Source organism: Conexibacter sp. DBS9H8 (assembly GCF_023330685.1).
In the GTDB taxonomy this organism is placed as follows: Bacteria; Actinomycetota; Thermoleophilia; order Solirubrobacterales; family Solirubrobacteraceae; genus Palsa-465.
Genome location: NZ_CP097128.1, coordinates 1,696,109 through 1,752,883, shown reverse-complemented (window position 1 = coordinate 1,752,883; position 56,775 = coordinate 1,696,109). Strand labels below are relative to the sequence as shown.

52 protein-coding genes (2 of these 52 only partly in view) are annotated in these 56,775 nt (G+C 71.5%); 23 read left to right on the top strand and 29 right to left on the bottom strand.

What is annotated here, in order from left to right:
- Positions 1-569, top strand: partial view of a bile acid:sodium symporter gene (locus M3M55_RS08270; protein ID WP_249012347.1) — the 3' portion only. The gene continues 277 nt to the left of window position 1, outside the view; only the last 569 of its 846 coding nucleotides appear in the window; its start codon lies beyond the left edge, outside the window; the stop codon is at positions 567-569.
- On the opposite strand, the gene M3M55_RS08265 is transcribed toward M3M55_RS08270, so the two are convergent.
- From M3M55_RS08265 to M3M55_RS08235, 7 genes are all read right to left on the bottom strand, one after another.
- Complete coding sequence (locus M3M55_RS08265) at positions 490-1,803, bottom strand: FMN-binding glutamate synthase family protein (protein WP_249012346.1); 1,314 nt, start codon at positions 1,801-1,803, stop codon at positions 490-492. The two genes, M3M55_RS08270 and M3M55_RS08265, sit on opposite strands and share 80 nt — an antisense overlap.
- A gap of 6 nt (positions 1,804-1,809) precedes the next feature.
- Positions 1,810-2,502: a hypothetical protein gene (locus M3M55_RS08260; RefSeq protein WP_249012345.1), complete on the bottom strand. Its 693-nt coding sequence runs from the start codon at positions 2,500-2,502 to the stop codon at positions 1,810-1,812.
- Positions 2,502-3,419, bottom strand: coding sequence for a glutamine amidotransferase family protein (locus M3M55_RS08255; protein ID WP_249012344.1), 918 nt, complete (start codon positions 3,417-3,419; stop codon positions 2,502-2,504). Before M3M55_RS08255 ends, M3M55_RS08260 begins: the two co-directional genes overlap by 1 nt.
- 131 nt (positions 3,420-3,550) lie before the next feature.
- Complete coding sequence (locus tag M3M55_RS08250) at positions 3,551-5,437, bottom strand: putative nucleotidyltransferase substrate binding domain-containing protein (protein ID WP_249012343.1); 1,887 nt, start codon at positions 5,435-5,437, stop codon at positions 3,551-3,553.
- Between the two features lie 42 nt (positions 5,438-5,479).
- The gene (locus tag M3M55_RS08245) at positions 5,480-6,505 is read right to left on the bottom strand and encodes a molybdopterin dinucleotide binding domain-containing protein (RefSeq protein WP_256469050.1); all 1,026 of its coding nucleotides are present in this window, start codon (positions 6,503-6,505) and stop codon (positions 5,480-5,482) included.
- 158 nt (positions 6,506-6,663) lie between these two features.
- Positions 6,664-7,215 carry a universal stress protein gene (locus tag M3M55_RS08240; RefSeq protein WP_249012341.1) on the bottom strand — a complete coding sequence of 184 codons (552 nt, stop codon included), beginning with the start codon at positions 7,213-7,215 and terminating at the stop codon, positions 6,664-6,666.
- Positions 7,215-8,771 carry an APC family permease gene (locus M3M55_RS08235; protein ID WP_249012340.1) on the bottom strand — a complete coding sequence of 519 codons (1,557 nt, stop codon included), beginning with the start codon at positions 8,769-8,771 and terminating at the stop codon, positions 7,215-7,217. The genes M3M55_RS08240 and M3M55_RS08235 overlap by 1 nt, the downstream gene beginning before the upstream one ends.
- Before the next feature lie 307 nt (positions 8,772-9,078).
- On the opposite strand from M3M55_RS08235, the gene M3M55_RS08230 reads away from it, so the two are divergent.
- Positions 9,079-9,597, top strand: a complete 519-nt coding sequence (locus M3M55_RS08230; RefSeq protein ID WP_249012339.1) for an antibiotic biosynthesis monooxygenase — start codon at positions 9,079-9,081, stop codon at positions 9,595-9,597.
- A gap of 53 nt (positions 9,598-9,650) precedes the next feature.
- Positions 9,651-10,595, top strand: a complete 945-nt coding sequence (locus tag M3M55_RS08225; RefSeq protein WP_249012338.1) for a CdaR family transcriptional regulator — start codon at positions 9,651-9,653, stop codon at positions 10,593-10,595.
- On the opposite strand, the gene M3M55_RS08220 is transcribed toward M3M55_RS08225, so the two are convergent.
- A complete protein-coding gene (locus tag M3M55_RS08220) occupies positions 10,549-12,273 on the bottom strand; it encodes a GAF domain-containing protein (protein ID WP_249012337.1) in 1,725 nt (574 codons plus the stop codon). The two genes, M3M55_RS08225 and M3M55_RS08220, sit on opposite strands and share 47 nt — an antisense overlap.
- Positions 12,274-12,359: 86 nt before the next feature.
- On the opposite strand from M3M55_RS08220, the gene glnT reads away from it, so the two are divergent.
- Positions 12,360-13,727: a type III glutamate--ammonia ligase gene (glnT, locus tag M3M55_RS08215; RefSeq protein WP_249012336.1), complete on the top strand. Its 1,368-nt coding sequence runs from the start codon at positions 12,360-12,362 to the stop codon at positions 13,725-13,727.
- A 76-nt stretch (positions 13,728-13,803) separates the two neighbouring features.
- Here the strand turns inward: glnT and M3M55_RS08210 are convergent, their stop codons facing one another.
- From M3M55_RS08210 to M3M55_RS08200, 3 genes are read right to left on the bottom strand one after another with little or no spacing between them, the layout of a single operon-like run.
- Positions 13,804-14,481, bottom strand: coding sequence for an exonuclease domain-containing protein (locus M3M55_RS08210; RefSeq protein ID WP_249012335.1), 678 nt, complete (start codon positions 14,479-14,481; stop codon positions 13,804-13,806).
- Entirely contained in the window at positions 14,478-16,220 is a 1,743-nt protein-coding gene (locus tag M3M55_RS08205; RefSeq protein WP_249012334.1) for a putative nucleotidyltransferase substrate binding domain-containing protein, read from the bottom strand. The genes M3M55_RS08210 and M3M55_RS08205 overlap by 4 nt, the downstream gene beginning before the upstream one ends.
- A gap of 13 nt (positions 16,221-16,233) precedes the next feature.
- Entirely contained in the window at positions 16,234-17,430 is a 1,197-nt protein-coding gene (locus M3M55_RS08200) for an FAD-binding oxidoreductase (protein WP_249012333.1), read from the bottom strand.
- A 118-nt stretch (positions 17,431-17,548) separates the two neighbouring features.
- Between M3M55_RS08200 and M3M55_RS08195 the strand changes: the two genes are divergently transcribed.
- The 3 genes from M3M55_RS08195 to M3M55_RS08185 are packed head-to-tail and all read left to right on the top strand — an operon-like array spanning position 17,549 to position 20,066.
- Entirely contained in the window at positions 17,549-18,103 is a 555-nt protein-coding gene (locus M3M55_RS08195) for a dimethylamine monooxygenase subunit DmmA family protein (protein WP_249012332.1), read from the top strand.
- Complete coding sequence (locus M3M55_RS08190; protein WP_249012331.1) at positions 18,100-19,035, top strand: PDR/VanB family oxidoreductase; 936 nt, start codon at positions 18,100-18,102, stop codon at positions 19,033-19,035. Before M3M55_RS08195 ends, M3M55_RS08190 begins: the two co-directional genes overlap by 4 nt.
- Positions 19,032-20,066, top strand: coding sequence for a DUF3445 domain-containing protein (locus M3M55_RS08185; protein WP_249012330.1), 1,035 nt, complete (start codon positions 19,032-19,034; stop codon positions 20,064-20,066). Before M3M55_RS08190 ends, M3M55_RS08185 begins: the two co-directional genes overlap by 4 nt.
- Here the strand turns inward: M3M55_RS08185 and M3M55_RS08180 are convergent.
- The 3 genes from M3M55_RS08180 to M3M55_RS08170 all read right to left on the bottom strand — a co-directional run bounded on the left by M3M55_RS08180 (position 20,033) and on the right by M3M55_RS08170 (position 22,475).
- Complete coding sequence (locus M3M55_RS08180; RefSeq protein ID WP_249012329.1) at positions 20,033-20,404, bottom strand: hypothetical protein; 372 nt, start codon at positions 20,402-20,404, stop codon at positions 20,033-20,035. The two genes, M3M55_RS08185 and M3M55_RS08180, sit on opposite strands and share 34 nt — an antisense overlap.
- Before the next feature lie 121 nt (positions 20,405-20,525).
- Positions 20,526-20,939 (bottom strand): hypothetical protein, encoded by a 414-nt coding sequence (locus M3M55_RS08175; protein WP_249012328.1) that lies wholly within the window; start codon positions 20,937-20,939, stop codon positions 20,526-20,528.
- A 231-nt stretch (positions 20,940-21,170) separates the two neighbouring features.
- Complete coding sequence (locus M3M55_RS08170; RefSeq protein WP_249010637.1) at positions 21,171-22,475, bottom strand: IS1380 family transposase; 1,305 nt, start codon at positions 22,473-22,475, stop codon at positions 21,171-21,173.
- Between the two features lie 205 nt (positions 22,476-22,680).
- Between M3M55_RS08170 and M3M55_RS08165 the strand changes: the two genes are divergently transcribed.
- A complete protein-coding gene (locus tag M3M55_RS08165) occupies positions 22,681-24,921 on the top strand; it encodes a DEAD/DEAH box helicase (RefSeq protein WP_249012327.1) in 2,241 nt (746 codons plus the stop codon).
- A 93-nt stretch (positions 24,922-25,014) separates the two neighbouring features.
- On the opposite strand, the gene M3M55_RS08160 is transcribed toward M3M55_RS08165, so the two are convergent.
- Both M3M55_RS08160 and M3M55_RS08155 read right to left on the bottom strand, forming a co-directional pair.
- Positions 25,015-25,734: a TetR/AcrR family transcriptional regulator gene (locus M3M55_RS08160; RefSeq protein WP_249012326.1), complete on the bottom strand. Its 720-nt coding sequence runs from the start codon at positions 25,732-25,734 to the stop codon at positions 25,015-25,017.
- Positions 25,721-27,256: a cytochrome P450 gene (locus tag M3M55_RS08155; RefSeq protein ID WP_249012325.1), complete on the bottom strand. Its 1,536-nt coding sequence runs from the start codon at positions 27,254-27,256 to the stop codon at positions 25,721-25,723. The genes M3M55_RS08160 and M3M55_RS08155 overlap by 14 nt, the downstream gene beginning before the upstream one ends.
- Positions 27,257-27,386: 130 nt before the next feature.
- Here M3M55_RS08155 and ligD point away from each other — a divergent pair, with 130 nt between their 5' ends.
- Positions 27,387-28,328: a non-homologous end-joining DNA ligase gene (ligD, locus tag M3M55_RS08150; RefSeq protein WP_249012324.1), complete on the top strand. Its 942-nt coding sequence runs from the start codon at positions 27,387-27,389 to the stop codon at positions 28,326-28,328.
- Positions 28,329-28,343: 15 nt separating this feature from the next.
- Here the strand turns inward: ligD and M3M55_RS08145 are convergent, their stop codons facing one another.
- Together M3M55_RS08145 and M3M55_RS08140 are read right to left on the bottom strand one after the other, a co-directional pair.
- On the bottom strand, positions 28,344-29,339 hold the full coding sequence (locus tag M3M55_RS08145; protein ID WP_249012323.1) for an aldo/keto reductase: 996 nt from the start codon (positions 29,337-29,339) through the stop codon (positions 28,344-28,346).
- 126 nt (positions 29,340-29,465) lie between these two features.
- Positions 29,466-30,347 (bottom strand): aldose 1-epimerase, encoded by an 882-nt coding sequence (locus tag M3M55_RS08140; RefSeq protein ID WP_249012322.1) that lies wholly within the window; start codon positions 30,345-30,347, stop codon positions 29,466-29,468.
- A gap of 84 nt (positions 30,348-30,431) precedes the next feature.
- On the opposite strand from M3M55_RS08140, the gene M3M55_RS08135 reads away from it, so the two are divergent.
- Positions 30,432-32,795, top strand: a complete 2,364-nt coding sequence (locus M3M55_RS08135) for a methyl-accepting chemotaxis protein (RefSeq protein ID WP_249012321.1) — start codon at positions 30,432-30,434, stop codon at positions 32,793-32,795.
- Positions 32,796-32,837: 42 nt separating this feature from the next.
- Here M3M55_RS08135 and M3M55_RS08130 read toward each other — a convergent pair whose 3' ends face one another.
- From M3M55_RS08130 to M3M55_RS08115, 4 genes are all read right to left on the bottom strand, one after another.
- Positions 32,838-33,428, bottom strand: coding sequence for an FMN-binding protein (locus tag M3M55_RS08130; RefSeq protein WP_249012320.1), 591 nt, complete (start codon positions 33,426-33,428; stop codon positions 32,838-32,840).
- A 12-nt stretch (positions 33,429-33,440) separates the two neighbouring features.
- On the bottom strand, positions 33,441-34,817 hold the full coding sequence (locus M3M55_RS08125; protein ID WP_249012319.1) for a ferric reductase-like transmembrane domain-containing protein: 1,377 nt from the start codon (positions 34,815-34,817) through the stop codon (positions 33,441-33,443).
- 178 nt (positions 34,818-34,995) lie between these two features.
- Positions 34,996-35,220 carry a hypothetical protein gene (locus M3M55_RS08120; RefSeq protein ID WP_249012318.1) on the bottom strand — a complete coding sequence of 75 codons (225 nt, stop codon included), beginning with the start codon at positions 35,218-35,220 and terminating at the stop codon, positions 34,996-34,998.
- Positions 35,221-35,531: 311 nt separating this feature from the next.
- Positions 35,532-35,684 (bottom strand): hypothetical protein, encoded by a 153-nt coding sequence (locus tag M3M55_RS08115; protein ID WP_249012317.1) that lies wholly within the window; start codon positions 35,682-35,684, stop codon positions 35,532-35,534.
- 48 nt (positions 35,685-35,732) lie between these two features.
- On the opposite strand from M3M55_RS08115, the gene M3M55_RS08110 reads away from it, so the two are divergent.
- The 3 genes from M3M55_RS08110 (at position 35,733) to katG (ending at position 39,376) form a co-directional block, all read left to right on the top strand.
- Positions 35,733-36,572: a sulfite exporter TauE/SafE family protein gene (locus M3M55_RS08110; RefSeq protein WP_249012316.1), complete on the top strand. Its 840-nt coding sequence runs from the start codon at positions 35,733-35,735 to the stop codon at positions 36,570-36,572.
- Positions 36,573-36,648: 76 nt separating this feature from the next.
- Positions 36,649-37,173: a Fur family transcriptional regulator gene (locus M3M55_RS08105; RefSeq protein WP_371878739.1), complete on the top strand. Its 525-nt coding sequence runs from the start codon at positions 36,649-36,651 to the stop codon at positions 37,171-37,173.
- Between the two features lie 31 nt (positions 37,174-37,204).
- Positions 37,205-39,376 carry a catalase/peroxidase HPI gene (gene katG / locus M3M55_RS08100; protein WP_371878753.1) on the top strand — a complete coding sequence of 724 codons (2,172 nt, stop codon included), beginning with the start codon at positions 37,205-37,207 and terminating at the stop codon, positions 39,374-39,376.
- Positions 39,377-39,442: 66 nt separating this feature from the next.
- On the opposite strand, the gene M3M55_RS08095 is transcribed toward katG, so the two are convergent.
- From M3M55_RS08095 to M3M55_RS08085, 3 genes are all read right to left on the bottom strand, one after another.
- On the bottom strand, positions 39,443-41,002 hold the full coding sequence (locus M3M55_RS08095; protein WP_249012314.1) for a S10 family peptidase: 1,560 nt from the start codon (positions 41,000-41,002) through the stop codon (positions 39,443-39,445).
- A gap of 107 nt (positions 41,003-41,109) precedes the next feature.
- On the bottom strand, positions 41,110-41,757 hold the full coding sequence (locus M3M55_RS08090; RefSeq protein ID WP_249012313.1) for a DedA family protein: 648 nt from the start codon (positions 41,755-41,757) through the stop codon (positions 41,110-41,112).
- Positions 41,758-41,818: 61 nt separating this feature from the next.
- On the bottom strand, positions 41,819-43,633 hold the full coding sequence (locus tag M3M55_RS08085; protein ID WP_249012312.1) for a long-chain fatty acid--CoA ligase: 1,815 nt from the start codon (positions 43,631-43,633) through the stop codon (positions 41,819-41,821).
- Between the two features lie 109 nt (positions 43,634-43,742).
- On the opposite strand from M3M55_RS08085, the gene M3M55_RS08080 reads away from it, so the two are divergent.
- Both M3M55_RS08080 and M3M55_RS08075 read left to right on the top strand, forming a co-directional pair.
- The gene (locus tag M3M55_RS08080; RefSeq protein ID WP_249012311.1) at positions 43,743-44,609 is read left to right on the top strand and encodes an aldo/keto reductase; all 867 of its coding nucleotides are present in this window, start codon (positions 43,743-43,745) and stop codon (positions 44,607-44,609) included.
- A gap of 71 nt (positions 44,610-44,680) precedes the next feature.
- Positions 44,681-45,244, top strand: coding sequence for a hypothetical protein (locus M3M55_RS08075; RefSeq protein WP_249012310.1), 564 nt, complete (start codon positions 44,681-44,683; stop codon positions 45,242-45,244).
- A gap of 183 nt (positions 45,245-45,427) precedes the next feature.
- Here the strand turns inward: M3M55_RS08075 and M3M55_RS08070 are convergent, their stop codons facing one another.
- The 3 genes from M3M55_RS08070 to M3M55_RS08060 form a co-directional block, all read right to left on the bottom strand.
- Positions 45,428-47,191 (bottom strand): transposase, encoded by a 1,764-nt coding sequence (locus tag M3M55_RS08070; protein WP_249012309.1) that lies wholly within the window; start codon positions 47,189-47,191, stop codon positions 45,428-45,430.
- 204 nt (positions 47,192-47,395) lie between these two features.
- Positions 47,396-48,157 carry a S9 family peptidase gene (locus M3M55_RS08065; protein WP_249012308.1) on the bottom strand — a complete coding sequence of 254 codons (762 nt, stop codon included), beginning with the start codon at positions 48,155-48,157 and terminating at the stop codon, positions 47,396-47,398.
- A complete protein-coding gene (locus M3M55_RS08060; protein WP_249012307.1) occupies positions 48,154-49,386 on the bottom strand; it encodes a kynureninase in 1,233 nt (410 codons plus the stop codon). Before M3M55_RS08060 ends, M3M55_RS08065 begins: the two co-directional genes overlap by 4 nt.
- An 86-nt stretch (positions 49,387-49,472) precedes the next feature.
- On the opposite strand from M3M55_RS08060, the gene hemW reads away from it, so the two are divergent.
- The 8 genes from hemW to M3M55_RS08020 all read left to right on the top strand — a co-directional run bounded on the left by hemW (position 49,473) and on the right by M3M55_RS08020 (position 56,012).
- Positions 49,473-50,615, top strand: a complete 1,143-nt coding sequence (hemW, locus tag M3M55_RS08055) for a radical SAM family heme chaperone HemW (protein ID WP_249012306.1) — start codon at positions 49,473-49,475, stop codon at positions 50,613-50,615.
- Between the two features lie 22 nt (positions 50,616-50,637).
- The gene (locus M3M55_RS08050) at positions 50,638-51,486 is read left to right on the top strand and encodes a cryptochrome/photolyase family protein (protein WP_249012305.1); all 849 of its coding nucleotides are present in this window, start codon (positions 50,638-50,640) and stop codon (positions 51,484-51,486) included.
- A gap of 13 nt (positions 51,487-51,499) precedes the next feature.
- Positions 51,500-51,661 carry a hypothetical protein gene (locus M3M55_RS08045; protein ID WP_249012304.1) on the top strand — a complete coding sequence of 54 codons (162 nt, stop codon included), beginning with the start codon at positions 51,500-51,502 and terminating at the stop codon, positions 51,659-51,661.
- Positions 51,662-51,730: 69 nt separating this feature from the next.
- Complete coding sequence (locus M3M55_RS08040) at positions 51,731-53,020, top strand: PP2C family protein-serine/threonine phosphatase (RefSeq protein ID WP_249012303.1); 1,290 nt, start codon at positions 51,731-51,733, stop codon at positions 53,018-53,020.
- Positions 53,017-54,600, top strand: coding sequence for an ATP-binding protein (locus M3M55_RS08035; RefSeq protein ID WP_249012302.1), 1,584 nt, complete (start codon positions 53,017-53,019; stop codon positions 54,598-54,600). Before M3M55_RS08040 ends, M3M55_RS08035 begins: the two co-directional genes overlap by 4 nt.
- A complete protein-coding gene (locus M3M55_RS08030) occupies positions 54,593-55,024 on the top strand; it encodes a response regulator (RefSeq protein ID WP_249012301.1) in 432 nt (143 codons plus the stop codon). The genes M3M55_RS08035 and M3M55_RS08030 overlap by 8 nt, the downstream gene beginning before the upstream one ends.
- The gene (locus M3M55_RS08025; RefSeq protein WP_249012300.1) at positions 55,021-55,530 is read left to right on the top strand and encodes a pyridoxamine 5'-phosphate oxidase family protein; all 510 of its coding nucleotides are present in this window, start codon (positions 55,021-55,023) and stop codon (positions 55,528-55,530) included. The genes M3M55_RS08030 and M3M55_RS08025 overlap by 4 nt, the downstream gene beginning before the upstream one ends.
- Entirely contained in the window at positions 55,527-56,012 is a 486-nt protein-coding gene (locus M3M55_RS08020; protein WP_249012299.1) for a DUF427 domain-containing protein, read from the top strand. The genes M3M55_RS08025 and M3M55_RS08020 overlap by 4 nt, the downstream gene beginning before the upstream one ends.
- 132 nt (positions 56,013-56,144) lie before the next feature.
- Here the strand turns inward: M3M55_RS08020 and M3M55_RS08015 are convergent, their stop codons facing one another.
- Positions 56,145-56,775: the 3' portion of a dienelactone hydrolase family protein gene (locus M3M55_RS08015; protein WP_249012298.1), read on the bottom strand. Its footprint extends 119 nt past the window's final position; only the last 631 of its 750 coding nucleotides appear in the window; its start codon lies off the right edge, out of view; it ends in the stop codon at positions 56,145-56,147.

Sequence of the window (56,775 nt, the reverse complement as noted above, 5' to 3'; positions counted from 1 at the left end):
TGATCGCGCCGCTCATCCTCGGCGTCGCCGTCCGGTCGGCCCGCCACAGCGGCGCGTGGCTCGCCGCACACGACGAGAGCCGCGACGGCCTCGGGGCGCTCACGGTCGTCGCCCTCGTCTATGCCGCTCTGAGCGGAGCCCACGGAGCCCACGGCCTGGCAAGCGCGACGCTCGCCGGCGCCCTGTTCCTCGCGCTGTCGGCCGGGCTCGCGGCGGCCTGGAGCCGGCTCGCCCGGCGATGGACCGGCCGTGGCGTTCGTGTCGCTCCCGGCCGAGCCGGCACTGAGCGCCGTGGGGGCGACCTCGCGGCCGGCGGGGAAGGCGACAGCGCCGACCTCAGGGTCGCCGTCATCCCCGGAGCGTTCACGATCGCGATGCGGGACTTCGCCGTCGCGGCGACGCTCGCCACCCAGGCGTTCGGGTCGCGGGCGGGCACGGTCCCGGGGATCTACGGCGTCCTCATGCTGATCGGCGGCAGCCTCGCGGCGGTCAGGCTCCGGGGACGAGCCCCGGAATCCACGTCGTTCCCGCGAGCGGCACCCGAGCCATCGCCGCGGCCTCCACGGTGAGCGCGACGAGATCCTCCGGTTCGAGGTTGTGAACGTGGGACTTTCCGCAGGCGCGCGCGATCGTCTGGGCCTCCATCGTTAGCACGCGCAGGTAGTTGGCCACCCGGCGCCCCCCTTCGAGCGGATCGAGTCGCCGGGCCAGCTCGGGGTCCTGGGTGGTGATCCCGGCTGGATCCCGGCCCGCCTGCCAGGCATCGTAGCTGCCCGCGTGGGAGCCGAGGCGGACGTACTCGTCCTCCCACTCGGGGGCGTTGTCACCGAGGGCGATGAGCACCCCGATGCCGATGCTGACGGCGTCGGCCCCGAGAGCGAGCGCCTTGGCGACGTCCGCGCCGGTGCGGATTCCCCCGGAGACGATCAACTGGACCTCCCGGTGCAGACCGAGGTCGGCAAGGGCGCGCACCGCCTGAGGGATCGCCGCGAGGATCGGGATCCCGACGTGCTCGATGAACACCGACTGACTCGCCGCCGTGCCGCCCTGCATGCCGTCGAGGACGACCGCGTCCGCGCCCGATTTGACGGCGAGGGTCACGTCGTAGTATGGCCGGCTCGCGCCGATCTTAACGTAGATGGGGATGCGCCAGTCGGTGATCTCTCGCAGTTCGAGGATCTTGATCTCGAGGTCATCCGGTCCGGTCCAGTCCGGGTGCCGACAGGCGCTGCGCTGGTCGACGCCGGGCGGCAGATCGCGCATCGCGGCGACCCGGTCGGTGATCTTCTGGCCCAGCAGCATTCCGCCCCCGCCCGGCTTGGCGCCCTGACCGACGACGATCTCGATCGCGTCGGCGCGCCGGAGATCATCGGGGTTCATCCCGTACCGGCTGGGCAGGAGCTGGTAGACGAGGGTGTCGGAGTGGGCCCGCTCCTCCTCGGTCATCCCGCCGTCGCCGGTCGTCGTCGAGGTCCCGACCGCCGACGCACCCCGGCCGAGGGCCTCCTTGGCCTGCCCCGACAGGGCACCGAAGCTCATCCCGGCGATTGTGATCGGGATGTCGAGGGCCACCGGCTCACGGGCGTGGCGGGCGCCAATGGTCACCCCGGTCCCGCAGCGCTCGCGGTAGCCCTCCAGCGGGTACCGAGACATCGACGCCCCGAGGAAGAGGAGGTCGTCGAAGTGCGGCACCCGGCGCTTGGCGCCGAACCCGCGGATCTCATAGATCCCCTCCCGGGCCGCACGTTGGATCTCCGCGATCGTCGCGCGGTCGAAGGTGGCTGACTCTCGCAGTGCCGTCATGGCAGATCAGTAGCTCCCGGCGTTGTCGACGTGGAAGTTGTAGAGCTCGCGGGCGGAGCCGTAGCGACGGAACTCCGCGGCGGACGCTCCGTCGATTCCCGCCTCGGCGAGCAGCCGCGTGATGCGAGCGAGATCGTCGCTGTCGAGCTCCTGCTCGACGCAGTCGGCGCCGAGGGAGGCGACCCGACCGCGTACGTAGATCACCGCCTCATAGAGCGAGTCGCCGAGGCCCTCCCCGGCGTCACCGCAGACGAGCAGGGTTCCCGACTGGGCCATGAATGCGCTCATGTGGCCGACGGAGCCGCCGACGACGATCGCCGCCCCCTTGAGGCTGATGCCCGCCCGGGCGGCCGCGTCGCCGTGGACGACGAGCAGCCCGCCGTGGGCGGTCGCGCCGGCCGCTCCGGAGGCGTTTCCGAACACCTCGACGCGGCCCGACATCATGTTCTCCGCGAGCCCGACCCCGGCGCTGCCGCGCACGGTGATCTGTGCCTGGGCGTTCATGCCCGCGCAGTAGTAGCCGACGTGCCCGTCAAGCTCGACCTCCCACGGCGCGTTGAGACCGACGGCGAGCGCGTGGGCCCCGTCCGGATGACAGACACGGACGGCCCCGCCGTGCGGGTCATGGAGGAGGGCGTTGAGCGCGCGGACGGACTCGACGCGCAGGTCGAAGCTGTGGGTCTCCGCGGTCGTCGCCATCAGGCCACCAGCGCCGATCCCCAGCTGTAGACCCGTCCCGGTTCGGGCTCCCAGGTCTCCGCATCCTCGGCGCCCTCGAGGGCGGCGATCGCGCGGTACTCGGAGGCGATCGCCACCCAGTCGTCGGTCTCGGCCATCACCGCTGGCTTGCAGGCGATCGGGTCCCGGAGCACGGCAAAGCCCTCCGCGGTCCCGACCGCGAAGGTGAAGAACCCGTCGAGGTCGGCGAGGCAGCCCTCGAGTGCCTGCTCGAGCGTGGCGCCCTCACGCAGGCGCCAGGTGAGATAGCCGGCGGCGACCTCCGAGTCGCAGTCGGTGCCAAAGGCGATCCCCTCGCGTTGGAGGTCCCGACGCAGCCGGTTGTGGTTCGACAGCGACCCGTTGTGGACGAGGCAGAGGTCCGCGCCCGTGGAGAAGGGGTGGCTCCCCTCGGTGGTGACGCGGCTCTCGGTCGCCATCCGGGTGTGACCGATCCCGTGGCTGCCCGCGAGGCCGGAGATGCCGAAGCGATCGAGCGCCTCCCGGGGGGTGCCGACCCCCTTGTAGATCTCGATCACCTGCCCGGAGCCCATCACCGACACGGCCGGAGCGTGGTGGCTCAGCCACGCCTGGGCGGTCGCAGCGTCGCCGGGGACGAAGAAGATCGCATGGCCGGCGCACGTCTCAAAGCTCACCGGTCCCGCCACGGCCTCGCCGAGCCCGTCGGAGATCGCCGCCCAGTCGGCGCCGGGTGAGGTTCCGTCGATCACCTGCAGCGACAGCTTGACGTGCCCGGGCGGAGCCGGGTCACGGTAGAGCGCAACGCCGGCGCTGTCGGGACCCCGGTCAGACAGCAGGGTGAGCATCTTGGACAGCTCGGCGCCGAGCCGATCACCGAGCGCCGGGGTCTTCAGGTAGAGACCTGCGATTCCGCACATGGGTGCCACAGTAGGCTCGCCCGGAGCCTGCGGCAATGGGCGCCGGTGGCACAGTTTGCCTGGTGATTGTGGAGCGTCGCCACAGCCCCACGGTCGCCTCCTCACGCGTCCGGCGTCCGCTGGCGCGGTCCTCAGCGACCGCCGCCGAGGACGTCGATCCGGCGCTGGGCCGAGCGGACCGAACGGAGCGCCGTCTCGAGGTCGCCACGGGTGATCGGACCGAGCTCGGACGGGTCGATCAGGTTGTCGGGCGGACGGCCCGCCTCGATCTGTCGGGCATGGTGGGCAAAGCGCAGCCGGGTGATCACGTCGAAGGCCTCACGCAGTTCGGCGCCGACCTCCGCGTCGAGGGCGCCGCTGCTCGCGGCGGCCTCGATCCGGTCGAGGGTCGGGGAGATCGTCACGCCGGCCGCGAGCGCGTGGAAACGGACAAGGTTGACGAGGGGAATGATCCCGCCGCGTTTGATGTCGAGGCGGTCCGACGGCGCGTCGAACTGACCGGTGAGCAGCCGTCCCCGGCGGTTGAGCGCGACCGGGGTCGCAGCCCCGACGCGGGCCATGAGCCGCATGAAGTCGGGGTGACCGCGGGTCGCCCGGATCCGGCCGGCCAGCTCGGCGCTGAGTCCGAGCCCGCCCGCCGCGCTGCGAAAGTCAAAGGCGACGCTGGCCCGGATCATGTGCGACTCGTCGGGGTGGGCGAAGCAGGCGTCGAAGGTGGCCACCCACCCCGCCTTGGACATCCGCCACAGCGGCGTCGAGGCAAGCACCCCGTTGTGGTCGACCCCGAAGCCACAGCGGGTGAGGCCGTCGTTGACCTCGACGCCGAGGCGGGCAAAGTACTCGTCGGTCGCGGCCTCGGAGCCCGCCGGCGGGTCGGCGTAGGCGAGGGCGTTGTCCTGATCGGAGCTGAGGGTGAACTCGCGGCGGGCGGCGGAACCGAGGTCGAGCCACGACCACGCAATCGCGCGGCCGGCGTCCGCCCCGGGGTGTCCGTGCCGGGAGAGGGACAGGTCGATCAGGCGAGCGACGATCGCGTCGTGCTGGAGGCTCAGCACGCGCCCGAGGTCGCGGGGCGGAACCCCGGCCCGCTCGAGCAGGACGAACAGGCGGGGAAGGTGCTCGGCCGAGCGGATGAGGCCGGCTTCATCGGCGGCGCCGAGGATGGTGTGCCGGAGCGCGATCGGGCTCGTGACGTCGAGGCCGACGAGTTCGGCGGCGGTGAGAATGCCGAGGATCGGTCCCTCTCGGCTCGGAGGATCCCCGCGGGTGACCGCGATCGCACTGACCCCGGCCGCGAGCATGTCGACCGCCGCCTCCACGGCGAGCTGGTGGACCGACGTGGTCGGCACCGGGCCGCCGAGCGACCGGGCGGGCGCGTCGAGCCGGAGCCGTCCCTCGGCGAGCGCGCCGCGGATGTCCGCGTCGGTGAGCAGCGCGACCGCGTCGTCGGGAGTGCCGATCAGCAGAGCGCCGCCCCCGGACCGGTGCAGATCGGAGAGGGCGTCGGCGACGGTCGCCTCGAGCGGGAGGAAGCGGGCCGGGGCCATGATCGCCGAGACCGGGGTCGTGCCGACATCCCGCACAAGCTGGGCGGCATACCCCTGCCGGACGAGCCGGGCGCGCAGACTGTCGGCGACGAAGGCGACCCCGGCCGGGCTGGCGAGGGCCGCGCGGGCCGGCCCGGGGGCGAGCTGGAGGCAGCGGACGACCTCCCGGGTGCGGACGGTGTAGGCGGGCGCCATCCCCGTCAGCAACGACGGATGACCGAAGCAGCCGCCCGGTTCGAGCACAAGCACCTGCCGACCGTCGTGGAGCAACTCGACCGATCCGCTGATGAGAACCCACATCCCGACGGCGGGCGTCCCGTCCTCCACGAGCACGGCCGTGTCCGGCGGATAGGTGACGAGGCGGGCGGAGGCCGCCAGGGTCAGCCGCTGTTCCTCTGAGATTCCGTCAAAGGGCGGGGTGCGCTCGAGGATCCGCGCGACACCGGCCGGGTCATTGCCGTCCCCGGTCATCTCCGTCCCGGGCCATCCGGTCCGCGCCTCAACCGACCGCGCTCACGGTGACCTCGAGCCCGTGCACGGCTGAGCTGTGGCCATGTCGGTGGGCTGGGACGTCGTCAACGCGTTGACGTTCGCCCCGCCGATCAGTTTGGGCCAGCCGCCCTTGGGGATGAGCGCGACCCCTGCGGGCAGATCGGGGCTGATCCTGACGGGGAGGGCGAGGCTGCCGGCGGCACTGACGACCCGGGCGAGCGCGCCGGCGGTGAGGCCGCGGGCGTCAGCGTCAGCGGCGGCCAGGCTCAGCGACAGCGTCGACGTCGGCGTCGGCGCGCCTCGCCCGGCGGCGCGGGCGTCGGTGGCGAACATCGAGTTCAGCGATGCCGCCGCGGCCGGGGAGTGCAGGCGCAGTCGCCTGCCCTGCGGGCGGGGATCCCCGTCGGGAACGGCGATCACACCGTGCCCGTCGCGGCGCGCCGGTTCTGAGACGAGCTCGATCCGTCCACTCGGGGTCGGGAAGGCCAACGAGGCGTCACGATCGAACGGAGTGACCGGCTCGGACGACGGCCAGACCGTCCCGGCGAGCGCGAGCTCGGTGAAGGACATGCCGACGTTGGCCCGGTCGAGGATCTCGGCGAGCACGCTCTCATCCGGCTCCCCCAAGACCGCCTTGGGCGCGCCCGGGACATCGATCTCCGCCGCCGGGCATCGAAAGATCTCACTGTTGGGAAGCGCCGCACCGATCGGTTCGACGGCCTTGACCTGAGCGGAGAGGCAGCGGTGGAAGTAGGGAACGACGAGGTCATCGCACTCGAGCCAGCTGGCGGCCGAAAGCACGACGTCGGCATAGTCGCAGGTGTCGGTGGCGAACAGGTCCCAGACGACCGTGAAGAATCCTCGCGGCGGAGGGCGGCTGTCAACCGCCGTTGTTCGGGGTGCGAGCTGAGCGGGTTGACGTTCGAGCAGACAAGGGCGCGGGATCGCTGCGGGTCGGCGAGCATGTCGGCGAGCTCCATCAGGGACGCGGGGCCGGGAACGTCGCAGAACACCTCGGCCCCGGACCGGTACCTCTCGTCGATGCACCGGCTCTCGGCGCCGTTGAGGTAGAAAAACCCGGAGCCCGGCCGACCGCGGCTGACCGGGTGCTGCGGATCGCCGCGGACGTGGACATCGCCCCGTCCCGCACCCGGACGACGGCCCCGCAGGCGTCGTAGCAGTCACGCGGACAGGTCGTCCGGACCTCACTGGCCATCGTCGACCAGGTGCACCGGGACCGCCGCCCGCCGCTTGACCTGCTGGGGCTCCTGGGACCAGAGCATCGGCCCGACGAGCCGGTTGACGTTCGGGTCGGCCCCCATCACGATCGCGCCGGCGCCGACCTCCTCCGCGAGCGCGCAGATCCGCTTGGCCGGGTTCCGCGTCCCGAGAACCTGGCCCTCGGCCTCCACCCCCTGGCGCCGCAGGCGCTTCACCGCCCGGGCGACGATGTCACGCTGCTCCTCCCATTCGGCCTTGGTCGGCATCAGACCGGGGTTGGGCAGCCCGAGCGCGACGCCATGGACCCGGGCCATCGACAGGACGAGCACGCCGCCCTCCCCACCGGCGGCCAGCTCGGCCGCGAGCACAATGCTCGCGGCCGAGAACGGCCGTCCCTCGCTCGCCAGCAGCACCTCGGCCCGACGGTCGGCGGGAATCGGCCCGCGGACCCGCGCCCCGGCGAGCCGTCCGTCTCCGGCGCCGAGCCGGATCGCCCGCTGGCGCGTGCGCCGAGCCGCCTGCCCGAGGGCGCTCATCACGCGCCCTCGACGGCGATGCCGGCGTCGACCTGGAGTGGCGGGCCGACCCCCGCCGCGCCGGGGTCGCGCCGATCCTCGACGTAGCGGCGGTACAGATACATCGGCAGGTACAGCGCGAGCACGCCGAAGCCGAGGAAGTAGAACAGCAACGTCGACTTGCCCGCCTGCGAGCAGGAGCAGGAGGCGTACTTGGGCCCGCCGTAGAAGTAGATGACGAGAAAGAACACGGCCATCCCGAGCGCGACGTACTTCATGAACTCCGGCAGCCGAACCGGACGCGGCAGGTTCGGACGGTACTGGCGCAGGTACCAGTAGGCGACGAGCACCGGAATCATGATGATCAGGTAGCCGACGTTGGAGAACGTGTAGATCTGCACGGCGCCGCCCATGAACACGACGGCGATCGAGCAGGCGACGGTGAAGGCCATGCCGCCCGAGGGCACTCCGTGCCGGTTGAGCTTCTGAAAGAAGCGGGGGAAGTTCCCGTCGACGGACATCTGGTGCAGCGAGCGGGCCGTGCCGGTGATCGCGTTGAGCGCCGACAGCACGAGTGCGATGATCAGCATCAGGGCGATTACCCATTTCAGCGCCTCCGAGCCGGCTCCGGTCCCGAACACCTTGGAGGTGAAGTCGATGAAGATCGTCTTGGGATCGACGAGTGCGGCGGACCCGAGCGCCTTGGTACCGAGCACGATGACGAAGGCGACCGGGATCATCGTGTAGATGAACAGCCCGTAGCCGCCCTCGAGGTTGAGGGCGATCTTCGCGTCCCGGGACGGGTTCTTCATCTCCCCGACATAGCAGGCGGCCGCCTCCATCGCCAACACGTTCCAGGTGAGCAGGAACGAGAACATCAGGTACACCGTGAACCAGTTGTGCCCGTAGATGTTGGCGAAGAAACCCGAGCCGTCGGTGCGGTGGAAGTGGAAGAGTTGGCCGAAGTGGGCGACGGAGGGGTGAAAGATCCAGGAGATCGCCAGGAACGTCATCGGGATCATCGCCAGCAGCCCGAGGGCGGTGGCAAAGCCGGTTCCGAACTTCAGCCCCATGTAGGAGGGGATGAACATCAACAGGATCCCGACGACCGAGATGCCGACCGCCCAGTACTCGACGCTTGTGCCGAGGGGCGCGAACGATGCGGTGGAGAGGTGCAGCAGGTCGATGACGTAGTAGGAGGCGAGGATCATGTTGAGCGGCGCGACCGGGAACCAGCCCAGCCAGTACCCCCATGCGCCGAAGGCCCCGAGGTGCTTGGCCAGCCGCGGGAAGCGATCCTTGAAGGCCGGATAGATGTAGGACGGCAGCCCGCCGGCCCGCTCGGGCATCATCGCCGCCAACTCCGACAGCAACAGGCAGAGGATCCAACCACAGCCGGTGATCAGCACCATCACCGGGATCGCGGCCGCACCGAGAGAGACCACCATCGTCGGCCCGATCCCCGTCACGAGGATCGTGCCGGCGAGCCCGATCACGAAGGCGCTCCACCAGTTGCCGGTCTTCGGCATCCCAGCGTGCGCGTACTCGAGTGAATCAACCTCCTGAACGACAGCCACTGTCCACCACATCCTCTCGATCGTTTGTGTCCGTGCCCTGGCCACTGCTGTTCACTGAGGCAAATCGGTCCGGCTGGCCCCAGTGACCCGACCCCGAAGCTGTCGAGGATGTGCCGGACCGACAACGGCTCGGGCGCACACATTCGGACGGGTCCGTGTGTCGGCCCGCCACACGGACCTCCGGTCCTGTCGCTCCCGACCGCGGGTCCGCTGTCGACGCGGGGGATCGGGCCTACCGTCCCGACGGTCGGCGACCGCCACCCGTGTGGTGGCCGCTGCGCCCGGACCCTCAGCGAAAGGATCACACGTGGCCGTCTATCTCAGCATGCAGCGCGTCCGCTTCTCCAGCCCCGACGCGTACGAGAAGTTCAAGGTCGTCTTTGCCGACACGCGCCGGCATCTGATGACCCTCCCCGGCTTTCTCCATCTCACCTGGTGGGAGCACCCGGACGACCCCGGCTGGTTCAACGAGGTGAGCATGTGGGCGAGCATGGAGGCGCTCCGGGACTGGCACCTCAACACCTACCACAAGTACGCCAAGGCCTGGGCGGCCAACGGCGCGATCATGGAGGACATCATCACGAACTTCGAGCTCGCCTCGACCCGGCTGCTGCGCGTCTGCCCGTGCTGTGGCGAGTTCCAGGATCGGGCCTACGATCTCGAGCACGAGCAGGCGACGCTCGCGCAGCCCTGCCCGACCTGCACCTTCACCTTCCCGGTACTCGGCGAGCAACCCTCGAGCTTCGCCGTGTTCAAGGATCTCGCCGCCGGGCCGGCAGCGGCGGCGATCCCTGAGCCGTCCGCACTGGAGCCGGTCGGCGGCTGATCTCTGGCCCGAGGGCCAACGCCACCGCCGCCGGCCCCTGGCACTCTCCGGCCATGAGCGTGTCTGTCGGGGACCCCGGGCCGGTGGCGAGGTCAGAGGCGCTCGCACGCCTCAGCCAGCTCGCGGAGGCGGTTCGTGAGGCCGCCGAGCAGTTGCAGCTCAGCGCGACCGCCGTCGCGGGAGGAACCTCCGGCCGGCCCGGAAGCGAGGCGGCGCCCGGCGGCGCCGCCTCGCTGATCGACGATCTCCTCGAGCACGCGCGCCTCGAAGAGGGTGAGGTGATCCGTCGGGCCGCCGAGCTGGGGTGTGATCTCAGCCTCGGTGCCCAGGCGCTCTGTGTCGAGCTGTCGGTTCGCCGCCCGGCCTATGTCACCGCGATCATCGCCGACGGCTGTCAGGAGGTGCTCGTCCACAGCCGGATCGGAGAGCCGGTGCGGCTGTACGCCGTCCTCCCCTGCACGGGCTCGTGTATCGCCGGCAGCCTCGGCGCGGTCCGCGCGCTCGCCGGGCGGATCGCCCCCTACGGGCTCGTCGGCATCTCCAGCTACCAGTCCGACCCCGCCGACCTCGGCCGGGCGCTGCGTGAGGCCGAACTCGTCCTCGAGCTCGTGCGCAGCTCAGGCCAGCGGGTGGTGGAGGAGATCGGCAGCGGCACTTACCGCCTGCTGCTGCGGATGCTCGCCGCCGACCCGACCGGCCTGCGTGACTTTCACGACCAGATCGTCGCGCCGCTGCTCGCCTACGACGCGCGCCAGGAGACCGAGCTCGTCAGCACCCTGTGCGCCTACTTCGACGCGGACTGCAACATGAACGCGACGGCGGAACGGCTGCGCGCCCACCGCCACACCGTCGCCGCTCGACTCGACCGGATCTTCAGCCTGACGGGACTGAACCCGATCCACTACGCCGACCGCGAGCAGCTCGGCCTCGCGCTCAAGGTGCACCGGCTCCTCAACCCGCTGCTGGCAGCGGGCGACGGTGCAGCCGGGCGAGCTTGATCGCCAGCTCGAGGGAGAGCAGATCGTCGTGCTCGAGGGACAGGCCGGTCAGCTCCTCGATCCGGGCGAGCCGCTGGCGCAGCGTGTTCGGGTGCACGTAGAGCTGACGGGCCGACTCGATCACCGACTGGCGCTCTGAGAGGTAGCGCTCGAGCGTGTCGAGCAGCGCGGTGCGCCGGCGCCGGTCGTAGTCGATCAGGAGGTCGACGGCGTCGCGCATGCGATCCTGCGGCGTGTCCTCGGGCGCGATGTGGACGAGATAGCGGTAGGCGCCGAGGGCACCGTACCCGACCGCGCCGCCGGCCCCGACAAGGGCGCGGCCGATCGTCGCGGCATCGACCGCCTCCCGGTGGCAGCGCACGAGCTCCTCCGCGCCGTGGTGGACGCCGGACAGGCCAAGCGCGACGCCGTGTTCGGCCCCGACTGCCCGGCTGTCCTCCAACAGCGCCTCCGCCCGCTCACGGGCCGGGTGGTCGAGCACGATCAGCGCCCGCACCGGACCGGGTCCGGCCTCCACGGCCGTGCGGGACGCCCGCTGGGCGAGGGCGAGGCCGACCCGCTCTGCGGTGGCGCTCCAGTCTGCTGCGGAGGTGTCGCCCCCGCCCGCCGGGGTCGCACAGGCGATCACGTAGGGCCGGGAGAGATCGCAGCGCAGCTCCCCGGCCTTGGCGGCGGCGAACTCGGCGTTGCCCGCGGCGAGCGCCTCAAACAGATCCTTGACCGTGTTGGTCGTCGTCAGGTCCTCGATGAGGGCGACCCGGGTGAGCGCGACCGCCGCCAGGTGCGCGATCGCCCGGGCGATCTCCCGCTCCTCACGGCGAAACTCACGGTCGGCGGCGGGAGCGCAGGCGAGCATCCCAAGCGGCTCCTCCCCGGCGATCAGCGGGATCGTCAGCAGAGCGGGGTCCATCAGCAGGTCCGCCGGGGTCCGGGCGACGGGGGCGGCCGCGTCCTCGGGAGCGCGGGCGAGCAGCTCGACGGCCGTGCCCTCTCGGGTGAGCCGGTAGAGCGAGCAGCGGCCGGCCCCGAGCAGCGCCCGGGCTCCCCCGGTGACGGTCGCGGCGAGCGCGCCGGTCCCGACGGATCCGGAGACCTGCTCCGTGAGCGCGGCGATGCCGGTGAGGACATCGACGCGGCGGCGCTCACGGTCGTATGCCTGCGCGTTCTCGATCGCCCCGGACACGAGCGAAGCGATGTGCTCGAGCAGGTTGAGCACGTCCTCACCGAACTCGTGAGGGGCGCGGGTGTGCAGCACGATCACCCCGATCGCCTCCCCTCCGCGGCTGAGGATCGGCACGGCGACCATCGACTGGAAGTCCTCCTCCCGCAGCAACGGCACGTAGTTGCTGCGGGGATCGTCGGCCAGGCCGTCGCGGAGAAAGGCCGAGCGCCGGTGCCGGACGACCCAGCCGGTGAGTCCCTCCTCGACGGAGAAGCTGACCGCGTCGACGGCCTCGCTGAAGACCGGGGAGGCGGCCCGGATCGTCACCGTGTCCCCGTCGACGAGGTAGATGAAGCAGGCGTGGCAGGCGGTCGCCTCCGTCGCGATCTCAACGATCCCGGCGAGCATCGGGCCGAGCTCAAGGGAGCTGGAGACGAGCCGGATGACGCGGTAGAGCGTGGCGTTCTCCGCGGCAAGACCGCGGTCGTCAGAGGAGTGGGCCACCGGATCGCTCATATGTGCGCGAGGGACATGCTAGCCGACCGGTTACCGGCCTTCTGGACATTGCGACCCCACCAGAAGGCACATATACCTCTGAGACGATGAGCACCGCACCCCAGAATCCGGACGACGTCGCCAAGATCGTCGCTGACAAGGGCATCGAGTTCCTGTTCGCCCAGTTCGTCGACATGCACGGCAAGCCGAACGCCAAGCTCGTGCCCGCCACGCACCTCGATGCCCTGTTGACGGAGGGGGCGGGCTTTGCCGGGGCCGCCGCGGGAGCGATCGCCCAGACTCCCGCCGACCCCGACATCAGCGCCGTTCCCGATCCGGCGAGCCTGACGATCCTCCCCTGGCAGCCGAACGTCGCCCGCTTCGCCTGCAACCTGCAGGTCGAAGGGGAGCCCTGGCCGTACTGTCCGCGCACGATCCTCAGCCGGGCCCTCGCCCGGGCGGCGAGCGCCGGGTACGAGTTGAAGGTCGGCGCCGAGCTCGAGTACTTCCTCCTCCGACGCGACCCTTCCGGGGCGCTCGGGCTCGCCGACGAGCTCGACACCCTCGATCAGCCCTGTTATGACATGCGTGCGCTCACCCGCAGCCTCGACTTCGTCACGACGGTCGCCCGTGCCCTGGAGACGCTCGGCTGGGACGGCTATGCGACCGACCATGAGGACGCCAACGGCCAGTTCGAGCAGAACTTCACCTTCGCGGACGCGCTCACCACCTGTGACCGGGCGATCTTCTTCCGCTACATGGTCGAGTCCCTCGCCCAGCAGCGGGGCATGCTCGCGACCTTCATGCCCAAGCCGTTCGGGCATCTCACCGGAAACGGCTGCCACTTCCATCTCAGCCTGTGGAAGGACGGTGAGAACGTCTTTGACGCGGATCCAGCGACCGATCCGCACGGCCTGGGGATCTCCCCGCTCGGCTACCACTTCATCGGCGGGCTCAAGGAACATGCCCGGGCCTACATCGCGATCACCGCGCCGACGGTCAACTCCTACAAGCGTCTCAACGCGGGCGCCCCGACGAGCGGGGCGAGCTGGGCGCCGGTGTACGTCTCCTACGGGCACAACAACCGCACGCAGATGTTGCGGGTCCCCGGGCCGGGCCGGATCGAGGATCGCACCGTTGACGGGTCCAACAACCCGTACCTCGCGGCGACGGCGATCCTCGCCGCCGGCCTTGACGGCGTGCAGCGCGAACTCGACGCGGGCGCCCCCAATGAGCTCAACCTGTATGAGTCGACGCCCGCATCCCGGGCCGCGGCGGGCATCGCGATGCTGCCGGAGAACCTCCTTGACGCGACCCGAGAGCTTGCTGGGGACGCGGTCCTCCGCGACGCCTTCGGCAGTGGACCCAAGGGGGACTACCTCGACTACTTCATCGCCGTCAAGCAGGCCGAGGCCCGGGAGGCGCACGTGCAGATCACCCAGTGGGAGCTCGACCGCTACCTCCAGCTGTTCTGAGGCCGGTGGGACGTGACGGAGCGGTGTCTGCGTCCGCCGAGTCCGTCCGAACTCTCCGCCGGGTCAGTCGGAACGCTCAGCGGCCGGTCCGCTCCGCGTGCGGGTCGGCGCTCGCGTCGAGCAGTTCGCCGACGGTCGGGGGCCGTCCGTGTCCCCCCCACAGCGTCGCCAGGGCGATGAACGCGGCGGCGGTCGAGATCGCGTCGGCGAGCGCGTGGTGGGCGGGCTCGGCGGTCTGCCCGAGCGCCGCCGCGAGCGCCGGCAGCGAGAGCGCGGGCGGACCGTCGCCGCGACTGCGCGCCAACCAGCGGTGCCCGAGCCGCTCGGTGTCGGCGACCGGCGGCATCCGCACACCCCGCCGGGCGAGCGGAGGGGCGAGGAACGACCGCTCGACGCTCGCGTGGTGGACGATCGGCACGCGACCGGCGAGCGTGTCGATGACCATCTCCATCACCTCATCGAGCGTGGGCGCTCCGACGAGCTCCTCCGCGCGCACGCGGTGGGTGAGCAGGGCCGCGACGGAGGACCGGCGGGAGGTCGCCACGAGGCTGTAGCGGGCCAGGCCGAGCTGGACGCGTCCGCCGCTCACCACGACGAGGCCGGCGGCGACGATCTGATCGGCGCCCGGATCGAGCCCGGTGAGCTCGAGATCGACAGCACACCACTCCGCCTCATTCCAGGGGGTGCGCATCTGTGGCCGCCCGTGCTGGCGGTAGCGGGCCACCGCCGGGGTGCGGCGTGAGGGGGCTCTCATCGAAGCCGTCGCTGGACGGCGGAGATGGTGAGGAAGACCTCGCGGAGCTGGCTGCGCGTGAACGGGCTGAGGGTGGCCACGTCGATCCGGTCGTCGGGGGGGACGCCGGCGCTGATGCACTCGAGCTGATGGCCCATCCGCAGCTCGAAGGCGAGCGTCAACGCCTCCGTGAGCGCCCGCGCGTCCGCGGCGTCGATCAGGCCGAGCTCCGCCGTCGCCGCGAGCCGTTCGGGCGTCCCCGCCCCGGTCTCCCCTGCCGCCCAGCCACCCCAGCGCGCGAGCGCCTCAATCGGCACGACGGCCGCCGTGGCGATGTCAAGCTCCTCGGCGCGCCGGTCGTCGGGATGCAGCAGCAGCCCGGACCGGTCAAAGCCCGTCGGGACGGTGAGCCTGAGACACTCCTCGGCGAGCAGGCGCAGCAGGACCTCGCGCAGCGAATCTGTCTCGACACCGTCGGGCAGCAGAGCCGGCGGACCGGCGAGGGGACGGCGGTCACAGAGGACGAGGCGGGCGAGTGGATCGCCGGCGAGAGCTCCGCGCACCCACTCCGGCGCGGTCTGTGCGGGGACGGGGTCGGGTATCCCGCAGGCGCCGAGCAGCGCCGCAAGCGACGTAGCCGGGGCCGGGACCGGGACCGGGATGCGGGCACCGACGCTCGCGGCGATCGGTCCGGAGGCGGGCGTCAGCTCACGGCGAGCGTGGCCGGCGAGCGCGAGCCACAGCGACGGGCACTCCGGACTGGGAGCGGCGCCGCTGAGCTCGAGGGCGCGGACGATCAGCGCGTCCGTGAGCGCCGAGAGGACCCGGGCGATGGCGAGCGCCGCCACGCCCGCCCGGTGGAGGTCGATGAGGACCGGCATGATCGTCTTCGATGCGGCCGCCAGCCCCGATTGGTCGCCGGCGGCGTCGATCAGGCGCCGGATCCTGAACCAGGCCCGCTCCCGGGGGGCGCTGAGGTCGCTGTCGGAGACGATTCCGACTACCTGGCCGCTGCGGGTGAGGACCGGGACGTGGTGGAGGCCGCGTTCCAGGAGCGCGAACATCACCTCCGCACCGAGCCGGTCGGGGGTGACGGTGAACACCGGGGTGGTCATGATCGAGCCGACGGGCGCCTCTGCACTGACCCCGGCGGCGAGCACCCGGCTGCGCAGATCATGGTCGGTGACGATCCCGAACCCGTCCACCCAGCCGCCGGCCTCGGGCGGCCCGGCAGGGTGTCGCTCGAGGCGCACGAGGGCGGCGTCGGTCCCGGCCTGCGTCATCTCCGCGGCCACCTCGGCGATCGGCTGCTCGGGCGAACAGAGCACCGTCGCGGTGCGGATGAGATGGGTCACCGCCCGGTTCGCCGGGTCGCCCGCGCGGAGCGCGAGCATCCCGTGGCGGGCTCGGGCGAGCAGCGGCCCCGCGCTCTCGGCGGGAATCCGGTAGCAGAGGGTGTCCTCAGCCGCCCGTGCCTCAAAGCCCGGCGGCATTCCGGCGAGCATCGCATCATGCCCGAAGCTGTCGCCACTGACGAGCAGGTCAAGCAGCCGGCCGGCGTGCACGATCCGCACCGCGCCGGCGCTGATCACCCGCAGAAAGGTCACGGGCCCCCCGTCCTCGGTGAGGATCGCCGCGCCGCGCGGATGGAACTCCAGTTCGGTCGCCTCGGCAAGCTCGGCGAGCTCGTCCGCCGCCAGCGCGTCAAAGGGTGGGCGCATTCCGAGGAACCGGATCAGCTCTGTCCTGGCGAGATCCACGCCGGGGTCGCTTTTAGTGCGGTGAACGCGGACCGCGCGCCGGCTCGGGCACCCGCTCGATGCAGAAGGCCTCCAGATCCCGGTCCGGGGCACTGCCGGTCACGAGCCAGCGGGCGAGCTGCTGGCCCGCTGAGGGTCCGGTCTTGAAGCCCGTTCCGCTCCAGCCGCAGGAGAGCCACAGCCCCGGGAGCGCGGTCGGACCGAGGAGCGGACGGCCGTCCGGAGTCATGTCGAGCTGGCCGGCCCGGCGGGCGATCACCGGTGCGCCGATGGCCGAGGGAAGCCGCCGTTGCAGGGCGGGCAGGGCCGCGTCCATAAACGACCAGTCCGGCGGCTCGGGCTCGTCGTCGGGCGCGTCGAGGACGACGTCATCGAAGGCGCGCCGACCGACGATCGTCTGCTGCGGCGGGTCGGGACGGAAGTAGATGCCGCCGGCGGCGTCGATCACACTGAGGTGCCCGGGGACGGCGCGGGGCACCGTCAGCAGCGCGATCACCGTCGGCGTGAGCGGCAGGTCGAGCCCGACCCCGGCACACAGTGCCCGCGAGCGGACGCCGGCGCAGACGCAGACCGCGCCGGCGAATACCGGCCCGGCGGTCGTGTCGGCCCCGATCACCCGGCCGCCGGACTCGATCAGGCCTGTCGCGGCGACGCCGAGGCGCAGCTGCGTGCCGGCCCGTCGGGCGGCGGCAGCAAGCCCGGCGGTCGTCAGGGCGGGGTCGGCAAAGCCCGACCGGGGCTCGTAGGCGACCACCCCGACGTCAGAGATGTCGAGGTTCAGGTCGATCTCGGACAGCCCGGCGGCGTCGAGGATCTCGGTGTCGATCCCGCAGCCCGCCAGCATCGCCACCCGCGCCCGGAAGCGGCCGTCGACGACCTCCTCGACGGTTGGGACGTAGGCGAACCCGGTCGGCGTGAACGGACTCTCGCCTCCGATCAGCTCGGAGAAGCTCTCAAACAGGGTAAGGCCCGCGAGCGCGAGCCGCGCCTCGACCTCGCTGTCGTAGTGGGTGCGGATGAGCGCGCCGCTGCGCGCCGTCGACGCCGAGCCGAACGGTCGCGGATCGATCAGGGCGACCGCCAGACCCTCCCGGGCGGCGAACAGCGCGACCGACAGGCCGACGATCCCGCCGCCGATCACGAGCAGGTCGGGGCTGTGGGGCGGACGGGCGGGGCGCTGAGGCGGACGGTCGGGCGTCGGAACCGGCACGCCGGTGATTGTCGGGCTCCGGGGGCACCCTCAACAGGTGTCCGTCGCCCACTCCTGCGCCGGCCACTATGGATCGCAGTACATGGCGGCGGCGTCCGCGCTGCGCCATTCTTGACGCGTGGTTGGCGTCAGCCCGGAGCACACGAGCGTTCCCGCCTGGCCGACCGATCCCGGTGAGATCGACCCGGCGGGGCAGAGCTTCCAGGTGCTCGGCTCAGGGCGCGACGGTGTGCGTGTCGCCCGGGCCTGGCTGGCCCAGATCGCCCGGACCGGGCGGCCGGTGCTCAGCCACGTCGACGGGCACACCGCGCCGGAGCGGTCTGTGGCCGTCGCCGCGCTCGGCGCGTCACTCGCCCGTGCCCGTGTCGGCGTCCGGGTGATGATCGCCGGCCCTGAGCTCGTCGCCCTCGACGCGATCGCGGCCGCCCGGGCGGCCGGGGCGATCGACGCCGAGCTCCGCGTCTGGGTGAGCGACCGCGCGCTCAAACGGGTGTACTGCCCTCACTGTCGCACCTTCACGGTGGCCCGGGTGCAGGTCGCCGACACGTTCGCCTGCGGCGGCTGTGCGCGGACGCTGGTCGTCTACCACCACCTCTCGCGCCGCCACGGCGCATACCTCGGCTTTCTCGCCGACGTCCAAGCGGACGCAGGCGACAGAGGCGCAAGCGGATGAGCACTCCCGAACAACGGCTCTGCGTCGCCACGATCCGCCGAACCGGCACGGTCGCCCACCTGCGCCTGGGCCCCTCCGACGGGCGTCCGCTCGGCTCGTTCACCCCCGGCAGCCATATCCTCATCCAGACCCCGGCGTCGGTCAACGCCTACTCCCTGACGGGCCCTCACGTCGATCCGGGCGCGTATGAGATCTCGGTGCAGCGCCACCGGGACCGCGGCGGCTCGGCGTGGCTGCATCAGCTCAGCGTGGGCCACACGGTGTCGGTGTCGGGTCCGGTGAGCGGCTTTGCCCCGGTCCTCTCCGCCGCCCACCACCTGTTCATCGTGGGCGGCATCGGGGTCACCCCGATCCTCTCCCACGTCCGCGCAGCGGTCACCGGCTCCCGATCCTTCGAGGTGATCGACGCCCACCGGCCCGGGCCCGCCGCACACCGGGACGAGCTCACGCGACTGTGCGGCTCCCGGCTGACGACGGTGACCGACCGCGGCGCGCTCCTGCAGCGGCTCACCGAACGGCTCGCCGATCAGCCCCTCGGCACCATCGCCTACCTGTGCGGGCCGGCCGAGATGATGGCCGCCGTGCGAGCGCTCGCCGATCGCCTCGGCTGGCCGGCCGAGCGGATCCGCTCTGAGGCGTTCACCGGAGTCGCCCTCGCCCCGGGCCGCCCGTTCCGCGTCCGGCTCGCGCGATCCCGGCGTCGAGTCGCCGTCGCCGCCGGCGTGTCGCTGCTGGAGGCCCTCGAGACTGCGGGTATCGCCGTGCCCCACCGCTGCCGCCAGGGGGTGTGCGGCGAGTGCCGGGTCGGCGTGCTCGCCGGCCGACCCGAGCACCGCGACCTCTACCTCACCGAGTCCGAGCGGGCGTCCGGAGACGCGCTGATGGCCTGCGTGTCACGGTGCCTCGACGACGAGTTGGAGCTCGCTCTGTGAGCTCGCCGCCGGTCATCCCAGACCGGGTCGCCCGGTTCCCGTTCCCGTTCCCGGAGGCCCACTACCGCTACTCGACCAACGTCGAACCGGCCCGGACGCCGGTCCGAACCGCCGCCGGCGAGTGGGGCCGGTGGCTGATCGACGCCGACGACGGCTACCGGGACGAGCTCGCCCTCCGCGCACAGATCCTCGCCGCCGACCCGAGCCGGATGGTGAGCGCCCCGCACATGGCCGACGCCGCCTGGGACACCCTCCTGCTCTGCCTCGGCGAGCTGGCGGCCGCGCACCCGGAGGAGATGGTCCTGCACCGGGACGGCGCGGTCTACCGCTGGTGCAACCGCCGCCTTGATGAGGAGCGCCACTTCCGCCGGGGCGACGCGGACTCCCTCGGCGCCGACCCGCTTGCCTACGCCGGCTCCCAGGTCCAGGAGGACATCGTCCTGCTCGAGCAGCGCGAAGGCGAGCTGTGGGCTGAGGCCGGCCTCGTCACCTTCGCCGCCGACTGGTCGCTCGCCTTCGACATCGGCATGACGTTCCTCGAGATCCACGGACCGGTCCCGCGCGTCCACGTCGAGGGGGTGATCCCCCGGGCCCACGCGTTCCTGCTGCGCCTCCAGCCCGACGCCCCGTACCGGCGGACGAACTGGACGATGTCCGCCGACCCGCGCCTCGACCAGTCGACGGAGACCTACCCGGAGTGGGGTCCCGCGCGTGAGCGCGCACTCGTGGACCCGGCCGCCGTCGGGCAGCTGCAGCTGCGCGTGGAGGTCCAGCATCTCATCCGTCTCCCGACCTCCGGGGCGATCCTGTTTCTCATCCGCACCCACCTCCTCTCCCTCGAAGCGCTGATGACCGTCCCCGAATGGGCGCGGCGGTTCGCTGAGGTGCTCCGCGAACTGCCGGCCGACATCGCCGACTACAAGGGGGTCGCCGGCCTCCGTGCGCCGGTGCTCGGGTGGCTGGAGCACCCCGGTCCCGGCGCCGCGAGCCGCGAACGTCAGAGCAGGTCGGCGGCGCGCTCGCCGACGTAGAAGGCGAGCGCGTGGTCGGGGGTGCTGAAGTGGATCCGCGACCCCCGCGGGAAGAAGATCGCATCCCGCTCACGGGCGACGAGCCGCTGGCCGGTGTCGTGGTTCTCCAGCAGCAGCTCACCGGACAGGACGACCTTCATCTCGTCGTACTCGTACACGTAGAGCAGCGGCTCGTCGCTGTGGTGCAGCTCGAAGAAACCCGAGCACATCACACACCCGTCCGGGTTCTCGTACACATCGGCGATGAAGCCGTCACCGGCGTGAGCGGTCATCTTCGGCAGGTGCCTCCAGCCGTCGGAGATGACGCGGAACGGTGTCTGAGCGCGGGCGGTCGTCATGGCGCGATTCTCGTCCCGGCCGCCCCCCAGGACCATGTCGGCGCGTCCACTTTGGCGGGACTGGCGGTAGGGGCCGGGCACATCCGGGCACCGGCGCTGGCCGACCGCGACCGACAGGCCCTCAGCGGTGCGGCCCGGCCGGCACCCGTCGCGGGGTGGCCGGGGCGGGACGGTGCGGAGTCCGGCGGGGCCCGGGGTCGCTCACCCGCTGAGGCGCCGGGCTGCGCAGGCGCCAGCCACCGGGGGTGCTGTGCTCGAGCGGCAGGGTGCCCGTCGGACCGCTCGGCGTCATCGGCCCGCGGTCGGGCCGCATGTTGCCGCCCGGGCCGCCGTCGCCGTCGTCACCGTCGCCCTCGGCGCCCCCGTCGCCGTCGGCCTCGGGTCCGCGCACGACCAGCGGCATCCCGAGCACGACGAGCGGCATCGCGAGGAACGGGACGAGACCGGCCGCGCCGGTGAGCAGCGCGCCGAGCGGCAGCGCGAGCATCATCAGCAGGACGGAGCCACGCACGAGAACGGTGGCCGGAGAGCGCATACCCCATTAACCCCTGATCCACCGATGGGCTGGGTCAGAGTTCTTTTTTGCGGTCGCTGGGCCGGTTCTTGCTTGATGGGAGGTGCTGGCGGGGTTGAACGGGGTGCCAGGTCTCTCGGCTATCGGGTCCAAAGCGGTTTTCGGGGTCGGTTTGGGGCGGCGGTGATCGCGCCCGGGGTGAGCGGAAGGTCGGCGGGAGTTCAGTGAGGCCGGGACCGGCCGGTCGGCCGGTCAGGCGGCTGGGAGTGCGCGTATCCGTGCGAGTGCGGCGAGGTAGTCGCCGTGCCAGGGCCAGCGGGCGGGGAGGTGCAGGGTCCAGCCGCGTGCGTGTCGGGTCAGCCGTCCGGTGATCTGGATCAGTCGGCGCCGCAGGGTGCGGGCGGCGCGGATGGTGCTGTTGGGCAGCCCGATGATCTGGGTCCATCTGAGCAGGTTGTGCGCGAGTGCGGCGAGCACGGTCCAGGCGGCGTTCGCGTAGAAGTGACCGGAGGGAAAGTGCTGAAGAGCCTGGTCTTTGAGGTCGGCGATGACCTGCTCCACGACGGCGTGGTCACGGTGTTCGGCCTCGACCAGGGCGAGCGCGTCGGTGCGGTTGGTGATGAAGCAGAAGTGTCGCCAGTCCGGCCAGAGCATGAGCTGCTCAGGGTCAGTCAGGCGGGTGCGGCGCACGATGAGACGCCGGTTGTTGTAGAGAGTCTCGGCGATCTGGGCTTCACCGCCGTCGGGGTACTCAATCGACTGCCAGTCACCATCTGCGATCCCATGGATCGCTGTGGTCACAGCCTTGATGTTGCGCACCCCGATGGAGTACTGCCAGCCCTTGGCCTCCAGCAGCTCGAACACCTTCATGTTCCAGAACCCCGAGTCTGCGCGCACGAGCTTTTGCCCGGTCGCACCGGCGCGTTCGACGCGGGCGATCAGTTCCTCACAGAACCGTTTGACACCCTTTTGCGTGTTCGCTGATCCCTTGCGCAGTCGGATGTGCAGCGCCTCGCGGGTATCGGCCCGGGTCGCCAGCAGCGGGTGATATCCAAACAGCTTGGTGTACCCGTATCCCGCTCCCTGTTTCAGTGGGCCGCACACCTCCCCGACGAAGCTGTCGATGTCGATCACCAGCCGGGCGTGGCCGGGGCCCGCGCCGGCCCGCCACGCACGCGCCAGCGTGTCGCCGAGCAGCTTGTCGAGCTGGCGAACATGCCCGAAGGTGAACGCGCGCAGGAACGTGCCCAGCGTCGAGGGCGCCGGCATCCACCCGCCGAGCAGCCGTCCGGTCCGGCCCGCCCGCAGCACCTGACAATCATCGATGCAGTCCGCGCCGAGGACCATCGCGAACAGGACCGCCATGACCTTGCGGCCCGCGTTCGCCGCCCCCGGACGGTCAGACCGCAGAGAGATCAGCCGGCCGGCGAGTGACTCGACCCCAAGGCGCCGCGTGAGCGTGCTGACCAGCGCGATCCCGGCGTCAGACACCGCCCGCTCATCATCAAAAACGACCTGGACGCCGTCCAGTCCGACCGTCGTGGCATCGTTCACCATGAAGGTGACCTCCTGATCGCAGGCCGCGACCGCCGGAATCGGTCGCTTTTAACCTGCTCAGGAGGTCATTCTTCACACGACCCCGGACAGAACCACCCCACAGAATCAGTGGATCAGGGCTAACGCCGAAAACCCTGTCGCTGACCAGTCGTGGACATAAGAATTCCTCAAGGGACGTGCCGTCGGGCCAGCTAACGTCAGCTCGGTGCCCAGCGAGTCGCTCCGCGCCGTCGAGGATCTTCCCAACGTGCACCTGCGACCCCGGCCGGACGGGAGCGAGGAGGTGGTGCTCGCCTTCCCCTACGACGGCCACCTCGTCGCCGCCGTCCGCACCCTGCCGGACCGCCGCTTTGACTGGGATGCCCGGGAGTGGATCGCCCCCGCGACCGACTGGGTCGCCGCCCGGCTCGGGGAGATCCTCACCGCCTACCCCGAGCTGACCCGCTCACCGGCGTTCGACGCGTGGTTCGCCGGCACCCAGCGCCGCTGGGTCGGGCACGTCCGCAGCGCCCGTCACGACGGGCGCGGCTTCTGGCGCCTGGACACGCTCGCGGGCGAGCCGCCCTCCGAACTGCTCGCCGACGCGATCGCGCTCGAGGGCACGCCGACCCGCTGGCTGGTCCCACTGACCAGCCAGGCGGCCGTACACCTCCAGGAACTGCGGGAACCGCGCTTCAGCGTCGGGGCGCTGCGCTGCCTCGAGTCCGTCAGCGCCGGGGAGACGCCGCCGCCCGCCCGGCTCGTGCTCACCCGCAGCGTCGCCGGGGAGCGCTTTGCCCTCGAGGTGTTCTGGGATCCGGAGGTGGCGACCGCGTTTGAGCAGCTGCCCGGCGCCCGCGCGGGTGAGCTCAAGCTCGATCCGTGGATCGCCGATCAGCTCGACGCCTTCGTCGCCCTCCACGGCGTCGCCCTCTCCCCCGCCGCCGCGGAGGCGCTCGCCGGCCTGGCCGCGCAGCAGCGCGCCGCCCGCTCGGCGGTCGCCCGCTCCCGGGCGACCCGGGCTGACCCGGTGGAGGGTGTGCCCGACCGCCTCGGCGGCGAACTACAACCCTTCCAGTGGGCGGCCGTGCGCTACGCGCTGGAGGCGCGCGCGACCTTCCTCGCCGACGAGCAGGGGCTCGGCAAGACGGTGGAGGCGCTCGCCACCCTCGAGGCCGACGGCGCCTTCCCGGCCGTCGTCGTCTGCCCGGCCTCGATGAAGCTCACCTGGGCCCGCGAGGCCGCCCACTGGCTGCCTCACCGCAGCGTCCAGGTCCTCCAGGGCCGATCAGGCACCCCCGCCCGGACCGACCTGACGATCCTCAACTACGAGATCGTCGAGGCCCACCGGGAGACCCTCGCCCGCCGTGGCCTGCGCGCGGTCGTCGCCGACGAGTCCCACTACTGCAAGAACCCGCAGGCCAAACGGACCCGGTCGGTGCGCCGGCTCGCCGACGCGGTCGCCGCCGACGGGCTGCGTCTCGCCCTCACCGGCACCCCGGTGCTCAACCACGCCGACGAGCTGATCGCCCAGCTGCGGGTGATCGGCCGCCTCAGCCAGTTCGGCTCCGGCGCCTCGTTCTCCCGCCAGTTCGAGGGTGAGCTGTCGGAGGAGCGCCTGCACTGGCATCTGCGTCGCACCTGTTTTGTCCGCCGGCTCAAGTCCGAGGTGCTTCCGCAGCTGCCGGCCAAACGCCAGAACGTCGTGCCCGTCAGCCTCACCAACACGGCCGAGTACCGGCTCGCCGAGGAGGACGTGATCGCCTGGCTGAAGACCCAGCCGATCGACCTCGCCCAGCTCGACGCGAAGATCGCCGCGACCCTGCGGGCCGAACGGCTCGCCCAGCTCACCGCCCTCCAGCGGCTCGCCGCCCGCGGCAAGCTCGCCGCCGCGGTCGCCTGGATCCACGACTTCCTCGCATCCGGGGAGGCGCTCGTCGTGTTCGCCCGCCATGTCGAGATCCAGGAGGCGGTCCTCACCCGGTTCCCGGATGCCCTGCACCTGCTCGCTCGCGACAGCGTCGCGGCTCGCCAAGCGGCGATCGAGGCCTTCCAGTCACCGGACGGCCCGCCGTTGATCGTCTGCGCGACCCGCGTGGCGGCGCAGGGGATCACCCTCACCCGCGCCTCGAACGTCTGCTTCCTCGAGCTCGAGTGGACTCCGGCGATCCACGACCAGGCCGAGGATCGCGTCCACCGGATCGGGCAGCGCGACAGCGTGTCAGCCTGGTACCTGCTCGCCGCCGAGACGATCGACGAGACGATGGCCCGGCTGATCCAGCGCAAGCGCCAGATCGTCGACGCGGTCACCGACGGCCGCGAGCTGCCCGACGGGGGCCTGCTCGAGGGGGTGATCGCCGAGCTCCGGGACGGCCGCCCGTTCCGGCACCTGCGCGCCGTCGCCGGCGACACCGGCGCGGACGCCCCGCTCGCGGGGAATGCGAAGGCGGCCGCCCGCCGCCGCTGAGGCGGACGGCGCCGGGGCCGGCTGCCGGGCCGGCCCCGGACGAGGGGCCGCGGTGGCGGGCCGGTGCGGCACGCGCCGCCGGGGCGGGGCCGCTCAGGCGTCCCGGAGCAGCGCGGCGACGATCGCCCGCACGACCGCGAGCGACGGTTCCCGCACTGCGCTGGGGGGGCGGCCCTCCTGGGTGGCGCTCACGAGCAGCTCGCGCAGGCCGCTGATCAGGATCACCGCGACGTCTCGGTGAAGCGGCGCGATCGGCGGGTCGGGCCGCCGGCTCCGGGCCACCTCGACGAGGTCGACGAACAGGTCCGCGTAGCGTCCGGTGACCGCCCGGACCGCCTCGGCGCCGGCCTCGGCGAGCCCGGGCAGCTCCCGGGCGAAGCTGCGCTGCAGCTCGGGGTGGACGCTGACGGCGGCGATGTAGGCGTCGACGGCCCGTTCGGCCTGTTCGGCGAGGTCATCGTCGAGGTCGATGGCGGCGGCGATCGCCGCGAGCGTCCGCGCGGTCTCCTGCGCGAACAGGGCGAGAAAGCAGCCGCCGCGGTCACGGAAGTGCTCATAGAAGGTTCGCCGGCTCGTGCGGGCGCGCGCGACGATGTCGGCCACCGTCGTCTCCGCGTACCCCCGCTCCACGATCGCTTCGGCGAGCGCGGCGATCAGCCGCTCCCGCGGTGTCGGCTCGCTGTCACCGCGCCCGCTCGCGGGTTGCCCCGCCGGGCCGCCGCGTGGAAACCCCGGCTCGCTGACGGGGTCGCCCACCGGACCGGCGCCCCCTGGCGAGGTGGCCGCGGGGGCGACGGGCTCAGTGGCGGGCATCGACGGTGACGGTGCCGCCGTCGGCGGGGATCGAGGTGACGTTGCGCTGACGGGCACGCTCGCCCGGCGCGTCGGTGAGGGCGAAGTCGACCCGTTTGGCGATCTGTTCGAGTACGACCCGCTGCTCGGCCATCGCCAGGGTCGCCCCGAGGCAGCGGCGGATCCCGCCGCCGAAGGGGATCCACGTGTAGGTGCCGGGCTTCTGGAAGCGGCCCTCGGCGTCGAGGAACCGCTCGGGACGGAAGCTGGCGGGGTCGGCGTAGACGTCGGGACGGTGGTGGACCCCCACGATGGAGAGCGCGACGGGCGTCTGGGCGGGGACGACATACTCGCCAAAGCGCCACGGCTTCTGGACGCGGCGGACGACGAAGGAGATCACCGGGCGCCGGCGCATCCCCTCGTGGATCGTCGCCTCGACGTAGGCGCGGGCGGCCGCCGGATCCCCGTGCCGGGTCTGCTCCCGCAGGGTCGCGTAGGCGGCGGGACTGCGCACGAGCCGCTCGAAGGTCCAGGCGAGCGAGTTGGCGGTCGTCTCATGGCCGGCGAGGATCAGGGTCATCAGCTCGTCGCGCAGCTCGGCGTCGGTCATCGGTTGGCCGTCCTCGTCCCGGGCGGCGAGCAGGAGCGAGAAGACGTCGTTGGCGCCGGCGTCCTCACCGGCCGCCCGCCGTTTGGCGATGAGCTTGTACAGCTCCCGGTCGGTCGCCTCCATCATCCAGCGGATCGGCCCCTGAGCCTCCCTGGCCCGGAAGTTCGCCATCTCGATGAACGGGTAGAGAGACGTGTTGGAGGCCGACAGGAAGGTGCGGATGAGCTCCCGGAAGCGCCGCTCCGGGGTGTGCCAGCCGCCCCGCTCGTGGATTCCGAGGACGCCGCGCATGATCACCTCGAGGGTGACCGCCTGCATCCGCGGAGCGAGGGCGAAGGTCTGCCCCGGCACCCAGCGGTCGATCTCCGCCGCGGTGACCGCCTCGATCATCTGCACGTAGTTGGCGACCGCGTCCCCGTGGAAGGGGGGCAGCAGCAGCTTGCGCTGTTGCATGTGCCGCGGGCCCGACAGGGTCAGCACGCTGTTCTGGCCGAGGATCAGCCGCAGCGGCGATTCATGGTTGATCGCCGGGGCCTCCGCGGCGGCGGCGAAGATCGCTCGGATGTGATCGGGGTGACTGGTGGCACAGAACGCGTCCCGGTTCGAGAGCAGACTCATCTTCCACACCCCGCCAAAGGTGCCCTGGTTTGCGAGCGTCGAGTCGAACGGGTCGTTGAGGAAGGCGACGGTCTGGGCGAGCCGGCCCTGGCGCGGGCCGGGCGGCAGCCGGATCGGGGTGTCGGGGTCGACGGCGTGGCAGGGCGACGGCGCGTACCGTGGCCCGGGGCCGGCCGGCGGGCCGGCTGCCTCGGCTGAGCCGCTCTCGAGGGGGCCTGCGGCGGCGCCGGTCGGCTCGCCTGAGCCGGCGTCGGTGGGGGACGAGGGGCCTGCGGGGGTGCTCCCGGGGAGGGACGGCTCAGATGTCACGCTCATGGTACGTCAGCGTACCAGGCGGGGGTGGGGCCTGTCGAAGGCTTCGGGCCGAGGCCGGGGCCGAGCTCGAGCCGGGCCGGGACCGAGCCCCATTTGCCGTTCTTTGGCCCGCCGTGTACCCATACGGTGCATGGCGCGCCAGAGTCCAGCCGAAACCCTCGAGGTCGACGGCCGGGAGGTGAGGATCACCAACCCGGACCGGGTCTACTTTCCCGAGCGCGGGGAGACCAAGCTCGACCTCGCCCGCTACTACCTGAGCGTCGGTGAGGGGATCGTCAACGCGCTCGCGCGTCGCCCATGCATGCTCCACCGCTTCCCGACCGGCGTGGCCGGGCCAAAGGTCCACCAGAAGCGACTGCCTGCCGGCGCGCCGGAGTGGATCGAGACGGTCGAGATCGTCTTCCCCCGCTACGGCCGCCGCGCCCGCGAGCTGACCGTCACATCACTGGCCGACGTGATCTGGGCGGTGCAGATGTCGACCGTCGAGTTCCACCCGTGGAACTCGCGGGCCGAGACGCTCGAGTGCCCGGATGAGTGGCGCATCGACATCGACCCGATGCCCGACTGCCCCTTGGACCGGGTCCGCCGGGTCGCCGGCGCCGTCCACGCGCTCCTGGACGAGCTCGGGGCGACCGGCTGGCCCAAGACCTCCGGCGGGGAGGGCATCCACGTGTACGTACGGATCGCTCCCCAGCACGGCTTCTCCGAGGTGCGCCGAGCTGCCCTCGCCTTCGCCCGTGAGCTCGAGCGACGCTGCCCCGAGGACGTGACGACCGCCTGGTTCCGCAGGGACCGTGACCCGGCCAAGGTGTTCATCGACTTCAACCAGAACGCCCGCGACCACACGATCGCCTGCGCCTACAGCGTCCGCGGCCACCCGGCGGCGCCGGTCTCGACCCCGTTCGCCTGGGAGGAGCTCGACGACCTCGATCCGGCGGCCTTCACGATCGCCACCGTCCCGGAGCGGTACGCCCGGCTCGGAGACCTGCACGCCGGCATCGACGCGGCGGTCTTCGACATCGCGCCGCTGCGGGAGTGGGCGGACCGGGACGGGTTGGCGGGGGAGGACTGAGGTCCGCCGGTGCGCTCAGCGCCCCGGCGGGGTCGACGGGGTGACCAGCCCGGCGACCGCGTGGGGCCGGTAGGGCGCCTCGAGCGTGGCGATCTCCTCATCGCTGAGGGAGAGGGCGACGGCCGCGACGGCGTCCTCGAGGTGGGCGAGCTTGGTCGCACCGATGATCGGCGCGGTCACCCCGGGACGGTGCGCGAGCCAGGCGAGGGCGACCTGGGCGGCCGGGACGCCGCGGGCGGCGGCGACCTCGCCGAGCGCGTCGATCACCGGCCAGTCGAGCTCGGGGACGTACAGGCGATCGGCGAAGGCGTCCGTCTCGGCGCGGGCGGTGTGGCGCTCCCCGTCACGGCCCCGGTTGCCCGCGAGCAGGCCGCGGGCGAGCGGGCTCCACGGGATCACCCCGACGCCCTGGTCGAGGCACTGGGGGATCATCTCGCGCTCCTCCTCGCGGTAGATGAGGTTGTAGTGGTTCTGCATCGCCACGAACGGGGTGACCGCAGCCCGCTGGGCCTTGGCGAACTGCCAGGCGAACATCGAGGAGGCGCCGAGGTAGCGGACCTTGCCCGCCCGCACGCAGTCATGCAGCGCGTCCATCGTCTCCTCGATCGGCGTGTGCGGATCCCAGCGGTGGATCTGGTACAGGTCGACGTAGTCGTGTCCGAGCCGGCGCAGGGAGGCGTCGATGGAGGCGAGGATGTGCTTGCGCGACAGTCCGCGCCCGTTCTGACCGGGCATCGTCGGCATGCACACCTTCGTCGCGAGCACGTACTCCTCCCGCATCCCGAAGTACCGCTTGAGCAGCCGTCCGGTGATCTCCTCCGACAGCCCGCCGTTGTAGACGTCGGCGGTGTCAAAGAACGTGATCCCGGCCTCCACCGCGGCCTTGACGATCGGGTCGGCGTCCGCCTCCGACAGGGCCCACGGGCGCGTCTCATGGGTGCCGTAGCTCATCATCCCGAGACAGAGGCGCGAGACCCGCAGGCCGGTCGCACCGAGGTTCACGTAGTCCATCGACTGCTCCTCTCTGGTGGCCTCCGCCGATCATGACAGGCCCGGTCCGGCGGCGGACCTCGCCGCGGGTGACCCCACCGGCGGCGCCCGCCCGGTGGCCGGCGGACGCGACGGCGACGGGTACGCTCAGAGCCCGACGACCCGCAGCGTGAAGGTCGCCGTGAAGACGTCCCCCGGCGCGACGGTGATGAGCCCCTCCCCGGTCCGCAGCGCGTTGGTGGGCGCGACCATCGGTTCAAAACAGACGAACGGGGACCCCTCCGGTGCGTACAGGTGGGCGACGGGGTAGCCCTCACCGAGGGCGAGTTCGATCCGGCGGTGCTTGGAGGCGACCGACAGGACGGCTCCGCCGACCCCACGGTGCTCGGCGTCGAAGGTCCGCTGCCCGAGGGCTCCATCGAGACCGGGGACGGGCCCGGCGAGCTGCCAGTCCTGGCGATCCCCGCCGGGGTTCAGGTACGGGTGAAAGCCGAAGCTGACCGGGACCGCCGCGGCGGCGATCGGGGTGACGGTCACGGTGATTCCCAGCGCCGACCCGGACAGCTGCGCCCGGTACCCGAGGCGGTGGGGGAACGGGAAGACGGCGATCCGCCGGGGGTCGGCACCGTAGTCGAGCTCGGCGGTCAGCGCAGCGTCTGAGACCTCCTGCAGCCGCCAGTCCACGGCGCCCGCGAGGACGCCGTGCATCGGAATCTGAGCGTCCCCGTCCCGGTGGATGAACCGATCGGCGGGGTCGAGGGTCACCTCGGTCGTCCCGACACGGTAGGACCAGCCGAACAGGCGGTTCGCCCATGGATAGAGGATCGGCAGAGCGAAGGTCGATCCGCGAGTCCGGTAGGCCTCAGGTCCGCCGCGCTGGGCGAGCAGCTCCTCACCGCGGTGACGAAGTGACTGACAGACCATGCCGTTGCCGGGCAGGAAGCGTGCGGTCAGCCCGGTGTCCGCGTCAACGAGGGTGACCGCTGTCGGGTCCTCAGGCCCGACAGCCGGATGGGGATCAGATGGCATCGCCGTGACCCTACTTCAGCGGGCCGCACAGGCAGACCACCAGCCGGCCTTCATTTCTCCCCCGCCCGGCCGATCAGGCAGGGCATGACCTTCCTCTCCACGGCGTCAGTCCGGACGCGCCTGCTCACCCTCGCCGCCGTCCTCGCGGTCGCGTGGCTCGCCGCAGCCGGCGTCGCCGCCGTCGGCCTCCTCTCGACGCGCGCGAGCGCGAACCGGTCGGCGCGCGTGTTCGACACCTTCCGCGCCGAGCGCAACGCCTACGAGGGGTGGCTCACCCAGGACGACCAGTCGAACATGTACGTCGCGCTCGCCTCCCTCCACAAGGCCTCCCAACACGGCCTGCTCGCGACAACCTGGCAGCAGGTGCTCCAGGGCCACAGCCAGGCGGTCGCGGGCCTCGCCGGCGTCAACGGTTTCCACCCGGACGCGCGCACCCGCACCCTCGTCCGGCGCACGGAGAGCGACCTGGCCGCCTACTCGGTCTTCACCCACGAGGTATATGCGGCCGTGCAGGCCGGCCAGACGCGCAAGGCGATCGAGATCATGTCCGTCTCCAATCTCGCGGCCTCCAACGCAACCCAGGCGGACTTCAACCGGATCGGCGCGACCTTGTCCCGTCAGGCGGCGGCCGTTCGCGCCCAGGTGAGCTCGACGGTGAGCACGGCCCTGCTCATCCTCGCGCTGCTCGCGCTCGTGACCCTGCCGCTGGCGGGGTGGCTCGTGCGGGCGATCATCGCCTCGATCACCGGGCCGCTCGCGCGGGTCACCGCGGCGGCCGAGCGGGTCGCCGAAGGGCGCACGGACGTCCGCCTCGACGTGCACGGCGACGATGAGATCGGTCGCGTCGCCGCCGCCTTCACCGCCTGCGTCGCGCACCTCAGCGAGATGGCCCACGCCGCCGATGAGATCGCCTCCGGCAACCTCGGCGTCACGGTCACCCCCAAGTCCGACGGGGATGCGCTCGGCCACGCCTTCACGAAGATGTCGATGACGCTCGCCCGCGGGCTCGGCGAGCGTTCCTGTCTCGGTCCGCTCACCGCCCGGATGGAGGCGCTGAACGGCTGCCTCGGCGAACTCGAACGGGGGCTACAGGGGATGAGCGCCGGGGACCTGACCCTGGCGGTCAGCGCCGACCTGCACCCGGTCACCGCCGCCGACGGCGGGGCGATCGGCGAGCTCGCCACGCTGTTCAACAGCATGCTCGTGCGCGCGCAGGCCTCCCTGTCGAGCTACAACGAGATGCGTGAGACGCTCGCGGACGCGCTCGGTGACCGCTCCTGCCTCGAGCAGCTGACCGAGCGGCTCACCTCGCTCCAGACCCACTGCCTGAGCGACCTCCAGCACGGCCTCGAGGCGATGAACGAGGGACGCCTGACCGTGGCGGTGACGCCGGTGACCACCCCGATCTCCGCGACCGGCACCACCCCGGGCCGGCTCGCCGGCGTGTTCAACGCGATGTTGATGAGCGCTCAGAGCTCGATCGCCAGCTATAACGCGACGCGGGAGCGGCTCGCTGCGATGATCACCGAAATCGCCCACAGCTCCCAGAGTCTCGCGGGCGCCTCCCAGGAGATGGCCCACACGAGCGACCAGACCGGCCGAGCCGTCGATGAGATCGCCCAGGCGGTCGGGTCCGTCGCCGTCGGAGCCGAGCGCCAGGTCCGGGCCGTGGATGACGTGCGAACGGTCACCGACGAGCTCGCTCACGCCTCGTCTGCCTCAGCGCAGAGCGCCCAGGAGACGGCGGCGGCCGCCGAGCAGGCCGCGGCGCTCGCCCGGGCCGGAGTGAGCGCCGCCGATGAGGCCAACGCGGTGATGCACGCCGTACAGGCGGCCAGTGCGGAGGTGACCTCGGTGATCCGCGCGCTCGGCGAGAAGAGCGATCAGATCGGCTCGATCGTCGAGACGATCACCGGCATCGCCCACCAGACGAATCTGCTCGCGCTCAACGCGGCGATCGAGGCCGCCCGGGCCGGTGAGCAGGGGCGCGGGTTCGCCGTCGTCGCCGACGAGGTACGCAAGCTCGCGGAGGGTTCTCAGGGCGCGGCGGCGACGATTGCGACCCTGATCGCCCAGATTCAGGCGGAAACAGCGCGGGCGGTCACCGCGGTGGAGACCGGGGCGGGACAGACCGCGACGGGGGTGCGGACCGTCGAACGGGCCCGGGAGTCGTTCCTGCAGATCGGGGCGAGCGTCGAGGACATGAGCGCACGCGTGGAGGAGATCGCCGCCGCGATCCGCCAGATCGCCGCCAGTGGCGGTCAGGTGCAGGCGAGCATCGACGCGGTCGCCTCCGTCGCCGAGCAGTCGAGTGCGGCGACCGAGCAGGTGTCCGCGAGCACCGAGCAGACGAGCGCCTCCACCCAGCAGATCGCCGCCAGCGCCCAGCAGATCGCCGCGACCGCGGACGAGCTCGATGGGCTCGTCCGCCAGTTCGTGCTCGCCTGATTTCCCTGTCCGCTCAGACAGGGGAACCTCCCCGGGGCCGGGTCAGACCCCGGCCTGGGTGAGAGCGTGCTGGAGGGACATCGCGAACGCCTCACTCGTGTAGGTGGCGCCGGAGACGAGCTGGATGTGGGCGTTCTGGGCTTGGAGCACCTCCGAGCGCAGCGTCGGGAGCACCTGCTGGGCCAGTGACTGGGAGTACTGCTCGGCCGTCTGGAGGCCGGTGACGCTCACCGAGGTGATCTTCTGGCCGTTGACGGCGACCTTGACCGCGAGCTGGCCGTACCCGTACGCGATCACCGGCCCGGTGACCTCACGCGGCCCGGAGGAGGCGCCCGGGGCAAGCGGCGGACCCGAGGTCGTCGAGGTTCCCGAACCTGACCCCGACCCCGATCCGCTGGCGGACGACCCCGACCCCGAGCCGCTGCTCGACGCTCCGGATCCCGAGGTGCCCGAACCCGAGCGGGCGGCCGCGTGTGACGCGGTGTGCCCCGACCCGACGTGGGCGTGGCTCGGGGCGGTCACCGCCGCGGCGGTCCGCAGACCGCCGAAGGACCCTCCCTGGGTTTGGTAGGTGAGCACCCCGACGAGACCTGCGGCGGTCGCGGTGATGACAAAGGGACTGCGGCGCATCATGCTCCTCTCTTCCTACCAGAGCGCGTAGGCTTCGTGATGGATGGCCTGCTCGGGCAGTTCAACCCCGCGCAGGGCGACGGTGACGGTGTCCACGAACTCGGTCGGGCCACAGACGTAGGCCTCCCGGCTCTGGATGTCGGGGACGAGGCTCCACAGGGCGGCCGGGTCGAGCCGGTTCTTCTCCCGCGTCCCGATCAGCGTGATCACCTTGCCTCCGCGCTGGGCGGCCAGCTCCTCGATCTCGTCGAGGAGGGCGAGATCGCGGCGCTGCCCGGCCCGGAGAATCACCACCGGTCGGCTCTTGCGCGGCAGGTCCTCGAGCAGGGAGCGGATCGAGGTGACCCCGATTCCGGCGGCCAGCAGCACGACCTTGGCGCGCTCTCGGGCCTCGGCCCGGAACGCACCGTAGGGTCCCTCGAAGACGATCCGTGTCCCGGGCGCGAGCTTGGCGACCGCGGCGGAATGGTCACCGACCGCCTTGACGGTCAGGCGCAGGCGTCCTTCCTGGGGCAGCGCCGAGAGAGAGTAGGGGTGCGCCTGCCACCACATCTGCGGGGTGAGAAAGCGCCAGAAGCAGAACTGTCCGCCCGCGACTGGAAGCCGGTGCAGGTCGCGGCCGGCGCAGATGACCGACACGATGCCGGGTGCCTCACGGCGCACCTCCTCGACCCGCAGGTCGTAGCGCACGCTCCGGTAGAGGGGCAGCAGGACCCGGTAGGCGAGCACGACGCCGGCCGTGGCGACCCAGATGAGCACCCACAGCGTTTGGGTGAGCGGGTGGTTGACGAACGACGGTCCAAGCGCGATGACGTGGGCGATCGACAGTGCGAGGGCGATGTACATGTAGAGGTGAAGCACCCACCACGTCTCGCGCTTGAGGCGCGTGCGGATCGCCCGGATCGAGAAGATCCCGGCCAGCAGCATCAGGCCGAGGGCGACGGTCGCCGAAAGCACACCGCGATAACCGGACAGGAGTTGGCCGATCTCACCGAGGAAACCCGTCTTGGTCGCCTCCGCGTACCCGAGCGTGACCGTGACGGCGTGGATCGTCAGCAGGCTCAGCGGCCAGGGAGCGAGCTTCTGGTGCCAGCGCAGCACTTGGTCCTGGCCGACCGAGCGCTCGAGCGGAGCGAGCCGGCTGACGAGGACGAGCATCACGAGGGCGAGGTAGGCACCGACCATGCCGGTGAGGCTGCCGACGAAGGTGGCGACCCCGCCGTGGGCCGACAGCGCCGAGAACGGCTGGTCGGCGATGGTGAGCGCGACGACGGCGCCGAGCCCTCCGCCGGCGACGGCGAGCAACACGTTGGGCACCAGGGGGTTGGGGGCGGGCGGGCGCGTCCCCCGCGCCAGGCCGACGGCCGGTGCCGTCCCGGGAACGGCGCTCATCGGGGCTCCGGAGCGGAAGGGGCCGTCGGTGTGTGCTCAGGCATCGTGGTGGCAAAGCTAGGCGCGAGCGCGAAGCCGGAACTAATAAGTGGCTTTGAAACCTCTCACCGTTGCGCGCACCGGACCGACCCGGCGGCTCCCCGACCCGACCGGCTTCCGGCCGGGGAGCCATGCCGAGTCAGTGCCCGCAGCGGCCCCGACCCTGGAGGTAGCGCAGATGCCGGGCGCGCGCCGCGTCGCAGCGCGCCTGGATACGCGCCGCCCGGTGGGCGGAGACCCAGTCACGCTCGGGGCTGTTGACCCGCCAGTGGATCGGGCCGACCATCTGTCGTCCGCATGAGCGTGGCGGGCGCGGGTTCTCCTCCCCGCCTCCCGGGCGCGGATTCTCTGAGCGGCCGGACATGGCCGTTCTCCTTATCTCGTGTGGATTGAGTGTCAACCACCCGTTTCCGCGGCCGCGTATGCCACATCTGTGTGACGGTGTCACTCGGCGTCGGGATCAGGTGGTGACCGCCCGGTGACTGACAGTGCCCGTGACCGAACCCGTCGGTCCGTTCACGGTGCCCAGGTCACACCGAGGCGGCGTTCAGCAGCGGGTGTAAATTGCGTTCATCGGATCTCCTGTCCATTCGCAGTCATCAGGGGTTCAGGCACAAAAAAGGGCGGCCCCGGTGGGGTCGCCCTCGTTGACGATCGGTGTGGGAAGCCTGAGGATCAGGTTCTCCACCCGTCAGCGAGGGATGCTTCCTTCTCGGCGAGTTCACGCGCCTGCGGGCCGGCAGCCGCTTCCCAGCGCAGCACGTTCGCGCGGACGCGAGCCGGGCGACGTCCGGCGGAGGAGGCGTGGATGTCGGTCAGAGTTGCCATCGACAAGAGCTACCGTAGTGGTCGAACTCGACCGATGCAAGTGACCATTTGAATTTTTTTGACACCGATGCTCACCGTGCCCGCGGACGCTGTCTGCTGATCGGGTTCGCGGCGGGCGCCTTCTCAGGACTCTTCGGTGTCGGCGGAGGCTCGGTCGTCGTCCCCGGGGCTCTCACCCTCCCCCATGTCAACGAACGTCAGGCGGCCGCCGCCTCCCTGCTGGCGATCACCGTGATGGCACTCGTCGGCGCCGGTTTCCAAGCCGCCTATGGGCATGTGCACCCGATCGATTCCGCCCTCGTCGGCCTGCCGGCGATGGCCGGCGTCCTCGCCGGCACCGCCCTCCAGCAGCGCATCCGCCCGGCCTCGATCCGCAGCGGGTTCGCTGCCTTGCTGATCGTCATCGGACTCGTCACAATCGCCGGACTGACCCCGTCACAGGGGCAGGCGACGACCGTCGGGCTGCTGCTCGCAGGCCTCGTCGGAGTCGGCGCCGGCGTGATCGCAGGGCTGCTCGGGGTCGGGGGCGGGGCGATGTTCGTGCCCGCCCTCGTTCTCTTCGCCGGGCTCACCCAACTGAGCGCCGAAGGGAGCTCGCTGCTGGCGATCGTTCCCGTGTCCCTGCTCGGCACCGTCCGCCAGCACCGCTACGGCAACCTGAAGCTCGCCCTCGCCGGGCCGATCGCGCTCGGGGCGATCCCCGGAGCGCTCGGCGGGGTCGCAGTGGCCAACCTGCTCCCCGAACGGCTGCTCAGCGTGCTCTTCGGCCTCCTGCTGCTGTGGATCGCCGTGCGCCTGCTCCAGCGTGGCCGACGCCGAGCGACCCCGCCACGCCGAGCCGCCCCGCCCGACCCAGCGACCCCGACGTCCGCTGACGCGCGCGGCTAAGGACACCTGCCCTCCACGGGCTCCGTTCACGCGTCGACAACATTCTTGACTCGTTCAAGAAAGCCGCTAGGCTCCCGTGTCAGTGGAGGAACTCCTGCGCGCCCACGATCTCCGCGTCACCCGGCCCCGTCTGGCGGTGCTCGCCGTCGTCAACGAGCATCCGCACGCGGACACGCACGCGATTCTCGACCGTGTGCGCGAGCAGCTTCCCGAGGTGAGCCATCAGGCCGTCTATGACGTGCTCGCCGCCCTCAGTGGCGCCGGGGTGCTGCGGCGGATCCAGCCCCAGGGCTCGGTCGCCCGCTATGAGGCGCGCGTCGGGGACAACCACCACCACGTGGTCTGTCGCGCCTGTGGGGCGGTGGCCGACGTCGACTGCGCCGTCGGGGAGGCCCCCTGCCTGTCGGCGTCCGACACCCGCGGATACGCGATCGAGGAGGCCGAGGTCATCTACTGGGGTCTCTGCCCCGACTGCCTGGCCGCCTCCGGCGAGATCTCTCCACCCGGCGAGAACCCCGCACCCGGCGAGGACCCCGGTCGCAGCGATCCCGAAACCTCCACCCTCCCACCCCCGAACCCCCGAAAGGACGCCCGTGTCTGAGACAGACAAGCCCGATGCCGTCGTCGGCGAAATGACCCAGTCAGAGCCCGGCAACGGCGGCTGCCCCGTCGCCCACACCCTCACCAACCCGCTCGTGGGCAACCCGAACCAGGACTGGTGGCCCGAGCGCCTCAACCTCCGGGTCCTTGCCCGGAACCCGGCCGAGATGAACCCCTACGGCGCCGACTTCGACTACGCGACGGCGTTCTCGAGCCTCGACCTCGCCGCCGTCAAGGCCGACATCGCCGCGGTCCTCACCGACTCCAAGGACTGGTGGCCGGCCGACTTCGGCAACTACGGTCCGCTGATGATCCGGATGGCCTGGCACGCATCCGGCACCTACCGGGTGATGGACGGCCGCGGCGGCATCGGCCACGGTCAGCAGCGGTTCGCCCCGCTCAACTCCTGGCCCGACAACGTCAACCTCGACAAGGCACGGCGGCTGCTGTGGCCGGTCAAGCAGAAGTACGGCCGCTCCCTCTCCTGGGGCGACCTGATGACGCTCACCGGCAACGTCGCCCTCGAGACGATGGGCTTCAGAACCTACGGGTTCGGCGGCGGCCGCACCGACGAGTGGGAGGCGGACACGAACGTCGACTGGGGCCCGGAGACCGAGTGGCTCGGCGACCGCCGCTACAGCGGCGAGCGTGACCTCGAGAACCCGCTCGCCGCCGTGCAGATGGGCCTCATCTACGTCAACCCCGAGGGGCCCAACGGCGAGCCCGACCCGGCCAAAGCGGCGATCGACATCCGCGAGACGTTCAAGCGGATGGCGATGAACGACGTCGAGACGGCGGCGCTGATCGTCGGCGGCCACAGCTTCGGCAAGACTCACGGCGCCGGCGATGCCGACCTCGTCGGCCCCGAGCCCGAGGCCGCGCCGATGGAGGCCGTCGGGCTCGGGTGGAAGAGCGGCTATGGCTCCGGGGTGCTTGAGGACGCGATCACGTCGGGCCTCGAGGTGACCTGGACGAGCACCCCAACCCGCTGGTCCAACAACTACCTCGAGCTGCTCTACGGGCACGAATGGGAGCTGGAGAAGTCCCCCGCCGGCGCCTGGCAGTTCGTCGCCTCCGACGCGGAGGCGATCATCCCCGCTCCGAACGAGGGGGGCGCCCCGCGCAAGCCGACGATGCTCGTCACCGACCTGTCGATGCGCGTCGACCCGATCTACGAGCAGATCACCCGCCGCTGGCTCGATCATCCGGAGGAGCTCGAGCAGGAGTTCGCCAAGGCCTGGTTCAAGCTCACCCACCGCGACCTCGGTCCGGTGTCACGCTACCTCGGCCCCGAGGTGCCCGCCGGCCAGCTGCTCTGGCAGGACCCGCTGCCCGAGGCGCCGGCCGAGACCCTGTCGGAGGCCGACGTCACGGCGTTGAAGGAGCGGATCCTCGCCAGTGGCCTCAGTGTGTCCGAACTCGTGTCGACCGCGTGGGCGGCCGCCGCAAGCTACCGCGACACGGACAAGCGCGGCGGCGCCAACGGCGGCCGGATCCGCCTCGAGCCCCAGCGCAGCTGGGAGGTCAACCGGCCCGAGCAGCTCAACCGGGTCCTCGCCACCCTCGAGGACATCAAGGCGAGCTTCGACGAGGGTCACACGACGGTGTCGATCGCCGACCTCGTCGTCCTCGGCGGGGTCGCCGCGGTCGAGAAGGCGGCCGCGGACGCCGGCACGCCCGTGACGGTGCCGTTCGTCCCCGGGCGCGTCGACGCCTCCCAGGAGCAGACCGACGTCGAGTCCTTCGGCTACCTCGAGCCGCGCTTCGACGGCTTCCGCAACTACGAGGGTGCGAGCAGCCGGTTCGGTGCCGAGTACCACCTCGTCGACCGGGCGAGCTTGCTCGGGCTCACCGCCCCGGAGATGACCGTCCTCGTCGGCGGGCTGCGGGTTCTCGGCGCCAACTGGGACGGATCGCCCCTCGGGGTGTTCACCGACCGGCCCGGCGTGTTGAGCAACGACTACTTCGTCAACCTGCTCGACCTCGACACCGCCTGGACCGCCGAGGGCCCGCACTTCAAGGGCAGCGGCCCCCACGGCGAGTGGACCGGCACCCGGGCGGACCTCGTGTTCGCCTCCAACGCCGAGCTGCGCGCCGTCGCTGAGGTGTACGCGGCCGCCGACGGGCGCGAGAAGTTCGCCGCCGACTTCGCGGCCGCCTTCTCCAAGGTGATGCACGCGGACCGGTTCGAGATCCGCAGCTGAGAACGCCGGTGACGGGGCTGCCGGCTCACAGGCCGGCAGCCCCGCCGCGCCGCCTGGGGGCGCGGATCAGCCTTCCGGCCGGGCGGCGGCGTAGAAGTCGCGGGCGGCCGCGGTGAAGGCCCGCCGGCTCGTCTCCCAGGCGTAGAACATGTGGCCCCCGTCGAAGTGGCGGACGCTGAGGCGGGCGGCCGTCGCCGGATCGAGTCGCATCAGGTCCGCGAGCCGGTCGGTGCTCGCGAACGGGGTGACGAGGTCGTAGCGGCCGTGGCAGATGAACGTCCGCAGGTGCGGGTTGAGCGCCATCCCGTAGCGCAGGTCGTCGGTCGCCCCCTTGGGCGGGGAGAAGAAGTGCTCGGGCGCGTCGTTCTTCCATTTCGCGTTGACGTCGTAGGAGAGCAGGTGGTACTCGCGCTCGGTCTCCACGCCGATCACCCGGCGCAGCTGGGCGTTGATCGCCGCCGTGTAGACGGGGGTCGCCCCCGCGAGCGTCGGGTCCGGCCCCTCAAAGCGGCTGCGGTCCGGGAACGGGTCCGGCCCGGTGATCGTCGCGTCATAGAGACCGACGGTGGCGCGCTCGTCCCGGAGCAGCTCGCGGACGAAGGTCTCGATGCCGATCCGGCCCTCAGCCCGGGTGAGCAGGTCGACGTCGAGTCCGATCAGGTCGGCCGCCCGGGCGAGGATGCGCGCGCGCTCCTCGGCGGCCATCCCCGCCCCCCGGATGAGGAGGGTGGCGAACTCGCCGCTCGCGAACGCCTTCGCGGCGGCGCTCACCGTCTCGGTCGGGGTGCCGGCCGCGAACGCGCGGGAACGTCCGTGGTGGACGGCGGCGAGGGCCATCGTCGGGAGCGTGTCGACCCAGGCGAGCACGTCATAGTCGTTGGGGTCCAGCCCGCCGATCTCGAGCGCGGGTGAGATGAGCACCGCCCCGCAGAGCCCGACCCCGGCGCTCTCCTGGAGCATCCGCACGAGCCGCCCGACCCGGTAGCCGCCGTAGCTCTCCCCGGCGATGAAGATCGGTGATCCCCAGCGACCGTGGGCCGAGAGCCAGCGGCCGATGAACTCACAGAGCGATTCGAGGTCGCGCTTGTAGCCGAAGTAGGCGTCGGGATCCTCGGGCTTCTCCCCGTCCGTGACGGCGGCGGCGCCGGGAATGACCCGGCTGAAGCCGGTGCCGATCGGGTCGATGAACACGAGGTCGGTGAAGGGCAGCCACGAGTCGTCGTTGTCGACGAGCTTCGGGGGCATCGCCGGCAGGCGCCCGTCGGGCGGGAAGGCGACCCGGGTCGGTCCGAGCGCGCCCATCTGCAGGTAGGCCGAGGAGGAGCCGGGGCCGCCGTTGAAGACGAAGGTGACCGGCCGTTCGGGACGACGGTTGGCGTCACCGCCGGCGTCGGCGTCGGCGTCGGCGTCGGCGGTGACGAGGTAGGCGACCGAGAAGATCTCCGCGGCCGGCTTCTCATCCGTGAACAGGACGGTCCAGCCGGCGGCCGCGCGGTAGCGCAGCGGGCCCTGCGGTCCGGGCCACGCCGCGTGGATCTCCGCCGCCGCGGGCGGCCGGTGTGGTGCGGGCGCGGCGGCTGGGGGCGGGGCGGGCGCGGACGGCGAATCAGGACTGGGAGCGCTCATCGAGCCAGGCTAACGGAGAGATCGCTCGTCGAGCCCTCCGGGGGCGTCGCCTCAGGAACAGTCGCCCGCCAGGCACCCATAGTGTGCCTGGCGCGCCGACGTTCGCCTCACAGCGGCCCGGTCACGCCCGGATCGACGGTCGGCTCGAGCCCACCGGCCCGGCGACCCCGCCGGTCCCGTCCGCGCAGCCGGGCGAGCCCGACCCCGGAGAGAGCGAGCCCGAGCAGGACGACGAGCCCCTGCAGCCACGTCGGAGCGGCGAGGAACACCCCGCCGAAGACGAAGAACTCGACGGTGGTGATCCCCGCCCAGACGGCGGCGGCGAGGACGGTGAGCAGGGAGAAGCGCACAAAGGACATCGCACTCGTTCCCGACGCGATCCCGGCGAGGTTGCGGGTGCCGGTGAACCAGCGCGCCGCGAGCAGGGCGATCACCGCATGACGGTCGAGGGCGCCGGTGAGCCTGTGCACCCGAGCCGGCGGTTGACGGGCGAGCCGTGCGAGCCGACCGAGGACCGCCGGGCCGCGCCACCGCCCGAGGGCGAAGCCGAGCATCCCCCCCGCGCTCGCTCCCAGGGTCGCCGCCGCGAACACCCCGACGGGGCCGAGGCCGTGCCCGGAGGCGGCGTACACCGCGACGGCGATCACCACCGTGGAGCCGGGGATCGGCAGGAACAGCGCCTGACCGCCGGTGGCGGCGAGGACCGCGAGCAACCCCCAGTGGGCGATCAGGCGGTGGATGACGTGCGAGCTCACGGCCCTGACAGTGTGCCCGCGCCTCGGGGCCGACAGGCCCCGAGGCTCCCTGCGGACCCGGTCAGTCGTACATCTGCTCGATCGCCGCGGCGTACTTCTCGCCGATCGGCTTGCGCTTGAGCTTCATCGTCGGGGTCAGCTCGTCTCCGCCCGGAGCCCACTCCTCCCCGAGCACGGTGAACCGCTTGATCTGCTCCACCCGGGCGAGGTGGTCGTTGGCGACGTCCACCGCCGCCTGCACGGCGGCGATCACCTCCGGTCGCTGGGCCAGCTCCGACACCGGCACGTCCGCAAGCCCGTTCTGGGCGGCCCACACCGGGGCGTAGTCGGGGTCGAGCACGATCAGGGCCGTGTTGTAGGGGCGGGCGTCCCCGATCACGCACGCCTGGCCGATGATCGGTCCCCCAGACTTCAGCGCCGCCTCGATGTTGGCCGGCGACATGTTCTTGCCCGCCGAGTTGATGATCAGCTCCTTCTTGCGATCGACGATGCGGATGTAGCCGTCGTCGTCGATCGTCGCGATGTCCCCGGTATGCAGCCAGCCGTCCGAGTCGAGCGCCTCGGCGGTCTTCTCCGGGTTCTCGCGGTAGCCGGGCATCACGTAGGCGGCCCGGACGAGCAGTTCGCCATCCTCTCCGAGCTTCACCTCGGTGCCGGGTGAGGGCGGGCCGACGCTGCCGATCCGCACCGCGCCCGGCCGGTTGCAGGCCCCCGCGCCACAGGTCTCGGACATCCCCCACAGCTCGGCGACCTCGATCCCGAGCGCGTGGAAGAACTCGAGCACATCGGTGGCGACCGGGGCCGCTCCGACGTTGACGGCGAGAAGCTCGTCGAGACCGAGCATCGTGCGCAGGTTCGAGAAGATCTGTGCGTCCGCGGCAGCGACCCGCTCCTCCAGGTCGGCGGGAACCGGCTCGCCCTTCTGCAGGAGCCGGACGCGTTGCAGGGAGGCGGCCATCGCCTGCTCGAGCGGCGCGCGCGCGGCCGGCTCCTGGGCGGCGAGCATCGCCTCGAGCCCGGCCTTGAGCTTCTCCCACACCCGGGGGACGGCGAAGAACCAGTTCGGGTGGACCTGGGGCAGGAACCCGGCGATCTCCCGCGGGTTCGGGCAGTCGGTGACGGTCCCGGCGAACACGGTCGGGATGTAGTGGTGGGCCATTCGCTCGGCGATGTGGGCGGCCGGGAGCCAGGAGATCACCTTCGCCCCAGCCGGGAGGGTGAGCACCTCCGCCACGCTCGAGGCGGCCGCCATCACGTTGGCGTGGGTGATCTGCACCCCCTTGGGCGGCCCGGTCGTACCGGAGGTGTAGATGAGCGTGACTAAGTCGTCGGGCCCGATCGCCGCGACGGAGGCGAGCACGTCGAAGCTCGGGTCGGAGTCGGCCATCACCGCCGCAAGCGACAGCGTGCCGCCCGGGGCGTCGTCCCCGTGGGCGTCGACGACGATCACGTGGGTGATCGCAGGCGCCTGAGCCGCGGCCTCCTGCACGGTCGCGAGGAAGCACTGCTCGGTGACGATCACCTTGGCGCGCGCGTCGTTGAGGAGGTGGGCGACCTGCCCGGCCGGGTAGGTGTTGTAGATGCTGAACGGGGTCGCGCCGCAGGTCACCGTCGCGAGGTCGGCGAGGTGGTACTCGGGCCGGTTGGTGAGCATCAGGGCGACCGTGTCGCCGTGACGAACCCCGAGCCGGTGCAGCCCGGCGGCGAGGGCGTCGCTGCGGGTCATCAGCTCCGACCAGGTCCACGTGGTCGCATCATCGACGGTCCGGACCGCGACGGTGTCGGGGTGATTCTGGGCCGTGCGCCGCAGCGCCTCGGCGATGGTGGCGGCGTTGACAGCTTGGGGACTGTTCGCCTGGGCGGTTTGGCTCTCCATGCTGGCGGACAGAGTACGTCTTAATCGGGGTCATCGGCGCCGGTCCGCTCACCGGACGGCGGCCACCCCGCGATACTCACCCTGTCCCCCTCCCAAGGAGCATGCCCACATGACAGCACCGGCCGCGACCCACAGCGGAACCTTTCTGATCGGCGGCGAGCTGCCCGTCAACCGGCTCGGCTTCGGCTCGATGCAGCTGACCGGCAAGGGCGTCTGGGGCGAGCCGGAGGATCCGGACGCTGCCGTCGCGGTCCTCCGGCGCGCCGTCGAGCTCGGGGTCACCCTGATCGACACCGCCGATTCCTATGGACCCGTCGTCGCCGAGAGCCTGATCCGCCAGGCCCTGCACCCCTACCCGGACGACCTCGTGATCGCGACCAAGGCCGGGCTCACCCGCCAGGGTCCGGGCAAGTGGACGCCGGTCGGCCGGCCCGCCTACCTGCGCCAGCAGTGCGAGATGAGCCTCCGTCACCTCGGGCTCGAGCGGATCGGGCTCTTCCAGCTGCACCGGATCGATTCCGAGGTGCCTCTCGAGGATCAGGTCGGCGAGCTCAAGGCCCTTCAGGAGGAGGGCAAGATCGCCCACATCGGCCTCTCGGAGGTGTCGGTGCAGCAGCTCGAAGCGGCCCGCCGGGTCGCCGAGATCGCGACGGTGCAGAACCTCTACAACCTCACCAACACGAGCGCGGAGGCGCTGCTCGATCACTGCAGTGAGGCGGGGATCGGCTTCATCCCGTGGTTCCCGCTCGCGACCGGGAAGCTGTCAGCGCCGGGGGGGCCGCTCGACGACATCTCCGAGCGGACGGGACACAGCCCATCCCAACTCGCCCTCGCCTGGCTGCTCAAGCGCTCGCCGGTGATGTTGCCGATCCCGGGCACCTCCTCGGTCGCCCACCTCGAGGAGAACATCGCCGCCGCGGAGATCGTCCTCAGCGACGACGACTTCGCCGCCGTGTCGGCCGTCGCCGAGGGCTGATCCGTACGCGCTCTCCGGGGATCCGCCTGTGAGCGGAGCCCCGGACCGGCGCCTCCCTCTACCCTGTAGGGATGCCCTTTCCCGTTGCCGGCCCCGTCGGCCTCCGGGCGCGGCTCGGTCTCAGCCTCGTCCTCACCGTCCTCGCGGCCGCCGTCATCCCGGGTGGGGCCCGAGCCGCCGCAGCCCCGTGCTATGCGCAGCTGCCCGTCCCGGGCGGGATTCCTCCCTGGGGCTTTCACACCGGCGCCCCGCTGACGGGGGCCGACGGCTGGTACTCCCACGGGTTCGGGCCGATCGATCTCGCCCGGGGCCGGATCAGTGGGCGTCTCTGTGAGGCCCACGCCCGCCGTGGGCACGTCGAGCTGATCCTGATGCGAGCCCTCTCCCCGATCCTCTTCCACACCCACGTCGCCGAGAAGTGGGGCTACCCCGGCAATGAGATCCGCACCCGGGTGCGCGTCACCTTCTCCTCCGACCCGGCGTGCCGGGTCGGCACCGTCGGGATCCTCGACATGTACGCGAGCTACAACGGGGTGCGCAGCGACTCGATCCAATACCGGTTCGGGCCGGGCTGCGCGAGCGAGGATCACCTCTACCACGGCTCCCAGGTCGACGCTCAGGTGCCGCCGCTCTAGAAGGCTGGTGTCGAACTGGGCTTTTGAAGGAGGGAGAGCGGAGCTCTCCCTGATGTTGTCTCTGACGAAGGCCGGCCGCTGCGCGGCCTTTTGCTGCGCGTCGGAGACGGGACGCCGGCTTTAACTGGCCGTAGGCGCCGTCCTGGGCCGGTTGGGCAGTCCTGGGCGTCTGCGGATCGTGTTTCAGGTTGTGCTGAGTATCCATCCGCCGGGTTGGCGGTCAAGTCCGAGCACGCTGAGGCGGGCGAGGTTCACAGCGGCGGCGAGGAGTGAGAAGTCCGCGGCGACCTTGGTGCTGCCACGCACCCGGGCGCGACGACCGCCGTGCTTGCGGCGCATCAGATGCGCGATCTTGCGTTCGACCTTCGGGCGGGTCTGCCTGTAATCAGCCCGCCACGCCGGATCGGTTTGCTGGGCGCGAGCGGCGGCGAGTTGGTGTTCGTGGTGGCCGAGGTGGATGCTGCGTCCTTTCCGGCTGGCAGTGCACTGGGCGGCGAGCGGACAGCCGGCACAGAACTTCCCGAACCGGGCGACTTGCCCGCTCTTGAGCTTCCGCAGGACGACGGTGTGATCGGCCGGGCAGGTGACCGTGCCGGCGTCCAGATCGACCTGGAACACGGTCTTCGGGAACCGGCCGCCAGGCGCTCTGGGCGGCTGGGTCTTGCAGAACGTCTGGACGCCGGCCTGCTCCAGCGTGTCCAGCACCGCGCCGGTCCCATAAGCACTGTCGCCATAGACAGTCAACGGCTCGACCATCTCGGCGGTCTCGGCGGTCTCGGCGGTCTCGGCGGTCTCGGCGGTCTCGGCGGTCTCGGCGGTCTCGGCGGTCTCGGCGGTCTCGGCGGTCTCGGCGGTCTCGGCGGTCTCGGCGGTCTCGGCGGTCTCGGCGGTCTCGGCGGTCTCGGCGGTCTCGGCGGTCTCGGCGGTCTCGGCAGTCTCGGCGGTCTCGGCGGTCTCGGCGGGGAGGTCTTGGGCGAGTAGGTCAGCGACCGCCGAAGCGTCTCCAACGTTCCCGGCGCTCACGTGCGTAGCGACGATTACTTCTGAGTCGGGGTCGATCGCGACATGGCCTTTGTAACCGTCAAACCCGCGCGCGGCGGTCTTGTGCCCATGCCGGGCGTCCGGATCGACCGTTGAGATCACCCGGTCTTTCGCTACCTTGCGGGCGATCCGGAACCGGCCGTCCTGATCGGTCTCGAGGTCCTGGCCAACGACCGTCGCGAGCAACTCACCAGCCTTCTCCAAGACCGGCTCAAGCTCCAGTCCGTCCAACACAGCCAGCAACGCCCGCGCGTCCCGGGCGAGCGCGTCGACGAGTTCCTCGCGTGCCGAGCGATCGTCCCAATCACACACCGGCTTGCCGGCAGACCGGTACTCATCATCACGCGTCAGCACCGCCCGCAACCCGGCCTCCAACGACGGATCGGCGGCTGCGAGCACTCCGCGGATCGCGGAGCGGATCAAAGTGACGGTGTCCATCGTCGCGACCGCATCAAACAGAGCGGTTGAGTCCAACACCCGCCGGCGCCCGACCAACCCCGCCTGCTTCGCCGCAGCGAGCGTGACCTCGAACACCCGATCCGGCTTCTCAGACGCTGCGAGCCTGGCGCGCATATCGACCAGCACCGTGTGCACGAACCCCGGATAGTCGAAATCCAGGCCGCCCGCCGCGTACTTCCACCGCAAGTCATAAGCGAACCGGTCAACCGCTTCACGATCTGAACAGCCCTCCAGTCGCTGGAGGACCATCACGACCGCGACGATCATCGGCGGCACCGACCTGCGCCCAACCTTGGTGAACAGGTCCGCGAACATCTCATCCGGGAACAGCTCAAAGCACTCACGGTGCAACAGCCCGTAGATCGAGTCCGCCGCGATCCGGCTCTCACAGAAGCTGGTGGTCGTCGCGAACAGGTCCGGCTGGCGAGGAGAAACACCAAGACTCATACCCTCAAGTTTGACTTGAGGCTCGGACAGACCCAAGGCCGCCCAACGACCCAGTTCTCAGGCACAGCAGGAGGCCGCGCAGCGGCCGTCTTCGTCGGAGACAACCTTCAGGAGAGCTTCAGCTCTCCCCCTGTCCCAAGCCCGAAAAACACCAAACTCCTAGGTGACTCGGGGGGTCTCTACCGGCCCGTCGACGCCGCCCTCTCAGCGCTCGAGGGCGCGCCGTAAGACACCGAAGGCGAGGCTGCGCGGGTCGATCAGATCGAAGTGATCGGTGCCGGGCAGCTCCTCGAGCGCACAGTCCATTCCGGCCGCTCGTGCGGCTTGATGGTAGGCACGGCTCTGGTTGATCGGGACCCGGTCATCGTCGTTCCCGTGCACAAGCACGACCGGCGTCCGGGTGGGGAGCTGGGCGATCGGGTCGACGGCGGACCGCCGTTCGGCGTACGTCGCTGCGGGACCGCCGAGGAACGCTCGGACGGCACCGTCTCCGAGGTCGTCGTCGACGGCCGCGGTGAGGTCGCAGACGGCGGCGAGCGCGATCACTGCGGCGGCGGGTCGGCCGGCGGCGGAGACGAGCGCGAGCTGTCCCCCCGCGGAGTGGCCGATGAGGACGCCGGCGTGATGAGCGAGGGGTGCGGTGTGGCGCTCCAGCGACACGCGGGCCGCCTCGACGTCGGCGGCCGCGGCGGCGGCGGCCCCGTCACCCCGCCGGTACTCGACGTTCCAGCTCGCCCAGCCGATCTCGGCGAGTCCGACGGCGAGCCCGGACATGATCTCGGCCCCGTAGGCGACACGCCAGAAGCCTCCGTGCAGGAGGACGGCGACCGGATGGGGTCCCGGGCCCGCCGGGAGCCGCAGGGTGGCGTGCTGGTCAGGTTCGGGGCCGTAGGCGTGGCGCGTTCCGGCGGGGCCGCGGCGGTCCGCCCAGGCGGTGAGCGCCGTGAGCCGGTCGAGGGTGCTCATCGCCACTGGGCCGTCACCCCCGCTCCTGCGAGCAGCGAGTCGAGGGTGTCGATGAACGCCCACACGTCCGCGTAGGAGGTGCTGAGCGGGGCGAGGCCGGCGCGGATCACGTCCGGGGCCCGGAAGTCGACGACGACCCCGGCCCGGATGAGCGCATCGGTGAGGGCGTGGGCCCGGGGGTGGGCGAGGGCGACGTGGGCGCCGCGGCGGGCCGCGTCGCGGGGGGTGGCGACGCTGACGCCGTGGGGGGCGAGCCGCTCGTCGGCGGCGGCGATGAGAAAGCTCCCGAGCCGGCTGCCCTTCTCAGCGATCGCGTCGATCCCGGCCTCGGCGATGAGGGCGACGCCGGCGTCCACCGCGGCGAGGGAGAGGATCGGCGGCGTGCCGGAGAGGAAGCCGCGGATGCCGTCGGCGGCCACGTAGCCTGGGGCCATCGCGAACGGGTCGGCGCGCCCGAGCCAGCCCCAGATCGGCTGGCGCAGCTGGGACTGGAGAGCGCGGGCGACATACAGGTAGGCGGGTGAACCCGGTCCCCCGCAGAGGTACTTGTAGGTGCAGCCGACGGCCAGGTCGCAGCCGTCGCGGTCGAGCTGGAGCGGAACCGATCCGGCGCTGTGGCTGAGATCCCACAGCGTGAGGGCGCCGGCCTCGTGGCTGAGGGCGTTGATCGCCGCCATGTCGGCGCGGTGGCCGGAGCGGTAGGTGACGTGGGAGAGGGAGACGAGCGCGGTCGCCTCCGACAGGAGCGCGGCGACCTCGGCCGGTTCGGGTCCTCCCGCCGGGTCGCTGTCGATCCAGCGAATCGTCATCTGATGCCCGTGCGCGAGAGACTCGAGGACGTAGCGGTCGGTCGGGAAGTCGTGGAGGTCGCTGACGATCTCCCGACGGCCGGGCCGGGCGCCGATCGCCGCGGCGGCGAGCTTGTAGAAGCACACCGTCGTCGCGTCGGCGACCGCGACCTGGCCGGCCGCGGCGCCGAGCACCGCAGCGGCGATCGCATCCCCGACCTCGAGGGGAAGGTCGAGCCACCCCTCCGACCAGGAGCGGATGAGCCGCTCGCCCCACTGACGGGAGATGACGTCGGCGAGCCGATCCGGGGTGTGGTCGGGGAGTCGCCCGAGCGAGTTGCCGTCGAGGTAGACGAGGTCGGGGTCCCCGCGGAAGCGCGCCCGGAACGGGGCGAGCGGGTCCTCGCGGTCGCGCGCCTGCGCCTCGGTCAGGTCGGCCATCTCGCCCATTGTCCCGAACGGGCCGGGCGGGACGGCGATCCTCGCCCCGGGCGGTGACCGGCCGCGGGGTGGGCGACAATCCGCCGATGGACGGTGGCGATGGCTCTCAAGGGGTACCGCTCGGGCTCTACGTCCACGTGCCGTTCTGTGCAGCGCGCTGTGGCTACTGCGACTTCAATACCTACGTGCCCGCCGACGCGCAGGCGCCCCAGAGCTTCCTCACCGCCGCTCACCGGGAGCTCGAACTCGCCCGTACGCGGGTCGGCGCCCGTCCGCTGACGACGGTGTTCTTCGGCGGCGGGACGCCGACCCTGCTCGGCGCCGACGCCCTGGTCGCGCTTCTCGCCCACGCCGAGGACCTGTTCGGACTGGACCCCGACGCGGAGGTGACGACCGAGGCGAACCCCGAGTCGATCGGACCGGACGGCCTGCGCCGGCTCCGGGCCGGCGGGTTCACCCGCCTCTCCGTCGGGATGCAGTCGACCTCCGCGCGGGTGCTCTCGACCCTCTCACGAGTCCACACCGCCGGGCGGGCCCTGGAGGTCGCTCGGGAGGCCCGGGCGGCGGGCTTCCCCCACGTCTCCCTCGACCTCATCTACGGCACTCCGGGTGAAACCGATGAGGAGTGGGCGGCGACGCTCGAGGCGGCGCTGTCAGTCGCCCCCGATCACCTGTCCGCCTACGCCCTCACGGTGGAGGCGGGGACGGCGCTCGCCGCCGAGGTGCGCCGCGGTACGGTCGCGGACGTGGATGAGGAGATCCAGGCGCGACGGTGGGCGGTCGCCGAGACGCGGCTCAGCGCCGCCGGAATGGCGTGGTATGAGATCTCCTCCTGGGCCCGCCGGCCCGAGGACCGCTGCCGGCACAACCTCGGCTACTGGCGCTCGCATGACTGGTGGGGAATCGGGCCGGGCGCCCACTCCCACCTCGCCGGGGTGCGCTGGTCCAACGTCCGTCACCCCGGCGCGTATGCCCGCCGCTGCCTCGAGGGACGCTCGCCGGTCGCCACCCAGGAACGTCTCAGCGCTCAGCAGCGGGCCCTCGAGGCGCTGATGCTCGGATTGCGGACCCGCGAGGGGGCCGATCTCGGCCTCCTCGACGAGCGCCGTCGCCGGATTGCCGCGGCGGAGGAGCGGGCCGGCCGGGTGCGGATCGCCGACGGCCGGATCACTCTCACATCCACCGGACGCCTGCTCGCCAGCACCGTCACGCTCGCGCTCGCGCCATGACCGGGTCCGGAGCAGACCGCTGATGGGAGGCATCACCGCCTGGGTCCTCGCCGACCCGTTGTCGCTCGAGAATCCGTCGCTGGCCGGCGCCGACCGGGTTCTCCTGATCCAGAGCACTGCCGCCTTGAGCGCCCGGCGCTTCCACCGCCAGAAACTCCATCTCGTCCTGACCGCGATGCGACGGTACGCCGCGGCCTGCGAGGCCCGCGGGCTGTCGGTCGACTACGTCCGGGCGCCAACCTTCCGCGCCGGCCTGGACGAGCACGTCCGCCGCCATCGCCCCGACCGGGTGGCGCTGCTGGCTCCCCACAGCCTGCGCGGGCGCGAGCGCCTCGGTGCTCTGGCGGGAGTCGACCTGGTGAGCGGGTCGCTGTTCCTCACCGACCCGGAGGCGTTCGCCGACTGGGCGTCCGGACGCCGGCGGGTCGTGATGGAGGACTTCTACCGCTGGCAGCGCACGCGGCTCGGGGTCCTGATGAACGGGGATGAGCCGTGCGGTGGCCGCTGGAACTTCGACGCAGAGAACCGGCGGCGGATTCCCCGCGACCTAACCCCTCCCGCTGCGTGGCTCCCGGAGGAGGATGCCCTCGACTCGGAGGTCCGCTCAGAGCTGGACCGGCTCGGTCTCGACACCTGGGGGGAGGACGGGCACCGCCGCTGGCCGGCCGATCGCCAGCAGGCCGAGCAGGCGCTCGCGCACGTTCATCGACGGCTTCGACTGGGTAATGACTCCGAACGTGTTGGGTATGGCGACCTGGGCCGACGGCGGTGCGATGATGACCAAGCCGTACGCGGCAAGCGGACGCTACATCGACCGGATGTCCGACCACTGCCGCGGGTGCCGGTACGAGCCGGGCCGGCGGACCGGTGAGGACGCCTGCCCGTTGACGACGCTGTACTGGAACTTCCTCGACACCCACGCCGACCGGCTCGCGGGCAACCGGAGGATGCAGATGCCCCTCGCCAACCTGCGGAGGATCCCCGCAGCCGAGCGGGCGGCCATCCGCATCCGGGCGGATGGCCTCCGGATCGAGTTCGGCGCGTGACCGAGCTCTCCCGGAACCGACTCCAACCTCTCCGAGCGGCCGTGCTGGAGGCCGTTATCCTCGCCGCCGGTGTCTGAGTTCGACCGAGACGGGGGCCCGGAGCCCCAACCCGCCCCCGCGGACGCCGCCCCTGCGCCCACGGGCGCGTCCGTGGACGCCGCGTCGCCGGAGGCGGTCCCGCCGTCCTCGGGCGCCCGGGATGGCTACCGGCGACTGCTCCTCGTCGAGGATGACGCCGGCGATGCCCTCATCGTCGAGGAGCTGCTGCGCGACGCGTGGCCGGAGCTTGAGCTCACCCACGCCCGCTCGATCGCCGAGGCGGAGTCACTGCTGTCGGAGCGGCCATGTGATTGCGTCGTCCTCGACCTCGGCCTCCCCGACGCCCGCGGTCTTGACGCGCTCGCGCGGATTCAGGACATCGCCCCGGAGATCGCCGTCGTCGTGCTCACCGGTGACGTCGACCAGGACCGCGGGATCGCGGCGCTGACCGCGGGCGCCCAGGACTATCTCGTCAAGGGGGAGATGGGCGGAGAGGGGCTCGCCCGAGCCGTCGGCTACGCGATCCAGCGCAAGCTGTCAGAGCGGACCACCCGGGAACTCGCGGTCCTGCGGGTGCAGACGGCCGCCAACGCCCGTGTCCAGCGCGGTCTCATCCCCCACCCGCTGCTCAGCCACGAGGACATCACCGTCACGAGCCGTTACCGCCCCGGGAACCTCCGTCAGGTCCTCGGCGGAGATTTCTTCGACGTCGTCCAGACCGAACCGAACTGCGTGCACGTGGCGCTCGGGGACGTGTGCGGGCGCGGTCCGGATGAGGCGACGCTCGGCGTGCTGCTGCGGATCGCCTGGCGGGTGCTCACCCTCGCGGGCGCGGCACCGGGCAGGATGCTGGAGATCCTCGATCGCCTCGTCGTGCAGGAACGTCACGCCGACCATGTGTATGCGACGCTCGCGAGCGTCCGGATCGACCTCACCTCGGGGACCGCGACGGCAGCGATCGCCGGTCACCCGCCGCCGATACTGAGCGCCGACGGCCAGGCGCGGCTGCTGACGCCGGGGACCGGAGGACCTCCGCTCGGGCTGGGCCAGGGCCGCGACTGGGAGATCGTGCAGACGCCGCTCGGTACGCAGTGGACCCTGCTGCTCTATTCCGACGGTATCTATGAGGGTCGGGTCGATGGGGAGGGGCCGCGCCTCGGCATCGACGCGTTCGTCGACCTGCTCGGCGGCCTCGCCCGTACCGGGTCACTGTGGGATGAGCTGCCCGACGCGCTGATCGGGCGGGTCGAGACGATGAACGGCGGACCTCTTGACGATGACGTCGCGCTGCTCGCGCTGCGCTGCGATCCACGTCGATGATCCGCACAGAGCTTCCCAGGGTCGCCCTCCCCGCCCGGACTGCCCTCACCCGCCGGCTCACCCTCGGGCGCCTGCTCGCGCTCGTCGCCGCCGGCCCGGCGACGGTGGTGATCCTCGCCGTTGCCGTCGGGATCGCCGCGATCACGCACCAGAACGCCGTCCGGGCCGACCTCATCGGCCGGGTCGAGCCGGCGAACGTCGCCGGCCTGCGGCTGCTCACCGCGATGGTCAATCAGGAGACCGGGATCCGCGGCTTCGAGCTGACCGGCAACCGCCAGTTCCTCCAGCCCTACCAGCTCGGAGTGACCGAAGCCGCGACGGAGGAGAGGATCCTCGCCCGCGCTCACGTGACCGGTACCGCAGCGGCGTTCACCACCGCACTCGCCAGCATCCACGCCTGGGAGAGCGCAACGGTCGCGCCCGCGCTGCGGACCGGCCCAGCCGGGCTCGGCCACCACCGCATCGACACGACGCTTGTGGACAAGGCGCGGTTTGACGCGATCCGGGCCTCCCTCGGTGAGCTCAGCACCCGGATCGGGGTCGCCGTCATCCGGGTCAAGGGTGCCCTCGCGCGCTCGGCCGCGGCGACCGAGGTCGCCTTCTCCGTGATCGGCGTCGCCCTCATCCTCTCTCTGCTCGCTGCCGGCCTGCTGCTGCGTCGCTTCGCGACCCGACCACTGGCCGATCTCGCCGGTGCGGCGCGCGAGGTCGCCGAGGGTCAGCTGGACCGGTCGGTGCTGACCGACGGCCCCCGGGACCTCGCGCGGCTCGCCGCCGACGTTGAGGGGATGCGTCTCGCACTCGTTCGCGAGCTCGCCGCCGCCCGGGAGACACAGGATCAGCTGAGCGTCGTGGCGGCGGATCTGCGCCGCTCCAACAGTGAGCTCGAGCAGTTCGCCTACGTCGCCTCCCATGACCTGCAGGAGCCCCTGCGCAAGGTGACGAGCTTCTGTCAGCTGCTCGAGAGCCGCTATGGCAACGACCTGGATGAGCGGGGGTTGCAGTACATCGCCTTTGCCGTCGACGGAGCCACGCGGATGCAGCAGCTCGTCAATGACCTGCTCGCCTTCTCCCGGGTCGGCCGCAGCGGTCGGGCGGTGGAGGCGGTTCCCCTCAACGAGCTGGTCGCCGCCGCCCTCAGCGATCTCGGGGACGCCGTCGAGGCAAGCGGGGCGACCGTCACCGTCAAGCCGCTGCCGACGCTGACGGTCGAACCTGCGCTTCTGCGCGCCGTGTTCCAGAACTTGATCGCCAACGCGATCAAGTTCCGCGCCGAGGCAGCTCCGCAGGTGCGCATCGAGGCGGTCCGCGACGGAGAGGAATGGCAGATCTGTTGCAGCGACAACGGGATCGGGATCGACGCCGAGTACGCCGAGCGGATCTTCATCATCTTCCAGCGCCTCCACACCCGAGAGGCGTATCCGGGGACGGGGATCGGTCTGGCGATGTGCCGAAAGATCGTCGAGCACCACGGGGGCAGAATATGGCTCGATGAGAGCTACCGGTCGGGAACGCGGATGTGCTTCACGCTGCCGGTGGAATCGATGATGACAACCTCAGGAGAGCCGTTGAGTGAATGAGCTAGACCCGATCGCCGTCCTGCTCGTCGAGGACGACCCCGGAGACGTCGTGCTCGTCCAAGAGGCGATGTCCCAGGACAAGATCGCCAACGAGCTGTTCGTCGTCCACGACGGGGTCGAGGCCCTCGAATTTCTCCGGGACCCCGACAACCGGGTCCCGGACCTGATTCTGCTTGACCTCAACCTGCCCCGCAAGGACGGCCGGGAGGTGCTCGCCGAGATTCGCACCGACCCGCAGCTCAGCCACCTTCCCGTGGTCGTCCTCACCACCTCTGAGGCGGAGGCCGACATCCTCGCCAGCTACGAGCTGCACGCCAACGCCTACGTCAGCAAACCGGTCGACCTCGACCGGTTCCTCGAGGTCGTCCGCGCGATCGACAATTTCTTCATCTCGATCGTCAAGCTGCCGGGGCGGGGGGCGTGAAGGTCACGCCGCGCCCGTCACCCTCCGAGCGGGCGCGGCGGATGCTCGCTGAGGAGCCGAACCTGACCCTCGCGACGGTGTCGGCCGCTGGCGTCCCGTGGATCTCTCCGGTGTTCTTCAGCGCCGATGCCGCCGACGACCTGTACTGGACCTCCGAACCGAGCGCGCGCCACTCGGTCAACGTCCGCGAGACGGGCACGGGTGCAGCCGTCGTCGTCCGTGCCCACCCGGGCGAGCCGGTGGACGCGGTGTACATGACCGTGCGCTGTGTCGAGCTCGGAGCGCCCGAGGAGATCCTCGCCGCGACCGCGGTGATGGCCGCCAAGCCCCAGCCGGAGCGCTGGCGGATCCGAGATCTCGCGCAGGTCAGCCCGGGCGGACCGTGGCGCATCTACCGCGGCCACCCCGAGACGGTTGAGGTACGCCTGACCGCCGAGCGCGATGGCATCCCGGTCGCCCGGCGGACCCACGCTGACTTCCGATCCGCGCCGGAAGCGGCTCGGTGAGCGGACGCGCCCGCCCGGCCGAGTCTGTCTGGGACTATCCCCGCCCTCCGGCGGTTGTCGCCTGTGAGCGGCACGTACGGATCGAGCTCGGCGGGATGAGGGTCGTCGACTCCAATCGCGCCCTCCGGGTCCTCGAGACGAGCCACCCCCCGGCCGTCTACGTCCCGTCCGCGGACGTCCGGCCCGGCGTGCTCGTCCTCAGCGACCAGCCCGCGACCCACTGTGAGTTCAAGGGTGCCGCCGACTACCTTGACGCGATCGTGGAGGGACGCCGCAGGCGAGCGGTCGCCTGGACCTACCCGAGCCCGACGCCCGCCTACCGGGCCCTCGCCGGGTACGTCGCTTTCTACCCCGGCCGGGCCGACGGTGCCTGGCTGGACGACGAACGGGTGGCCGCCCAGCCCGGGGACTTCTACGGGGGCTGGGTCACCGCGGAGATCCAGGGGCCGTTCAAGGGCGGTCCCGGCACCTGGGGCTGGTAGCGCCTGACGCCGGGACCGGGGTTCGTCGGCGTGGGTGAGAGCGGCCCGGCCGGCGTGTCGTGAGCGTGGCCCGCCGCCGAGCCCGATCACCCGGCGCGGGTCGCCCCGCCGCCGAGGCACGGCCCGCGTCGCTCAGGTCGCTGCGGGGAGTGTCGTCGCGAGCAGATCGGCAAGCGCCCGGAAGTGTCGTTCGCTCGCCGCCTCGTTGTAGGCCCCCATGTCCGACATCGTGTACCCGTGATGGGCCCCGGCGTAGAGCTCTGTCGTATGGGTGATCGCGGCGGCGTCCATCGCGGCGTCGAGGGTCCGGATGTGCTCCGAGCTCATGCTCTCATCCTCGTCGGCGTGCCCCCAGTACACCCGAGCCTTGACCTGGGGAGCGAGCAGGTGGGGGCTGTCGGCATCCTCGGTCACCATCCGGCCGGTGTGGAAGCCGCCGAGGGCGGCGACCCGGTCGGCCTGATCGGCGGCGATGATCCACCCGAGCCGCCCACCCAGGCAGTAGCCGGTGATCCCGACCGGGCCGGGGCTCAGCTCTGCGAGCTTGGCGACGTAGGCGGCCCCATCTGCGCGCACCCGCTCGGCGGTGAGCGACCCCATCAGCGGGCCGATCGTGGCAAAGAACGCGCCTCGCGCCTCGGAGTCGTTGAGGTCGGGCGTCTCCCACAGGGGAGCCCGACCGGCGCGGTAGAACACGTTGGGGGCGAGGACGGTGTACCCGTCAGCCGCGATCCTGTCGGCCATCTCCTTGATCCGGTCACGC

Coding starts and splice junctions, on each gene's coding strand:
- M3M55_RS08265 (WP_249012346.1), bottom strand. CDS start 1,803: ATGACGGCACTGCGAGAGTCAGCCACCTTCGACCGCGCGACGATCGCG.
- M3M55_RS08260 (WP_249012345.1), bottom strand. CDS start 2,502: ATGGCGACGACCGCGGAGACCCACAGCTTCGACCTGCGCGTCGAGTCC.
- M3M55_RS08255 (WP_249012344.1), bottom strand. CDS start 3,419: ATGTGCGGAATCGCAGGTCTCTACCTGAAGACCCCGGCGCTCGGTGAT.
- M3M55_RS08250 (WP_249012343.1), bottom strand. CDS start 5,437: ATGACCGGGGACGGCAATGACCCGGCCGGTGTCGCGCGGATCCTCGAG.
- M3M55_RS08240 (WP_249012341.1), bottom strand. CDS start 7,215: ATGAGCGCCCTCGGGCAGGCGGCTCGGCGCACGCGCCAGCGGGCGATC.
- M3M55_RS08225 (WP_249012338.1), top strand. CDS start 9,651: ATGAGCGTGTCTGTCGGGGACCCCGGGCCGGTGGCGAGGTCAGAGGCG.
- M3M55_RS08220 (WP_249012337.1), bottom strand. CDS start 12,273: ATGAGCGATCCGGTGGCCCACTCCTCTGACGACCGCGGTCTTGCCGCG.
- glnT (WP_249012336.1), top strand. CDS start 12,360: ATGAGCACCGCACCCCAGAATCCGGACGACGTCGCCAAGATCGTCGCT.
- M3M55_RS08210 (WP_249012335.1), bottom strand. CDS start 14,481: ATGAGAGCCCCCTCACGCCGCACCCCGGCGGTGGCCCGCTACCGCCAG.
- M3M55_RS08190 (WP_249012331.1), top strand. CDS start 18,100: ATGAGCACTCCCGAACAACGGCTCTGCGTCGCCACGATCCGCCGAACC.
- M3M55_RS08180 (WP_249012329.1), bottom strand. CDS start 20,404: ATGACGACCGCCCGCGCTCAGACACCGTTCCGCGTCATCTCCGACGGC.
- M3M55_RS08175 (WP_249012328.1), bottom strand. CDS start 20,939: ATGCGCTCTCCGGCCACCGTTCTCGTGCGTGGCTCCGTCCTGCTGATG.
- M3M55_RS08170 (WP_249010637.1), bottom strand. CDS start 22,475: ATGGTGAACGATGCCACGACGGTCGGACTGGACGGCGTCCAGGTCGTT.
- M3M55_RS08160 (WP_249012326.1), bottom strand. CDS start 25,734: ATGCCCGCCACTGAGCCCGTCGCCCCCGCGGCCACCTCGCCAGGGGGC.
- M3M55_RS08155 (WP_249012325.1), bottom strand. CDS start 27,256: ATGAGCGTGACATCTGAGCCGTCCCTCCCCGGGAGCACCCCCGCAGGC.
- ligD (WP_249012324.1), top strand. CDS start 27,387: ATGGCGCGCCAGAGTCCAGCCGAAACCCTCGAGGTCGACGGCCGGGAG.
- M3M55_RS08145 (WP_249012323.1), bottom strand. CDS start 29,339: ATGGACTACGTGAACCTCGGTGCGACCGGCCTGCGGGTCTCGCGCCTC.
- M3M55_RS08140 (WP_249012322.1), bottom strand. CDS start 30,347: ATGCCATCTGATCCCCATCCGGCTGTCGGGCCTGAGGACCCGACAGCG.
- M3M55_RS08135 (WP_249012321.1), top strand. CDS start 30,432: ATGACCTTCCTCTCCACGGCGTCAGTCCGGACGCGCCTGCTCACCCTC.
- M3M55_RS08130 (WP_249012320.1), bottom strand. CDS start 33,428: ATGATGCGCCGCAGTCCCTTTGTCATCACCGCGACCGCCGCAGGTCTC.
- M3M55_RS08125 (WP_249012319.1), bottom strand. CDS start 34,817: ATGAGCGCCGTTCCCGGGACGGCACCGGCCGTCGGCCTGGCGCGGGGG.
- M3M55_RS08120 (WP_249012318.1), bottom strand. CDS start 35,220: ATGTCCGGCCGCTCAGAGAATCCGCGCCCGGGAGGCGGGGAGGAGAAC.
- M3M55_RS08115 (WP_249012317.1), bottom strand. CDS start 35,684: ATGGCAACTCTGACCGACATCCACGCCTCCTCCGCCGGACGTCGCCCG.
- katG (WP_371878753.1), top strand. CDS start 37,205: ATGACCCAGTCAGAGCCCGGCAACGGCGGCTGCCCCGTCGCCCACACC.
- M3M55_RS08095 (WP_249012314.1), bottom strand. CDS start 41,002: ATGAGCGCTCCCAGTCCTGATTCGCCGTCCGCGCCCGCCCCGCCCCCA.
- M3M55_RS08085 (WP_249012312.1), bottom strand. CDS start 43,633: ATGGAGAGCCAAACCGCCCAGGCGAACAGTCCCCAAGCTGTCAACGCC.
- M3M55_RS08080 (WP_249012311.1), top strand. CDS start 43,743: ATGACAGCACCGGCCGCGACCCACAGCGGAACCTTTCTGATCGGCGGC.
- M3M55_RS08075 (WP_249012310.1), top strand. CDS start 44,681: ATGCCCTTTCCCGTTGCCGGCCCCGTCGGCCTCCGGGCGCGGCTCGGT.
- M3M55_RS08070 (WP_249012309.1), bottom strand. CDS start 47,191: ATGAGTCTTGGTGTTTCTCCTCGCCAGCCGGACCTGTTCGCGACGACC.
- M3M55_RS08065 (WP_249012308.1), bottom strand. CDS start 48,157: ATGAGCACCCTCGACCGGCTCACGGCGCTCACCGCCTGGGCGGACCGC.
- M3M55_RS08060 (WP_249012307.1), bottom strand. CDS start 49,386: ATGGCCGACCTGACCGAGGCGCAGGCGCGCGACCGCGAGGACCCGCTC.
- hemW (WP_249012306.1), top strand. CDS start 49,473: ATGGACGGTGGCGATGGCTCTCAAGGGGTACCGCTCGGGCTCTACGTC.
- M3M55_RS08050 (WP_249012305.1), top strand. CDS start 50,638: ATGGGAGGCATCACCGCCTGGGTCCTCGCCGACCCGTTGTCGCTCGAG.
- M3M55_RS08035 (WP_249012302.1), top strand. CDS start 53,017: ATGATCCGCACAGAGCTTCCCAGGGTCGCCCTCCCCGCCCGGACTGCC.